Origin of the sequence: Paenibacillus oryzisoli (genome assembly GCF_050467285.1) — a bacterium.
Lineage (GTDB): Bacteria > Bacillota > Bacilli > Paenibacillales > NBRC-103111 > Paenibacillus_E > Paenibacillus_E oryzisoli_A.
Genome location: NZ_JBCMUN010000005.1, coordinates 514,544 through 572,214 on the forward strand (window position 1 = coordinate 514,544; position 57,671 = coordinate 572,214).

The window sequence follows — 57,671 nt, forward strand, 5'->3', positions numbered from 1 at the left end:
TTGTTTGTTCCTCCCTTTGTGTTGAAGCCATTTATGTTGTTGCCGTATCTGTCTCTATTATTGAGGCATGCCCCCTCTTTCGTATATCGCCAATCCGCGACGAACGCGCATAAATCCTGACTTTGCGCATCATCAACTCCTGACATTGCTCATCGATTCGTGACTTTTGAAGGGCATTCCCTCCTCAAAGCCAGCATTTGTGGCATAATAGAACTACTATTTTGAAACAGGTGATAGCGCTGAACGCGATAATGAAACTCCGCACGTATATCCGGGAATTGCCCAAATTATTCTGGACCTATTTTGCTTCCTATTTTATTGTGATTGTACTCCCGCTCGCGGCGCTGAGTTATGCTTCCTACAGTTTTACCGTATCGACCTTGGAAAATGAGCTTAGCCAGGCGACAATTCACGCCTCCAAGCAAAAGAACGCTTCGGTGGAGAACGCCGTGGCGGAGATGCAATCGATTGCGATCCGCATCGGCCTTGAGGGACGGATCACAAGCTTTTTGAACGAACCGGACAATCCGTTTCTGCTCAATGAAGCCCGCGATATTCTGAAAACGGCGGCAGCGGCCAACCAGGCCATTCAATCCATCGATTTCTACGCCAAGGATACGAATCTGATTCTGGCCTCGGACGGCTACACGCGCACCTATACAGGTGCTGACAAAGATAGCTGGATTCCTTCCGGCACGGACTCCCCCGCTTCCGGCATCTGGATCTCCTCCCGTCCAGGCAACAATTACGATCTAGATAATATTGTTACCTATGTCGTCAAGGTTCCGATTCAGCGGGCCGGCTTCCAAGCGCTGCTCGCGGTACACATGCATGAATCCGTCCTAAACGGACTGCTGCAGAAAATGGAAGGCAACCAGCATACGACAACCTATATTGTGGATGCGGAGGGCAACCTGGTGTCTTCCTCAGCCGTTCAACATCCCGAGCCGGCGCATGTGCAAGCGCTGTTTCGCGAAAGCCGGCTTGACGCCGCGGACATCGGCTATCGCATTCTAAAGCAAGGCAGGGAACGGGATCTGCTGACCTACGTCCGGACGCTTCACAATGGCTGGAGCATCGTCACCGAGACGCCGCTCCAATATTTGCTCTCCAAGCTTTCCTATATTCGCAGCGTTGCTTGGGCTGCCTTCATTGTACTCGTTGGACTCGGCGTTGTCCTTTCCTATGTCATGTCGAGACGCATGGTCAGTCCGATTCAATTGCTCTTGAAAAAGACGATTCCCTACAACCAGCGCAGCTCTTCGGCCGGCAGACCCTCAGCTCCGCAGCGCAACGAGCTCGAGACGATTTCCCACGTGCTCGATCATGTGCTCGGCAAGAATGAAGCTTGGGAGCAGCAGTTTCACATGAATCTGCCTGTGCTGAGAGAGCGGTTCCTACTTGCACTAGTCAACAATAAATACAGCTCCCTGCCGGAAATTATGGGGAAACTGGACTTTTTGCACCTGAACTTCTCACGCAGCCTCTATGTTGTTTTTCTGATTGAAATTGACGACTACAGCCTGCTCGTGGACAGTTATTCCGTCACGGATCAAAATTTGTATAAATACGCCATCATGAATATTGCCGAGGAAATAGCTGCTGAACGCTATACCGCCTTATCCGCTGAACTGGACGAGAATCAATTGCTGCTCCTGGTCAACCTCGACGATCAGCCGCTGGAAGTCAAAACGGAGCTTATTCAGCTTGGCGAACAGATGAAAAGCGTCATTGACCGGCTCCTCAAGCTGTCAGTCACCATCGGCATCGGCAGCCCTTACGGACAGCTGATGGATGCGCATTATTCGTATAAGGAAGCTTCGGAGGTCATTCGCGCCAAAATCGTCGCAGGCACGAACACCGTACTGTGCTATGAGGATCTGGTGAAGGAAGCGGATTCGGAGTTCTACTTGCCGCCGCATTTTGCGACGCATATGGTGAACTTTCTGAAGGCTGGCCAAGTGGATGAAGCGATCGGCAGCCTGAATGAGCTCTATGGGCAGATCAAAGCGCGCACCAAGCTCAGCGAAGAAGTCATTTTCCGCGCGTACAGCCAAATTATTGAAGATCTTTTGCGCAGTTTGGCCGAGCTTAACATGTCTACGGAAGCCATCTTCGGCACCAACCATAACCTGTTCCGAGAGCTGGCGGCCAAAGAGACGATTCATGCCATTCACGAATGGATTAGCGGCATCGTACGGCGCATTGATGATGCGCTGAAGCTCCATCAGCCCAAGAAAAATGCTTATATTGATACCGTTCTCACATATATGGACGCCAACTTCCATCAAGATTTGTCGGTAGAGATGATTGCCGATCAGGTCAATCTGAACCCCGCCTACCTCAGCCGCATGTTCAAACAGGAAGTGGGCAAAACGCTGTTGGAATACTTGACGATCAAACGGCTCGAGGTCAGCAAAGGGATGCTCATGGAGTCGGAGATGACGATTCATGAAATCGCAGCCAGCATCGGGTACAACAATGTCAATAGCTTTATCCGCTTTTTCAAAAGATATGAAGGCGTCACGCCCGGCGACTTCCGGAAAGCGGCGCGGTAGCTTGTCCGTAACAGCCTCCAGCAGCTTTTAATTGTGGTGCTTGAACCATTATTTCAGCTCATAGGTCTGGATGCGATATTGATGCGGCGTGACGCCCATCTTTTTCTTGAACGCTTGGCAAAAGTAAGAGAAGTTCGGAAATCCGACTTCTTCGCCGATCCGCTGCACCGGGGAGGAGCTGGCATGCAGCAGGAAGCAAGCTTCCTTCATACGGCGGGCCGTGATGTATTCGGTAATGGTCGTCCCCATCACTTCGCGGAACAAGTGCGATAAGTGATAGCCTGACATATGCAGATCTGCGGCAAGCCGATCAAGGCGATAGGGTTCCTTGTAATTCGCTTCGACCCACGCCATTATATGCTCCACATGATGCTGGCCTCGGGCAGCCACACCGATACGGCGGTTGTCCTGATGCCAGCTTTCGCGTATGACTTGCAGAAAAGAAGTCATTTCCGCATAAAACCGTTCCTTTCGTTCCTCCGTATGACTGCTGCTCAGTTGGTTGTCGATTTGCTTCAACAACGCCTGCAAGTAGGCGTTCTGATCCATTCCGGTCAACACCTGCTCCTTACATTCGTTCTTCCACAGCTCAGTAAAAAATTGATGCAATCGCGGGAAAACCGTCAGCGAGCGCTCCCATTCATCCGGATCGGCCACAATAAGGGTGCGAATGTACGGATGTTGTTCATCCGAAGTGATATGAATGCGATGCATTTGAAACGGCTGGAAATACATCAGGGAGCCAGGTCCGATCGTGTAAACCCGATTGTTGATCATGACAAGCCCCTGTCCTTGGTGTACATATAAAAACTCCATTCCCTCATGGGCATGGAAAAAATCTCTGGTCGTGTCGGATTTCACCCCATAATTGTAGATGAAACCCCGCTGTTTTAGTCTGAGGCTATATAAAAAATGCATGGCGTCCCTCCACTGCTTTCTTTGTATACCGCAATTAAACAACATTTTAGCACAAGTTAATCACACTACGTACATCGTTTATTTGCTAGTATGAATTGGAGGGGGATTTCAGATGGAAGTAGAAAAAACAATCCGTATTGCGCTGATCGGCTGTGGAGGAATGGCAGCACAGTTTCGCCATATTTATACATCCATTCCGGGCGCTGAGCTGACAATGGTTGTCGATACGAACGAGCAGCTATGCCGACAGGTCGCGGCCGACTTACAAATCGCGCGATGGAGTACGACATTTGAGGATGCACTGTCAGCCGATATTGACATGCTCGATATTAGTACGCCTAACTTTATGCATGCCTCGCAGGCGATTGCGGCGCTGGAAGCCGGCAAGCATGTGCTGCTTCAGAAACCGATGACAACAACAGTTGAAGAGGCGGAAGCGATTGTGGAAACAGCTCGGCGTGCTGGCAAGACAGCGGGCATGTACATGAGCTATTTTGATAATCCGATTTATTATGATATTAAAAAAATGGTGGATGCCGGTCTTATCGGGCAAATCGCCAGCGTGTATTGCCGCGGTGCAAGCACACACGGCATCAAAGCGCCTCCTGGGACATGGAGAAGCTCACTGGAAAAAACAGGGGGAGGCGCTTTTATTCAGCTCGCCGTTCACCCGATGAATATGGCGCAATGGCTCATCGGCGATACCATTCGTGATGTGATGGCGATGAGTCATAATCGTCGGAGTCCGAATATCGGCGGGGATGATATGACGGTTACGGTTTGTTATTTTGAGCGAGGTGCAATGGGTACGTTGGAAGCGTCCTACTGCAGTCACGATTATATCTTGAAGCTTTATGGAACAGCTGGAAATATTACCGTAACCAATAATAACCAAGTAGATTTGATGCTGAATGATACGTTTATTGGAGAAACATTCGCATACAATCAGCCGCAGACGAAACAATCCTACACATTCCCGAACTTCACAATGACCAAAATTAATATGGCGCACAATCCTTACGATCAGCATGTTGCTTTTGTTCAAGCGATTCAAGCTGGACGTCCCGCTCCCATTCCGGTCGAGGTAGGACTCCGGGATATGCGGCTCGTTGATGCTGTTTACCGCTCAGCCAAGGAAAAACGACTGGTGGAGGTTGGCATATCATGACCGCTTATGAATCGAAAAGCAGTTCCTCGAACATTCCATTTTTAGTTTCATTGTGCAGCACGGGAAATCGCGCATGCGATCTCGTTTCCTTCCTCGACGGCGCTGCCAAGCTAGGCTTTGATGGCGTAGAGCTATGGGACGAGCACTTGCGGACGTATTTGAACAACGGCGGGAATCTGGCCTCTGTAGCAGCCAATCTTTCGGCACGCGGCTTACGGGTCACGACCATTGCCTCGAGAGCCGAAGTCATCGAACCGGCAGCCGCTGACGCTGCTGTAGCATTAGCCGCCGAGCTTAGCGAGTGGGCAGCCGAAATCGGCAGACCGGGCGTGCGAATGTTTGTGGACTGGGTCGCCTCGGAGGAGGCTTCCGAGGAGCAGTGGGAGCGAGCTGTAGCGGGGGTCAGACGGATGGCCGATGCCGCCAGCCCCCATGGCGTTATAATTTTGCTGGAAACCCACCACGGGCAATTGACAGATACGACAAAGACGACGCTTGAGATGATTCGCCAGGTAGATCGCGATAATGTTCGCGTCATTCTGGATATTTATAACTTGTTCCATATGGGAGAGGAGCCGCTTGAGGCGCTGCCGCTGCTATACCCCTACACCGTTAATGTCCATTTGAAAAATGGCTCTCACTCCCCGGAGGGCAAGGTCAGCTATGGCAAGCTGCTCACCGAAGGGGACATGGCAGTTGAGCCGTTCCTGCACGCCTTATGGGCAATTGGCTATCGCGGCTTTACGGCCGTCGAGTGGTTTGGCGACGATTACTGGGGCTCAGCGGCCAAGGAATTGGCTTATCTGCGCGGATTCAGCTAAAAAAGACATGCTCTCCAGGATATGCAGTTGGTATATCTAATCTGCCTATCCTGGAGAGCATTTTTATCTATGAAAACTTCAACTGTTCACTTCGCTTGCGCTCACGCTGCGCTGTCCGGCTTCGATGACCGGTGCCGGCACAATCTCCGGCACGGTCGGCTCACCCGCTTCCGCCATGCGGCGGAGCAGCCTCGCCTTCATGGCATCCGCGACCTCGCGGTGCGAAGCGACGCCGATGAGGTTGCGCAGCTCGTACGGATCGGAAAGCAAATCGTACAGATAGCTTTCCTCATAACGGTCGGAGCCTGCGTCCGTGAACGCATTTCGGTCCGGCGCGGTGACGCCGTACTTCCAGCGCTTCGTGCGAACGACGCGGCCGACCTCGGATTCGCTGATCTGCGCGAATGCTTCCTCCGGCCAAGCCTCCGCCGTGCCGCGCACGAGCGGCAGCATGGAGCGGCCCTGCATCTCGGCCGGTACTGGTATGCCAGCAGCGTCCAGCAGCGTCGGCGGCAAATCGATCAAGCTGACCAGCTCGCGCACTTGTCGGCCGCCGAAGAAGCCCGGCCCCGTGATCGCGGTCGGCACACGAAGCGACGCATCGTGGCCGGAACGCTTATATTCACCGTTGCGCGTTTTGAAATGATTGCCGTGATCGGACGTGAAGAGCACGATGGTGTTCTCGTCCAGCTCCAGCGACTTGAGCGCGTCGAGCACCCGGCCGAGCGCCTCGTCCAGCCGCTTGACCATACCGTAATAGCCGGCGATATGCTCATGCGTCGTGCCGCCCAGCGCCGCCAGATCCGGCGGGATCCACCCGCCCCGGTACCGCTCGGCGTAGCCTTCCGGCGCCGGATAATCGTCGCGATGGTTCTGATGATGCGGCTCGAGGTACGACACGAACAGGAAGAATGGGTCGTCCTGATGACGGTCGATGTACCGAATCGCCGCATCCGTCATGGCATCGACCCGGTAGCCCGGCAGCTTGACGGCTTCCTCTTCATTATTATAGAGCACGGTGTGGTACGCATCCGAGCTGAATTCCAACACATCGGCCGCCAGCCATTCCTGGTAGCCGCCGCGCTTCGAGGCCGGCACCGGCTCCTCGTGGGCCAGATGCCATTTGCCGATATACCCCGTATGGTATCCCGCCTCGTTAAAATGGTGCGCCAACGTTCTCGCATCCTCCGGCAGCGGAATGCCGTTGACATAGCAGCCCGTCGTTGTGGCGTATTTCCCCGTCTGCAAGCACGATCTGGCCGGTCCGCACACGGGCTGGCACGTAAAGGAATGCGTGAAATGCGCGCCCTGCAGCGCCATGCGGTCGAAGTTCGGCATCAGCCCCATCGGGTTGCCGTGCAGGCCTGACGTATCCCAGCGCTGCTGGTCGGTAAAGAAAACGATCACATTCGGACGTTTCGGATTGCTCACGATAGATTTCTCCTCCTTGAATCTCAGTTGTATTTATTCTTTGACGCCGCCGGCGGTCAATCCTTCCACCATGTACCGCTGAAGGAACATAAAGACGATGAGCAGCGGAATCGTCGCCGCAGCCGCCGCAGCCGTCGCGCCCGACCAGTTGGCCGAGTACTCGCCTAGATAGGTCAGAGACAGGCCGGGGCTCAGCGTTCTTTTGCCAATGTCGCTAACCAGCGTCAGCCCGAACAGGAAATCGTCCCATGCAATGAGGAACGTATAGATCGCAATCGCCATAATGCCCGGCTTGGACAGTGGAACGATGACCGTGAACAGTGTTTTGAACCGCGACGCACCGTCAATTTCCGCCGCTTCCTCCAGCTCGCGGGAAATGCCGTTGAAGAACGTCCGCATCAGCATGATGGAGAACGGCAGCGACGTGGAGGTCGAGGCCAGGATCAGCACGTAATGCGTATTGAGCAGATGCAGCGCTTGATACTGGGAATAAAGCCCGATCACCAGCGTGACGGTCGGAAACATTTGTGCGGACAGGAACAGCAATGTCAGCAGGTTGGCCCCTTTGAATTTGAAGCGGGACAACGCATACCCGGCAAAAATCGAGACAAAGATACAGACAATCGTAGCGCCTGAAGCGACAATCAATGTATTTTTATAAAAGGTGAGAAACACCGATGATTTCAAAATCTCGAGATAGCTTGCAAAATTCGGGTGCAGCGGGAACCATTTCGGCGGCAGCTGCAGCAGCTCCGCGTTTGTGTGCAAGGACGTGACGACGATCCAATAAACCGGGAACATCAGGAAGAGGAGGATCGCCGCGAGAAATAGATAGCTGCCCAGCTCACTGTTTCTGGATTTCTTCTTGCCAGCCGCGCCAACGACCGGCACTGTTTTGGTTATAGCATTCAAGCTGCTTACCTCCTATCGATCGTCCCGATTGGTCAGACGTGTGAAAATCATGGAAAAGGCGAACAACAGCACGAGCCAGATGACGCCAATCGCCGAAGCTTTGCCCATCTCATATTTCGAGAATGCGGTAAAATACGTCATAATCGCCAGCGAGGTGGTGCTGCCAGCAGGACCGCCATTGGTCAGCGTAAAGAACAGCGTAAACATTTGAAAGTTATTGACGATCATGATCAACGTTACGCTGGAAATGACCGGTTTGAGCATCGGCAGGGTAATGTTCGTAAAAATGCGCCAGCTGCTCGCCCCGTCAATGCGCGCCGCTTCATACAAGCTGCCGGAAATGCCTTGCAGCCCTGCCAGCAGCATCACCGACACGAGCGGTGTTTGCCGGAATACGGCGACGACGATAATGCTCGGCAGTGCCACGCTCATCGTGCGAAGCCAGTTGATATTGGCATCGATAATTCCCAGGTGTACGAGCGTGTAGTTGAGCACGCCGTAATCCCCTTGATAAATCCACATGAAAATGAGTGCGGTTACAATCGTTGGGATCGCCCACGGGATCATAATGATACTGCGGAAGAAGCCGCGGAACTTAATGTTCCGGTTTAACACCACCGCCAGCGCCATCCCGAGAATCAGATCGAGAATAACTGTAATGACGACGTAAACGAGCGTAACGCGCAAGGAATGATAAAACTCGGCAGAGCGCAGCAGCTCGGTGTAATTGGCAAAAGCGTTCCAATGCTTATCCGGCGAGAGCAGCGAGTAATCGGTAAAGCTCATGAGCACAGACTTGATCAGCGGGCTGATAATCGTCAGCGCCAGCAAGGCGATCGACGGCAGCAGCAGCACCGTAGCGAAAATAATATTTTTATGATGCCGGGTTAACCTCATATTCACTTTCTCTCCCTCCATCCTGTTCAGCTATAGCAAACGAAAGGCGAAAGCGCAGTCACAGTCACGCCTCCGCCTGATGCCGGTCTCTATTTTTTGTACAGCTCTTTAATTTTCGGAACGACGGTCGAAATCGCTTCGTCCGGGCTTTTTCCGCCTTCGGTTACGATGACGATCATATCTGTCGAGTTTTTCATCGCATTATCGAACTTCGGATTCGTAGCCGGTAGCGGCGACGCGGATTTCATCTGCTCGTTAAACACTTTAGAATATGTGTCTTCGTTCATTTCCGGCAGCGCCGCGATCGATTTGCGGGAAGACATGACGCCGTTCAGCTTATGATAGATGCCCATTGCTTCCTTCGAAACGAGGAACTTCACGAACTCCGCCGCTTCTGGCTTGTTCTTGCTGCCTGCCGACACGACGAGCTGATGCTCCGTGAAGAACGTTTCGCTTTTGCCGGTTTTGCCAACGGGAACCGTCGTGACTCCCCACTCTTTATCAAACTCTGCGCCCTTGCCGCTCATGTTGCGGAAGTTCGTCCGGCCGAAGTCGCCGTCCACAATCATGCCGAGCGCGCCGGTGGCGAACATCGGCCGAAGATCGGACATCATCGCGCCTTTCGGGGAGATTTTGCCGCCGATCATGTCTTTCATATACGAGAGCGCATCCTTCAGCGCCGTGCCTTGATCGTAAATGATGCTGCCTTGGTCATCGACAAACTTGCCGCCGTACGAATACGCAATCCGCAGCAGCATGTTGCCTGTGTACGAGTCGGAAGCGCCGGTTTCGCCGATGCCGTAGATCGGGGTGCCTTTCTCGTCTTTGCCGAGAGCGGCGATTTTCTTTGCATCCTGAATCATCTCGTCCCATGTTGTCGGCGGTTTCTCCGGATCCAGCCCCGCTTTCTTGAACAACGTCTTGTTCCAGAACAACGCGCTCGGATGCGGCGCCCACGGCATCGCCATCACTTTGCCGTCGAACGTGACCCCAGCTTTGCTGCCGTCCACGATGTCGCTCATCATATCTCCGCCAAGCAGATCGTTCAGTGGATCCGCAATTTTCGCGCCGACAAAAGCCGGCGTAAAGTTCTGGTTGGACATCGTCACATCCGGCGGATTGCCCCCGGCCGAGCTGACGAGCACCTGATCCTTGAACTGGGCGAATGGAATGCCGATCGATTTCACTTTAATGTTCGGATGCGTCTTTTCAAACTCGGCGATCAGTTGGTTATACGCTTCTTTCGTACCGTCCTCGACCGAGATCCAGTTGGCAAACGAGATTTCAACCTGCTTGCCGCTTTTCGCTCCTTCAGCACCGCCGCTTGGCGCAGCCGAGCCTGTCGTCCCCGCCACGGAGCCCGTATCTGATCCGCAAGCTGTCAGCATCATCATGAAACTGAGCGCTGTCGCGCCTACTGCCATTTTCCCCCGTGCTTTCATGCGCTTCCCTGCCTTTTTGTTGTTTTTTTCGGCTTTCCTTGCTGCCGTACCCTAATTATAGGGGGGCGTCGCATCGATTTTTGTTCTTTTCTTCGGCACCTTTTGTCATGAATTCGTACAAAAAGACCCTTCATTCTTGTTCGAAAGAAGAAGGATCTGAGACGGCTACCCCTTTTTTCGCTTGAATTCGAGGGGCGTCATGCCGGTTACTTTTTTAAAAACTTTCGATAAATAGCTGCCGTCCGGATAGCCGACCTTCTCGCAGAGCTGGCCGATCGGCGTCTTGCCTTCCACAATCAGCTCCTTCACTTTCTCAATGCGCACTTGGGTCAAAAAGTCATTGAAGGAGATGCCGGTTTCTTTCTTGAACAGCTCGCTCAAATAATTGCGATTGAGGTGCACATAATCCGCCGCTTCCTGCAAAGAAACCCCTGCCGCATAGCTCGCCTTGACGTAGTGGCACACTTTACGGATCGCCTCGCTGTACGGATGCTGAAACGCATGCGCCTCGTCCATCGCTTGGGCGGCCCGCGCCAGCAGCCATTCGCTCACGTGCTCGAACGTCGGCAGGCTCGCGATCACCTCATGCGGGCGCTCGGCTTCCTGCTGCCGCACATCGAGTCCCGCCGCGGCCTTGAGCCGGCGCACCGTCCGCTGCAGCAAAAACACAGCCTCGATGCAGAACGCTTTCAGCTCTTTTTCTCTCCACGCCATAGATTGCCCCACTTCCTCCATGACCAATCGGAGGCAGGGAACGACGCGGTCAAACTCGTCGCGATCCAGCAGTTCGGACAGATGATCCAAGTGGTGCTGGCGCCGCTCGGGGCCGCTGTCCCTGGCTTTGCCCTCATCCATGTACCAGGCGATGCTCCGCCGCGCGTAAAATTGCTTATGGCTCAGCGCCGATCTCGCCTCTTCAAACTGCTCGGCCAGCGACGTCAATTTCAGCGCAGGCAGGGAGATGCCGACAGAAACGGATAAGCCGAGCAGCTCCTGCAAGTAGCCGGAAATCCGGTGCGCATGGCGCAGCGTCGTCTCGCGGAGCGATTTCTCTCCCCAATCTCCATAATTGTACAGCGCCACATAAGTATTCTCTTCCGCAACAAAACAGCAGCCGCTGTCCGTTTCAACCCGCAGCGTCTCATCGATGATGTTGATCACCGCGGATTCGAGCAGCTCGGGCTCGCTGATCTTGGCGCGCTCTTTCACTTCCCCGTGCTCGTCGCTGCGCAGCACCATCATCATGACGTGCTTGCCGCGAAGCGGAATGCGGAACATCCGCATTTTCTCCTCAAATTCCGCGGCTTGGACAGCCGCCCCGCGCAGCAGGTCGCGAAAAAACAATGAGCGCAGCGCATATTGATTGCCGTTGAGCTCGCTTTTTAAGCTGAATACCTCGCGCTGGCGCATCCGCTCCTTGTCAATCGCTTCCTGCGCTTTGAGCAGCGCTTGGCGAAGATCTTCCGGCGTGATTTCCGCCTTCAGCATATAGTCGTAAGCCCCGGCCTTGATCGCCTCGGACGCATAATGAAACTCACTGTAGGAGCTTAGGATGAAGCTCACAATGGAGGGACGCTCCGCCTTCAGGCTGCGGATCAGCGCGATGCCGTCCATGACCGGCATTTTAATGTCTGTGATGACCACGTCGATCTCGCGGGTTCGGCACACCTCCAGCGCCTCTTTGCCGTTGCTGCAATTCGCAACCAGATGAACCCCAAGCCCTGTTTGATTCAGCAAAATTTCCAGCCAGCGACGAATCTGCGCTTCGTCATCCACCAGCACGATGTTCATTTTCGTTTCAACTCCTCTACCCGCATAAAGACCGGCCAGGTTAACGCAATGCTGGTGCCCCGCTCATCCGCATAAAGCACTTGCAAGCCGAACTTCTCCCCAAAATGCGTGCGCATCCGGGTCTGCACATTGCGCAGCCCCACGCCTCCCCCCGAGGCGAGTACACGCTCCGTCAGGGAAGCGGCTCTGCTTCCCTCTTCCTCCGTCATGGCAATGCCGACGCCGTTATCCGTGATTCGCAGCCTGATTTCGCCCGCTTCCTCCCAAGCTCGAATCACGATTTCGCCTGGCCCTTCTTTCGGCTCGATCCCGTGGAAAATCGCATTTTCCACCAACGGCTGCAGGAGCAGCTTCAGCGTCCGGTACGAGCCGATATGCTCGTCAATCTCAAAATGCACCTGCAATTTGTCATACTGCCGCGCCATTTGAATATTGACATAGTTCTGAAGGTTGTCCAGCTCTTCGCCAATCGTGATGTATTCGCTTTCGTCCGACAGCGTTTTCCGAAGCAGCTTCACCAGCGAAACGATCACTTGATCCACCTTTTCCCTCGTTTCGGTCAGGAGTAAGGAACGAATCGACGCCAGCGTGTTATATAAAAAATGCGTATTAATTTGCGACTGCAAATTTTGCAGCTCGGATTTGCGCTTTAAATCCTGCTCGACAATGACCTGGTCGCGCAATTCTTCGATGCGCTCGACCATCTGATTGAATTTCCCGGCGAGTTCCCCAATCTCATCGTTGCTGTGAACCTTCGTCCGCTCGCTCAGATCGCCCATTTCAACCCGCTTCATACTGGCGTACAGCCTGCGGATCGGCACCGAGAGGCGGCTGGCAATCACATAGGACAGGATGACCGAGAGCAGCATCAGGCAGGCCAGCCCAATGAGCGTAATCCATTTGGATCGCGTCACATTCGCAAGCAGCGTGTTCAGCGGCGTATAGGAGACGATCGTCCAGTCCGTGGAGCTCACTTTATGGTACGTAACCAGCATCGGCTTGCGGTCGATGGTTACTTTAAACCGGCCTTCATCCCCGGTAAATTGTTTATAGTACGGGACCTGCGTCATGCTTTCCGCAAGGCGGTGCTTATCTGTGGCGGAAACGACCGTACCCTCGCGATCGAAAATGAGAATCTGTTCGCCTTCGCTCGCCGCATCCCCATATTGCTTGTAGATAAAGCTTTCGCCGACATTGATCATGAGCATGCCCACCGCCCGATTGCTCTCAAAATCTTTGAGCAAACGAATCGCCGATACGTAGTAATCGTCATTAATGGTCGGCGTCAGACTCGGCGATGGATTCGTGATCCAGACAATGCCCCCGTTCTCCTTCACCGCCTCTTGAAACCAGCTGTCGCCCCGAAACGTGTCAATCCCAATCTTCGGTCCGTTATAGAACGTATGCAGCTCCACATTATTAAACCCGAAAATTGACGTATAGTAATCGAGCCATGTGTAGGCATACCGATACGAAACGATCAGCTTGGTCAAAAACTGCCGCTGCAGCCGCTCCTGATACGCCTGGTCGCCCGCCGGGCTTTGCAGCAAGGAACGAAGCTCTTCGTTGGAAAAATAAATATTGGAAATCGCTGTCAAATCGGACGCCATAATGCCCAGCTTCTGCGAAATCAAGCCGAGCGACTTCAGCTTCGCTTCACCGGCCTGCTTCTCGATCGTATTGCTGGAAATGGTCAGCGAGAAATAGCTGAAGATGCTTAACGGCACCACGACCAACGCGAGAAAAGCGAGCAGCATCCGATGCTGCACGCTGCTGCGCTTGATAAACATCCGCTTGAGCATAATGATAGCCCTCCTTCTCTTGCGATGATCGCTGCCAGCTTAAAGGCCGGTCGCCTTGTCGTTCGTTTGCCCGGCCTTTCTTCGCTTCGCCACGCTCTGGCCGAGTGTCAGGCTGCCGAACCCGGCAATGGCCGCGAAGAAGGGCAATATGTCCAGCCTGTAGCGGACTTGTACTTCGATCACGAGATGAAGCGCCGCATAGGCGAGCAGCAGCGCAAGGAGAAAAAGGATCGGCCCTCTCTCCGAACTTTCTCGCAGCCCTCCGGTTTGCCTTGCACGCTGAAATAAAAGTGCATAAAGCGCTGCAAATCCCATGCCGGCCATCGCGATATACTGCGCCCGTTCCAGCGCCAGAACTTTTAACGGCAAATACGTGCGATCCGTGCCTTCCAGACTCCACAGAATCGATTCGTCGTTGCCGGCCCACATGACCGCCCATTTTGAAACGAATAAAGCGGGCATCGCTTTCACATCGTGCAGGCGTTCCATAAACCGCATCTTTTCCATCTGATTCCGCTGTTCGCCGAGCGGGAATTGCGAAGCGTAGACCGCATCGTCTTCATTCCAAAAGCCGTAGGAGCTGCTGTTCATCCCCACCATAAACTTCCAATAAGGCTCCTGGTTGGCGTACAAATTGACCTCCGTCACCCCTTGCGCAATCAGCGCGTAGGCCACGGCTTGCTGCACAATCAGGTACACGGCTGCGAATACCGCCGCTTTCTTGGCCAGATCGCCTAGCCGATGACGAAGCTTCCCTTCTCTCTGCCATGCCACAACCAGCAGAAAGAGCAGCAAGAGGCCGGCATAGAAAGCCCCCATCGGCCGAAACGTTGTCCCCGCCGCGAACAAAAGTCCGACAGCCGCCATCCCCCACGGAGATTTCCGATGTCTGAGCACAATCGCCGCCCAACACCCTGCCGCGAAGAAGAGTGTAGACAAGTGCTGATTGGACAGCACCGCACTCATGAGCAGGTTCGGCACATAGGTGGCATAGAGAAAGCCGGCTACTCGGCCGCTCGCTTCGCCAAACACGTTCGCAGCGATTCGGTACACCAGCACCACAGTCAGCGTATCGAACAGCACATTGAACAATTTAAGCGGCAAGAGCCCGGGACCGAACCAGGAGAGAATGAGCCCTTGATACAGCGTATACCCCAACTGGTATACCCAACGTACATAATACTCCGAATGGCCAAAAGAAAAATCTCCCGCAGCCGCTTTCTGCGCGTTCTCGTACAGCACGCGGAAGTCCGACCCGGGCTGCGTGTCCAAATAGAAAACGGCGACAAGCCGCAGACTGACGGCGACGGCCAGCAAGCCGAGAAGAAAGCGACCGCGGGAAGCCGGCCGCTTGTGCAGCCATAGGCCGATGCCGGTATAGGCGGCCAGCATCGCTAGAATGAGGCCCAGCGTCACCGCCGGATGGCTTTCCAGACCGATCCGCAGATCGGGGAAGCCGGCGAGGCCCAGCGTAATGTCCCGATGCCCGGCCAAGCCGGTTCGGGCGACCAGACTGAATAAGAAGACGCAGGCAAAGAAAAGAAGGCCTGCCCATAAAATGACTTTTTCAAGTTTTCGAACGATCATACTGCCCCCGTAATTCCTATATACTCCTTGCTTCAAACATCTTCTAAGAGAGTACCACGCTTTGCAAGCGCAAAGCAAAAAAACGTCCTGATGGCCGAGGTCATGAGGGACGTTGAATGCGCTTATACAGATTGGGTATGGGTTGCTTTTCTGCCATGTCTGTCGGGGTGGACACCGAAGAGTGAAACGATTCCTGCAATAAAGCAGGCATTTCTCCCAAAAGTAGCACTTTTAGCAAAATACCTGCGAAAAGGCAGTTTTTCTGATCGAATCCGCTTCAAAAGCGGTTTCTTGCCCAAAAAACCTGCGGAATCGCAGGTTTTCCATCAAATCCAGAGAGGAACAATGGAGATTCCTGCTTTTTTGCAGGCTTTGGCGTCTGATCCGACTACACGCTGACCTCCGTTCCCCCACCTGGAGGCTGCAAGTTTAGACTTGATGTTTTGCAGCTTTCGCCTATAATAGAAATAGTAAGTTTGTTCATTGAACTAACTATGTAAGCCCGGAATTGATTTTACTTTTAAGGAGCGCGAGAGCCGCATGCAGCCATCCGTTAAACCCAAAGAGCCGTTAGTTACGCATATTTACACCGCTGACCCTTCCGCCCACGTCTTTGAAGGCAAAATCTATATTTATCCTTCGCACGATCTCGATCATGACGGACCGAGTAACGATAACGGTGATCAATATGCGATGGAGGATTACCACGTTCTCTCGCTGGACGATTTCGATTCTCCTTGCGTCGATCATGGCGAAGCGCTGCATCTTCGGGACATTCCGTGGGCGTCTCAACAGCTTTGGGCACCCGATGCGGCATATAAAAACAATACCTATTATCTGTTCTTCCCGGCCCGAGACCACGACGGCATCTTCCGGATTGGCGTGGCAACAAGCGACTCGCCGGCCGGCCCTTTCCAGCCGCAGCCAAGCTATATCGCAGGCAGCTACAGCATTGATCCCGCCGTGTTGGTCGACAGCGACAACCGCGCTTATATGTTCTTCGGCGGACTTTGGGGCGGTCAGCTTGAAAAATGGCAAACCGGCGCTTTCCTGCCGGACGCTGCGGGGCCAGCCCCATCTGATCCTGCACTTGGGCCGCGTATGGCGGAGCTAAGCGAAGATATGCTTTCTTTTGCCGAGCCTCCGAAGGAAATCGCCATCGTAGATGAGGACGGCAATCCGATCCTGGCCGGCGATGAAGATCGCCGCTATTTTGAAGGGCCTTGGGTGCATAAGTATGACGGTTACTACTACTTGTCTTACTCGACCGGCACGACCCACAAACTCGTCTACGGCATGAGCCGCAATCCGGAGGGGCCGTATGTGTTCAAAGGCACCATTCTGACCCCGGTCATCGGTTGGACAACGCATCACTCCATCGTGCAGGTCGGTGAGAAGTGGTACTTGTTCTACCACGACTGCTCGCTGTCTGACGGCGTCAATCACAAGCGCTGCGTCAAATATGCCGAGCTGCACTATAACAGCGACGGCACGATTCAAACGATCGATCCGTACGGCGAGTAGTCTCGCTATGGAAACGGAGCCCGCATACCCGCGCGGCTCCGTTTATGCTTTTCGGTAATGCAATGGGACGTGCCCCGTCACCGACTTGAACACCCGGCCGAAATTCGTCACGCTGCCGAAACCGACCTTTTTCGCGATCAGACTGACTTTCATGCTCGAATGCTCTAGCAGCTTCTTCGCCTCCTTCACCCGCACGCTGTTCAAATATTCCACAAAGGTGAACCCCGTCGCTTCCTTAAAAAAACGGCTCAAATAATAAGGGCTGACATAGAAGGTGTCTGCCAGCGCTTGCAGCGAGAGCTCCTGTGCATAGTTTTCGTTCATATACCGGACAATCTCCGAGATACGCTCATGCATCGGGCTCGGCGATTCCACCGAATCCTGGCTGTTCATTTTGACATGCCGACAGCAAATGATGAGCAGCTGCACAACGAGCGTCTGCGCGTACATTTCAAAGCCCGATTTCCGCTCCTGCATTTCGCGCACAATCGCTTGGGCAAGCGCCTCAATTGCAAGCCGATCCTGCAAGGAGCAGCGCACAACCAGATACTCGTTGTCGAACAACGGCTGCAGCGTTTCGCGGTACGATCCGTTTACGGCAGCCATATAGCTTTCGTGCATATTCACGATGAGCCGCTCATGCCTCGGCTGGTCCGCGTTCGTCGTACGGTGGAGAATATTTGGCGCAATGATGATTACATCGCCTTCGTGCATCACCATCGTTCTGTCTTTGATAAAAAACTCCCGTTTGCCAGACAGCAAATAATAAATTTCAAACGTGCTGTGAAAATGGCTGGTTGGCATATGGTGGCTGAGCGCCTCCCGATAGGACACAAGGAACGTCCCGTCGCCGTTGTCGTACTGAAAGCTTTCCATTGCGAGCCACGCCCCCCTGCGGTTTGCCCTCTATTATACAACGCCGCTTATTTCTTGCAAGATATAAGTAATTTTCATGATTTTCAGCAAAAAATGTACAGATTCCTTTGGTAAGATAGGGATAATCAATTGAAGGAGGAATCCACCGCATGCGTGCTTCAGAAACCAATTTGCAAACGAACGGCTTGGGCAAGAACGAATATACACCGATCGAGTGGGCGGAAAAAGCCTGCGAAGCGCTGATGGCCAAATTTGAGCCGGAAATGCTGCCGCCGGATCGCTTCCACTACCACCAAGGCGTGTTCTTGTCAGGTATGGAAAAATGCTGGAAAGAAACGAAAGATGAGAAATACTACACCTACCTGAAGCGCTGGGTGGACAGCCAAGTGCAGCCTGACGGCAGCATCAAAAAGTTCAATCCGGATGAGCTGGATGACATTCAACCCGGCGTACTACTGTTTAATTTGCTCGAACAAACGGGCGATAAACGCTATGAAAAAGCTTTGCACACCCTCGTGCCCTTGCTAAAAGAATGGCCGACCAACCCGTCCGGCGGCTTCTGGCACAAAGGAAAATACCCGAACCAAATGTGGCTGGACGGGCTGTACATGGCAGGCCCGATTGCCGTCCAATACGGTCAAACGTTCGGCGACAGCAGCTACTGGGACATGATGACGTTCCAGGCGCTGCTGATGGCGAAGCACACGAAAGATCCGGTCACAGGCCTGCTGTACCACGGTTGGGATGAGACGAAAGCCGTCGCCTGGGCGGACCCGGAAACCGGTCTGGCACCGGAATTCTGGGGCCGCGCGATTGGCTGGTACCCGGTTGCCCTGCTCGAGATGTTCGAGTACATGCCGGCGGATCACCCGGATAAAGCTGCCTTGGTTACCATACTCCAAGACCTGTTGATCGCTTTGGTCAAGTATCAAGACCCCGCGACAGGTCTCTGGTACCAAGTCGTCGATAAAGGCGACCGCTCCGACAACTGGCTGGAAAACTCTTGCACGGCGCTGTATGTGCATGCCATTGCCAAGGCCGTTCGCTTTGGCTACCTGGACTCTGCCTATATGGAAGCGGCATGGAAAGGCTACCAAGGCGTGATTGACACGCTGACGTTCGATGAGAACGGCCATGTCATCATCGGCAACATCTGCATCGGCACCGGCATCGGCGATTATGCACACTATATCGCCCGCCCGACGAGCGAGAACGATCTGCATGGCGCCGGCGCATTTATCCTCATGTGCGTGGAAATGAGCTTGGCAGCGCAAAGATAAGAACGAAGAAAAAGCTGAGGCCCTGGGGCTTCAGCTTTTGTGCTTGGTTTTTCCGTTACTGCTCAGGTCGGGAGGCTCTGAGCCACATCGATTGCTAAGGCTGCAAAAAAGCAGGAATTTCCCTTCATCCATCCCTGATTTCATCAAATTCCTGCGAATCTGCAGGAATTTTTGGCGAGAAGCCTCTTTTAGAGCAGAGGCCACGAAAAAAACTGCCTTTTCGCAGGAATTGGACTGAAAATGTCTTTTTCGGAAAAAATTCCTGTCTTTTCGCAGGAATTCGTGGAGTAACCTCTCACCTACCGGATAGGTACCTGAGTAGTAACGTTTTTCCTATACTTGCACACCTCGATATTGTATGCTCAAATCAGCACCCATTCCCACGAAAAGCCAGGAGGATACTTATGTTTAACGGTAAAATGAAGGCGGTCACGTTCAGTTATGATGACGGCGTGACGCAGGATCTGCAGCTCATTGCGCTTTTTAACAAATATAATCTTAAAGCAACGTTCAACCTGAACTCGGAGCTGCTTGGCCAGGAAAACTCCCTTGTCCGAGAAGGACAAACGGTCAACCATACAAAAATCGCCAAGGCTGACATCAAAAACGTGTACAAAGGGCATGAAGTCGCCGCCCATACGTTGACGCACCCCAGTCTCCCCCTACTGACGGATGAGGCGGAAATTGTTCGCCAGGTTGAGATGGATCGGCGCAATTTGTCCGAAATTATGGGATACGACATCGTCGGCATGGCCTATCCGGGCGGCGGCGTCAACAACAATGACAGGGTGGCTGAGATCATTCGCAACAACACCGCCATTCAGTACGCGAGGACGACGACATCGACGCACCATTTTGACCTTCAGACGAATCTCATCCGCTTCAACCCGACCGTCTATCACCATCAAGAATGGGACAAGATGTTTGAGCTTGCCGAGGCCTTTATTCGGATGCCCGCCCAGACCCCGCAGTTGTTCTACATTTGGGGCCACAGCTACGAGTTTGACATTCATGGCACCTGGGACCGGTTCGAACAGTTTTGCGAGCTGATTAGCGGGCGCGACGACATTTTCTACGGGACGAATAGGGAAGTGCTGTTACCGTAAATTACGCTTGGGTCATCTCGATCAGGAACGTTTTAATTTCATACGGCTTGATGTCAAAAGAGATCGTCGATCCCTCCTGCAACGGGCTGATCGGCTCTTCCAATAGGTTCGTCTCCTGCCAGGAAACGATGCGGAAATCGCTAAAGAGCGTCACGATGCCGCTGGCTCCCGTAAATTCATGCAGCCGGACGATAACCTGGTCGCTGTCTTCCGCTTTCTTCACCGCGTCGATGATCACGTGATCCGCATCCACCCGCAGCAGCGACTTGCCCGATAAGGCAGCGGCTCCCGTGCCCAGCATCAACGGCTGATTCAGCGATGCCGCTTCCTGTACGGTGCCTGCGGCGACCCAATCTCCGCTATGCGGCAGCAGTGAATATGTAAAAAGATGATGGCCTTGGTCCGCATTCGGATCCGGATAAGTGGCGGATTTAATTAAAGTCAGACGGATCACGTTGTCTTTGATGTCGTGACCGTATTTGCAGTCGTTCAGCAGGGAGACGCCATAGCCTCGCTCGGACAGGTCCACCCATTGGTGCGCAACCGATTCGAAGCGTGCGTAATCCCAGCTCGTATTCCAATGCGTCGGACGTTTGACGTTGCCGAACTGAATGTCATACGTCGCTTCCGTCGCGCGGATGCGCACTGGAAAAGCAACCTTCAGCAGTTGCTGCTGCTCATGCCAGTCGACGTCCGTAGCAAAATCGATGCGCCGACTGTCCGCATAAACGGTCACATGCTGAACGATGTGCGAGTCCATATACCGCCATGCGAAGCGCAGAACCGCGCTGTACGCGTCTTTTTCAATCAGACTCACGGATTCTAGCTGCTGGATCTCCCGCATTTTTTCCTGGTAGAACAGATCAATATCCCACGCCTCGAACATCTTCGGTTTGTCTTCGAACACTTGCAGCACGTTGCCGCGCGCGCCATCGGCGAGAACCTCGCGCTTCGCCTGCCGATCGTACAGACGTGTCAGCTGTCCGGACTCATTCCACTCCAGCTCATAGAATGGCGTCGACAGCCTGCCGTCCTCATAGGTGAACACGGATGAAGCTTCAGTCGGTTGCGTCGACGCTTCAAAGCGCACGGTCAGCCCGCCCATCGCCGGCACGTCAGCCACGCGAACCTTCCAGACGCCGTCCACATGCACGGCTCCAAGCGCCTTGCCGTCCGCGGTGAGCCAGCGGCCCACTTCCATGCCGGATTGAGCGGGAATTCGAACCAATTCCGTGCGAGCGTATGACGCTCCGTTCCATACCGTCCACGTCCCCGACGCTTCCGTCGTCAGCGCTTGGGCTGCGCTCAGCTGCGCCTCCAAGCCCCATGCCTCCGCTTCCGCATACTCCAAGCGCGAATCCTCATAAACTTCAGGGATAGAGGAACCTGGAATAATATCGTGGAACTGATTGCGCATAATCGTCTTCCACCCCTTGTACAGCTTCGCCTGCGGATACGCCTGCCAGCCGGCGCCAAGGATGCCGCTCAGTGTCTGCAGCCATTCCGCATCCCGGTACAGAAGTTCCAGCTTGCGGTTCATGCGCTTGTTATACGCTTGGCTCGTATAGGTACCACGGTGATACTCGAGGTACAGCTCACCGTCCCACGTGTGCACGTATTGATCCGTCTTGGCAACCGTCTCCTGCAACTTCTCAAAATAGTCTCTCGCAAGTCCCGTCTTCACGTTCGGCAAGCCTGGAAGTTCGTCCAATCGGCGCCGCATCTCCAGCATGTCGCGGTTCACACCGCCGCCACCATCGCCGTAGCCGTAGGAGAGCAACAGTTCCTGATTGATCCCTTTGTCGCGGTACGTGTCCCAAATGCCTTTCACGGCATACGGCTCGATCAAGCCGTTATACGTGTACCACCAGACTGTGGATTCCGGAACTTCCGGCGTCGTCACAAAATGCGTCAACACCTCCGAACCGTCAATTCCCCGCCAGATGAACGTGTCATGCGGCATCCGGTTGTACTGGTTCCAGCTGATCTTTGTCGTCATGAACGTATCGATGCCCGCCTTCTTCAAAATTTGCGGCAAGGCCCAACTGTAGCCGAACACGTCCGGCAGCCATAAGTAATTACAGGTCACGCCAAATTCCTGCTGAAGAAAACGGGTTCCGTACAAGAGCTGCCGAACAAGCGATTCCCCACTCGTCAAGTTGCAGTCCGCTTCCAGCCACATGGCGCCGCCCGCCTCCCAGCGGCCTTCCTTGATACGCTTTTTGATATTCTCGTAAATATCCGGATAGTCTTCCTTGATATATTCATAAAGCTGAGGCTGCGTCTGCAAAAACACGTATTCCGGATACTTTTCCATCAGCCGCAATACTGTGGAAAAAGAGCGCGCCGCCTTCTCACGCGTATGCGTCAGCCGCCACAGCCACGCCACATCGATGTGCGTATGGCCGATGCATTGTATCGTGATCGGGCTGCGTTTCTCCCACGAGGACACGGATTCGCGCAGCGCGACCGCTGCCTCTCCGATCGAAGCGTAGTAAGCTTCCGAGCACGGCCTGGACCAATCGACCCGCTTAAAAGCGTTATCCAACGCCTTCAGCATCTCATAGCGCTCCGGCTGGTCAGCCCCCAGCACCTTAACCGTGTGGAGTACAGCGCGACCGGTAAAATATAAGTCATCGGCGTTCTCGTCAATCACGGCCAACTCTGCTCTCCGCAGTTGATGCTCCTGTTCCTGCGGTTTGCCGCCCCCCTCCAGTCCGGACCATAACCGGAAACATAGATCGATCTCATGGCCGATCCATTCCGGCCGCAAAAACACTTCCGTATGGTTGGAATCGACGCCTTGATACGGAGCTCCGTTCACATACAGCAGCGACTCGAAACCCGAGTTATGCCCCGCCCCCGTCTCCCCGAAGTCGAAGCGTCCGACCACCGTGCTTCCCGACCATTCGGACGGGATCGCGACGCGCTGCCGCAGCCACACATACGTGTCGCGGCCTTTCCAACGCTCGCCGATGCGTATCGTTGCAGCATTCGCAGACGGTGCAGTAGGCGGCCTAACACCATTTAACTTCTCCTCATCCGGTGTAAACGTCCACGCCTCGATCTGACGCGAATCCCGATAACGGTATCCCTCCAACTCTTTTAAGCGCTGCTCCAGTTTCTCCTCTGTCCAGAACATGTGACAAGCCTCCTTGTTATATAACACGTGTTATTATTAAAAAAATGAAAACCAATCTTCCCTCTATCGCTATAATAACACGTGTTATTTAGAATTCAAGAGGGCAAAAGGATAAATTCCCTTACTCCGCATTCCAAACACACACACCGTTCTATCGAACAAACATATACTAGAATAGAAAAGCTAGAAAGGGGGTCATCACTTTGAAACAATCCGATGCGTATTCGATTTGCAAAAAGCACATCCATCGTGAAGTCTTGATTAAAACGGCGCAGGGCACGTTCCGCGGCACGATCGTGAAAGTAAGCGGCACAAAGGTCTATTTAAAACAATCGCGAAACCATTCCAAAGCACACATTTCTTTCTTGCCTTTTATACTCCCCTTAGTCCTGTTTGATTTACTGGCAATTTTTCTGGTTGATGCCGGCCGGCCTTTTTGCCCGGTCCGCCCCTTCTAAATTTACAAACAAAAATCCCCCTCACGACTCTCGTAGATCGAAAGGGGGATTTCTTATTTATACATAGCACGGATCGGTTCCAACGCCGGCACCGATTTGCCGAAACGCAGTGGCTCCCGCTGCACCGGTGCGGCCCAGCGCACAGCGTTTGAAATCACACGCAGCACGTTTGTATCATGGTACGTCGGGTACAGCTCGTGCCCAGGGCGGAAATAAAAGATTTTCCCCTGCCCCCGATGAAAGCAGCACCCGCTGCGGAACACATTGCCCCCTTCGAACCAGCTCGTAAATACAACCTCGTCCGGTGAAGGGATATCGAAAAACTCACCATACATCTCTTCATGTGCCAATTCAAAATAGGGAGGAATCCCTTCGGCAATCGGGTGGCTCGGGGCCGTGACCCACAGACGCTCCTTCTCTCCCTCGTCGCGATACAATAAGGAGCAGCTTGTACCCATCAGCTTGCGGAACACCTTCGCATAGTGCGAAGAATGGAGCGCAATGAGTCCCATCCCTTGCAGGACGCGGGAAGCGACGCGATCGACAATCGCATCGCTCACTTCTTTGTGGGCGACATGCCCCCACCAGATGAGCACGTCCGTTTCCGCCAGCACCACCTCGCTCAAGCCGTGCTCAGGTTCCTCCAGCGTCGCCGTGCGAATGGCGAAATCACCTATCAAGCCTGCCGCAATGGCGCCATGCATGCCCTGCGGATATAACTCCTGCACGTTCGGCTTCGTCGTTTCATGCCGGTATTCGTTCCAGATGGTTACACGAATCGTTGGTTTCATTGTATGTTCTCCTTTCCATCGTCAGCTCCCGGCTGTTTAGTTGGATTCATTTCGGACTCGCACTTACCTTCCACAATGTGTCCGTCCGACCACTGGAAACAGTACGCATAGCGCTCGCTGGCATACAGGCTGAATGTACGCAGGCGCACGTCATAATGCAGCTCCGCCAGTTGATGAACAGAAGCCAGATGGACTTGAAAATACTTCGTATAGAGATAGCCGCCAACCAGTAAAACGCCCTGCGGCGCCAGCTCGATTGGGCTGCGGTGCGCCTTGCGGTTCGCTTCCGAGCGATCCTGCACCGCTTGCAATTGCTGCTGCGTCGCGTTCGCCAAGTGTCCCCGGTCGCCGACGCCGGGCAGCTCTTCGTAGCGAAGCAAATGCGCTTTGCCTAAGCTGCCAACCCGCTCGGCATACTGCCGGGACATCTCCACCCCGATCCGCTGATCGCCGTCGCCGTGTGCGATGTAGAGCGGCGTATGCAGGTTGGCGGCAAGCCTCAGCCCGCTTCGCGCCGCATAGCGGATGGGATCGTCCTGCGGCGGGCAGCCGATCCAGACGTCCATTTCGTCGCGGAATTCGCCGATCATATCCTCCGCATACCAGCGTGCGTAATCGGAGACGCCATACAAAGCGGTTGCCGCCGCAAACAGATCGGGAAACTTGGCGACAGCCCCCAACACATTGCCGCCCCCACCGCTGCCACCTTCCAGATACACAAGCTCCGGCGACGCTATCCACTCGGCGTATTCCCGGCGTACAAACTGCACGGCATCGTAAATATCAATCAATTCCAGACCGTTGCAGTCCGGCGCACCGTCTGAGAACGCTCTTCCGCGCATGTCCACTTGAATCACCACGTACGGCAGCTCGCCGGGCACTTCCCGCCGCACCGGCTTCGGCATGCTCATATGCCAGCCGTGAAGCAGCACAAGCATCGGCGCCGGCGCCGCCGGCTTGATAACATTCATCGCCAGCCGCAGGCCTGGCGTGACCGAAGAAGTGTAATAACAGAAGTCTTGGTACGGCGATCGGAAAGGCGTGAGCTGCGTCCTGCCCAGCCTTTCATTGTCTTCGTAAAGCTCCAGCATGCCGATCCTCCCCCGCTAATCCAGCCTGACTTCCGCACCGATCCGCGCGGACTCGTAGATCGCCTGCAAAATGCGGATCATATCAACACCGCTTTCGGGCGAGTTAATCGGTTCCGCTTTGCCGAGCACGCAATCGATAAAATGATCGATATTTCGCCGATGCGGCGCGATCTCTGCTCCCTTAAACCTGGGCGTAATATCGCACAGTACGTCTTCGATTTCCGTCATCAGTTTGAGTTCCTGGCCCTTCATGGAGCAGCCGGCCTTCGCCCCCCGCAGCTCCAAGAACTTGAGGTCGTCCTCCACATTCGACGCCCAGCTGAATTCGATTTGCAGCGAAGCTCCGTTATCGAAACGAATAAAGCCGGTGGCGAGATCTTCCACATCGTAGACGCCGCCCTCCTGTGTCGTGCCGAACCGCGAGTCCTCCGAAATCTGCACCTTCGCGTCGGCGAATTTCGTATACGCTGCGCCGCTGACCGCAACCGGCCGAGGACTGCCCATCAGCCAGATCGCCACGTCGATCATATGCACACCGAGGTCGATCAGCGGCCCGCCGCCGGACAACGCTTTCGTCGTAAACCATCCGCCGCGTCCGGGAATGCCCCGCCGCCGCAGCCACCCCGTGCGGCCGGTATAGATCTCCCCCATTGCGCCTGACGCAATATACCGTTTAAGAAACTGCGCCTGCGGCGTAAACCGGTTATTGCGCATGACCATGAGCAGTTTGCCGGAGCGCTTCGCCGCCTCGGCCATCTTCAGCGCTTCCCCCTCGCTAATCGCATCCGGTTTTTCGCAAAAGACGTGAATACCGCGTTCAAGTGCCGCGATCGACACCTCGGCGTGGTATGCGTTCGGCGTCGTGACGCCAATCACGTCGAGCTGCTCCCGCTCCATCATTTCGATATAATCGCGGTACACCTTATCTACGCCAAGCACACGCGCCTGCTCCTCCGCATTCGGCAGATGGGCGTCGCAAATCGCCACGATGTCCGTATGGGGATTGTTGATCCACGCTGGCGCATGCGACCCGGCAAAAATTTTGCCCGCACCGACAATGCCTACTCTTAACTTGTTCATCTCTTAATCAACCTTCCTTTGTCTGAAAGTATGAGGCAAACACGCACATCAGGATCAGCCTTTCACCGCGCCGACTGTAAGCCCTTTAACAAAATATTTTTGGAGAAACCCGAAAAGGAACATCACCGGCAGCGAGGTCAGAACCATCATGGCGTACATAATGGCATCGGTTGGCACATCGGAAGCCGTAATCGGATGGCCCGACGGATCGACGCCGCTGCCTTTGACCAATTCGATGTACGCAGTAATATTTTTCAAAATCAGCTGAATCGGATAGAGCGAGATGCGGTCGATATACAAAATGGCATTGAACGTTTCATTCCAGTAATGGAGCGTCATCATGAGCGCCACAGTCGCCAGTGCCGGCTTGGAGAGCGGCAATACGATGCTCCAATATGTTCGGAAATCGGAAGCTCCGTCCATCTTGGCCGATTCAATGAGCGGCGTCGGAATTTCCTGAAAGAACACCCGAAGCATAAAGATTTGAAAAGGTGCGGCAAAGGCTGGAACAATCAAAGCAAGAAGCGAATTTTTCCAGTGCAGGTACTGCACGATCAGAATGTACAGCGGCACAATGCCGCCCGAGAAAATCATCGTAACGAAAATATAGAAGGAAATCGGGCCGCGCAGCCGGAAATCCCGCCTAGCCAGCGCGTAAGCAATCATCGAAGTCACCAGCAAATTCCCCGTTGTGCCGAACGCCACAATGAGCAGCGAGTTCTTATACCCGGCGAGCAAGGAGGACGGATCCATCCAAATAAATCGATACGCTTCCCACGAGAATTTGATCGGGATCAGCTGGTAGCCATGCGTCTGAATGATGGTGCCGTCTGTCACCGAAATCGAGATCGTCAGCGCAAGCGGCAGCAAGCACATCGCGCAGAACAGGATCAGGCACAGGTGAACCAGCCATTTGTGTAAAGGAATCGTCTTGAGCGTCATGGGGTACCTCCGCCTTTTAGAATAGTCCGTACTCTTTATTGAACATCTTGGACAAGCGGTTGGTCCCTAGAATAAGCACGAAGCCGACCACCGATTGAAACACCCCTACGGCTGAACTCATGGCAAAATCGCCATTGACGGTCAGCGCGCGGAACACATACGTATCGAGCACATCGGTGACGGGGAACAAGGCGCTTACATTGCGAGGCACGAAGTAGAACAGCCCGAAGTCGGCTCGCATAATGTGACCGATCGCAAGAATGGTCAGCATGACCATCATAGGCGCCAGGAAAGGAATGGAAATATGCCGGGTGGCTTGCACTTTGGTCGCTCCGTCGATTTCCGCCGCCTCGAACAGCTCCTTGTCAATGCTCATCAGCGCTGAATAATAGATCAGCGAGCTGAAGCCCGTGCCCTTCCAGACAGCCACGAGCGGTAAAATAATGAGCCAGTACCACGGCTCGGAATAAAAGCCGATCTCATGGCCCGTCACCTTGTGAATGATCGAAGTCAGCAGCCCCGTCGAGGGATTCAAAATCGTCGTCAGCATAAGACCGACCAGCACCCACGAGAAAAAATAAGGGAAAAACATAACCGATTGATACACCTTCAGCGCTCTTTTGCTTGCGACCTCATACAGCAGCAGGGCGAAGAAAACGCCTGCCAGCAGCTCGACGACGATCAGCAGCCCGTTCAGTCCGATCGTGTTACGCAATATTTTCCACGCGTCCGCGGATTGAAAGAAGAACTTGAAGTTATCCAGCCCGTTCCATGAGCTCCCTAGAATCCCCTTGGCGGGCACATAATCTTTAAAAGCCATGACAATGCCGGCCATCGGCAAATAGGCGAAAATAAAGATTTTGACAATCGCCGGCAGGGACATGACGATTAACTGCCAGTTGCTGATAAAGCGCTTACGCTTCTTGTGAAGAGCTCTTTCACTCATTCTGTTTGCACTCCTTTTCCAGTTCGTCTGCGCAGCGCTTTGCTTGACTACGGCTTAAGTATAAGCATCCGAAAGAGCCCCCGGAAACTGCAATATCGCCTGAAAAGGCTTCAAATATGGAAGCTGCCCTTCCTGGAAACGCAAAAAAACCTTCCGGCGCATCTGCCGAGCGGTTTTGCCATCTCCATCCTGCCAACTACAACTCACCCAAGCCCCTCCGATTGCGCCAGGCTTCTGAATTCGTTGGGCGTGATGCCGTTATACTTTTTGAACAGGGTGTAAAAGTAATTGATATTCAGGAATCCGCTGCGAACCGCCGCCTCTTGAACGGTCATATCCGCATGTCCAAGGAGCGTCTTGGCCCGATCCAGTCGATACCGGGTGATATATTCGCCGAGCGGCTCACCGGACGCCTGCAAATATAAGGTCCGCAAATATTTTGCCGACAATTGCAGATGCTGCGCGATCAACTCGGGATTGAGATTCGGGTTCGCATAATCCTGCTCCACAAACGCCTGCACTTGCTCCAGCATGCCGCTGTATCGCTCATACTTCTTCAATTCTTTACGCGAACGGCGCACAATTTCCAGCAAACTCTCGAACTGCGCATTCAGCTTGTCGACGATGTCCTCCAGCGTTTCAAAGCCGGCCAGCCCTCCCGCCAATTGAATGAACGGATCATAGTGCACTTCATCTGCCAGCACCGGCACCTTCTGCATCCCCTCCTTCAGAGAGAAGGCCAGCCTGAGCACTGTAGATTGGAGAGAGGCGAAGGCATAGCCGCGCGTGCTTTCCACCAGCCGCTTGCAGACCGAACGAACCGCATCGTCCTCCCCCTCGAGGAGCGCCTCGATCATTTCCGTCACCATCTGTTCAGGGAAGACATAGTCCTTCTTCTTCATTTCCTTAACGCCCGACACATAGAGCAGCGAGCGCGGTCCTGTAAACAGTTTATACGCCAGCGCTTCCATACAGAGGCCCACGCTGCCCGGCAGTTCCGCCAAATGCTCCAACGGTTCGCCGATCGCCCCCGACAGGGAAATGCCGAGAAATTTCTCCACCTTCTCCTGAATCTCTTTCACAAGCGTATCCAGCTTCAGCACCACCGCTTCGCTGTCATCCGTATCCAGATGGATCAGCAGACCGATATATCCGTCTTCCAGATCGACGGCCTCCTGCCGGAAATGCGGGGCAGCCAGCTCGCCGATGACGTTCATCATGCCGTAAGCCAGCAGGGCGCGATCTTCTAGCGAATACTGCACCGTATACGGCCCATAGCGGTCAATCCGAAAAACGACGGTCATAAAGCCCAATTCCGTCCCAAAATCGATGCCGTATCGAGCAAGCCTTTTGCGTACGAGGCTCTCTTCCATGGGGCGTGTCGCCAGCATACGCAGAAACTGCTGCTTCTTTTCAAAACCGGTATGCTTCTCGCGATCATATTGATTTTCAAGTTCACGGATTTTGGAAGAGAACAAGCCATAGACAACCCTGGAAATAACCATCACAGCGAGCACGGAAAGCAGCGTCACCACAAGGAAAATGATGAGCGTCCAGACCATCAGCTGCTTCAGCTTGCCCGATACCACCTCATATGGCGTAAATTTGATATACGTCCAATCCAGGATCGGAGAAGAAACGTACGTGATCAAATATTTCTGCTGATCGATCGTTTTGATTTCATAGCCTGCCGGGTCACTTTGACTCAACACATCCTTAAAATCGTCCCGAAACGCAGCCGGCTCCAGATAGCGATAGCGTTCATTCCCCATCACGATCAGGCCAGTCGAATCCACGACCAGCGTATTGCCGCTTGCATGCGGGTCCATCGCCTCGACGGTCGTCTTCAGCCATGCTTGCGACACGTTGAGCACGAGCGCATTGTCGATCTGCGCCGAACTGCTGTCATAAAAAACGAACGAATACACATTGTCCGTCTCCGGACGCGGTTCCGAGGTCAGCAGCGTATAGCCGGATGGGGAAGGAATTTTTCGGGCGATGGGATGCAAGTTGTTGATGCCCCCGGTTTCCAGTCTGCGCACCATATCCTGATCGGGAAAAGAAGCCGTAGGAAACGCTTTACCATCGAAGTAGATAAGACCTGCCCGTTTATTGTATATATAAAAGGAATTCAGAAACGGCAGGTTGATGTTCACACCGCCGACCTGATTCAGCAGCGAAGCAGTTTCCAGCTCGCCCAAATTCACTTGATTCATCAGCTTAAGCACTGAAGGATTGGCGTACAGCTGTATCAGCGTCATTTTGGCCGCTTCGAACATAAAATTGGTGCTGTAGCTGATCTGCGCCAGTTCCTCTGCCGTATAGTTCTGTACTTGCTTAATGGAGTGCCGCTCGTATTTCACATACATGGAGGTCGACAGCACGATATTTGCCGCCATCACGATCGCGACGAAAGAGATAAACATTTTAAAGTAGCTGAGCATGGCGCCTCGTTTGTTGCGGCTGATGAACGTAAGCATCGTACGCCCCCTTTGTCTAGATGACAAGAGCATCCAAACGGCCTCCAGAATGAAGAATGCTCATCTTGGAATCGTTTGGATGCGCAAGTTAGCGCCGCTGTCGAATGGGCAGCAGCTTATTTCTTGGAAGCCAGGAAGGCGTCAACCTGCCGCTGCTTCTCGGCAATGACTTTATCCACACCGGCCGTTTTAAGCTTTGCCAGGAATTCGTTGTATTTCTTCTCCGTATCGTCACCGTACATCCCCGTATTGAACGCCGCCTTGTATTCGTTCACAATCGCCGCGCAATTCGCGCTCTCCGCCTTGACTGCGTCCGCGTTAAAGCTGAATCCAAACAGCATCGAGATCTTGGCTGAATCGTTCAGCTTCTTCGTTTGCTCCCAGACATCATCCGACTGCGTGCCGCTCACATACGCCTTGAACTGATCCCCGAACATCCAACCCGGCCCAGGGCCGTACTTGGCGCCAGGCAGCGACTCCACCCGATTGTCGCCAACCTTCTTGTAATCGACGCCCTCGATGCCCCAGACAAGCAAGTTGTATATCTCTTTATTCGTATTGAGCTGTTCAATGAACATCAGCGCGCGCTCTGGATGCTTCGAGGTGGCCGAGACCGCCGTCATCGTGGCGATTGCGTTCGGCGACGTCAGCAGCGGCTCCCCTAGCGGAATAATGTACTGATCGCCTTTGTACGTTTTCTTGACCGTTTCCTCAATCCCCGGCATCAGCGTCGCAACGGAAGAAGCCGCATACTTGGCCGAATCAAACGTCGGTCTGGTCAGTGCATCCTTGGCGATCAACCCTTTTTTCTGAAAATCCTTCAGCGTCATAATAAAATCCTTGAACTCCGGCGTATCGTATTCGTTGAACACCTTCGGATTTTTCTCCGTGGATTTGGCCACCCCAGGCACGTCGATGCCGCCAAGGTTTTCCCATTCATACGAAGGGAAGAAATAGCTGAACACCTGATTCTTCATCTGCGCATTGTACAGCTGATCCGTCTTGTCCGCCGGTTCGCCTGCTTTTACTTTTTCCAGAAAGGGACTTAAATCGGAAAGCTTCTTGCCCCCTTTCGGATCCCAATTGTATTTGTCCGCCAAGTCTTTACTAACGTTGTAACCCGATTGGCGTGCGAAAATTTGCTGGTTGATGCTCGCATATATGTTGCCGTTCACTTTGGCCGCTTCCCAGATCTCCGGCTTAAGCAGCTTATACGTTTCCGGCGCATATTTCGGAAGCAGCGCCGTAATATCCACAAAAGAACCCTTAGCCGCCTGCTCAAAATAGTTCAAATAATAGGGCGAGGTGAACGCCAGATCGAAATCCTCGCGCGCATTGACCATGACAGACATTTTTTGCGTATAATCGCCATTCGGCACTTTATAGAATTCGACCGTGGTGTTGATTTTCTCCTTCAGTATCTGATTGATTTTATCATACACATCTTGATCGCCCGGTTTCGCCGCACCATAGAAATAATACTTCAGCGTGACCGGTTCAAGCTTATCTTGCTGTGCCGGCGAAGACGATGCCGCCGTGGACGATTCTTTCGGCTGACAGCCCGCCAGCAGCACAGCCGACGTCAGGAAGAGTACGGCAGTAATTTGTAAAAACTTCTTCATCATGGATGAGGACCCCATTTCTCCAATTGTATGTTCCAGCTTTGGTACAGCGCTTTCAATTTGTTTTCGGAAAGCGCCGCCTCGGCCGGACAGTTCGAAGTATAGCGCAGCCGACCGCCGCACATATACTGCAATATCGTCCGAATGGGCTTTAAATACGGCAGGTTTCCCTTATTATCCGATTTTGGAGTAATAAAACTTTTTTATAAGTGGTGAAAAAGAAAATCCAGCGGCTCCTCCTGCGGATTGAATTCGTGACCGCCGTCGAAGACGACCGCCCGGAAGCGCTCGGGGATCGCCAAGCGTTCATAATGCGAGCCTGCCCGCCGGCTTTCTTCCACGAAGCCGTCCACCGTGAACAAGGCATCCTGCGCCCCGCCTTCGATGTACAGCGGTCTCGGGCAAATCAGCCCGCATACCTCCGCATCGAGGAAACGATGGCCGGCGCCCGTCCACGTCCAGTCGGATCGCCCGTAGGCGAACCGATCGTTGACAAAGCAAGAGGACACCGCAACCGAAATCCGCGTGTCCAGGGCGGCGGCAAAGAGCGTATAGAAGCCGCCGTAGGACAACCCGACCATGCCGACCCGCTGCGCATCGATGTCTGGTCGGCGCAGCAGCGCATCCAGGCTGCGCCGGATTTTCAGCACTTCCAACGCGGTCAGCGAGCCTCCGAGCTGCTTCAATTGGACATCGATCTGCTTGCGATCGAAACTGGGACCAAACCGCTCCGCCTCCCACAGCAGCAGCTGCGGAGCGAAGACGGCGACGCCGCGCCTCAGAATCCGGCGCGTCATGTCGTTATAGTTCACAGAGCCAAAGAAGCCCGCGGTCATTTCAGGCGTTCCCTGACCGCCATGCTGCGCGATCACCAGCGGGAAGGGGCCGTCGCCCGGCGGCCGAAAAAATAACCCGTAGGCGTGCAGCCCTTCCATCACCGGTAAAGTAACCCGGTAAATGGTGCCCAGCGCGTCTTCAGCGATGAGATCGTAGGCAGCCTCCACCTTCCCCGGCGATACAGGCTCCTTCCCTTCGATGTACAGCTCATTCAAAGGGAATCCCAGCATCGCCGCAAATTCCCGCCGCAGACGCTCGATGCTGCTTGCATAGGATGCAAGATCCGTATAGACCGGCGTAAAATAGGAGGCTCTCCGCTCCCGCGACCGCCGCTGCTCTGCGGCAATCCAGGCGGTCAGCTCCTCCGCCTGCTGCGCGCGATGCCGGTTGCCCGCATCCTCGCGTTCGCGATAGAGCTGTTCACCATCCCTGACGTTCTCATTCGATTGTGACTCCATAGCTGCTGCCTCACTTTCCGATTCAATCTTCTACATTATAGCGGGCGGTATCCTGGTAACCTACTTCAACATTAACCGATTTCACTTCAACTTCAGCCGTTACGCACAGCCCTCTCGTACTTCATACAAATTTGCTCGGCGAAACCTTGTAATGCTTCTTAAACGCCTTGGAAAACGAATACGGATCCGGGTACCCGACGAAGGAAGCAATCTGCTGCATCGTATAGCGATGACTGTAGACAAGATCGCGCGCCCGATTCATGCGCAGCTGGAGCATATACTGCCCCGGCGTTACCCCCAACGCTTGCTTGAAATAGCGAATAAAATATTTTTCCGACATGCCCGCAACTTCCGCCAGCTCCGAAATACGTACTGCACGTTGAAGGTTTCTCTGAATAAATTCAATCGTTGTTTTCAGCTCCACAAGATGTTTCGCATGCTCCCCCGCGGCGGAACCAGTCAGAAAATCGCCTTCGTAGTTCCCGTCCCCGTAGCTTTCCACGATGCGGGCAATCAGCATCATGAGGCTGCCCTTCAGCCGCATACCCCACATGCCACTCCCTTCCCGGCTTTCCTCAAAAGCCTTGTGCATCGCCGTCGCTTCCGCTGCGATCTCCCGCGCCGGAACGATGCCGCTCAACGGAAAAGCCCCCAGAATGCGCTGCTGCTCCCCGAGACCGAAATCAAAATGAAGATACAGAAATCGGCACGCGGTACCGCCATTCATCGCTGTATACGGAACGCCGGGATAAAATAGCACGGCATCTCCACTCGACGCGGTATGCATCGCACTGCCAAGGTCAACTTCGATTCGCCCTTCCTCGATCAGCCACAGGTCATAATTATGGTGAGACTTGCTCTCCACCCAGCCGGCGTCATGGTCAGCCTTGTTGTAGGAGGTGATGCGAAGGGAGACATGCTCCGACAAGTCGTTGAACAGCTCCGTGCCCTTCATCTTTTATTCATCTCCTTACTTTTTACCAGAATGATAATCGAATCCTATCTCAATATACGTTTCCATCGCAAGCTAAATCATACTATTTGACAAGAAACGGGAACTATCCTGCATTTTCATGCTGTTCCCTTCTCTTCATAATGAAGGCATACCCTACAAGTGGAGGAGATTCTTATGACAAACATTACGCTTCAACATCCCAAAGTCGTCGTGATCGGAGCTGGCAGTCTGTTTTTCGGCCGTCAATCCATCTGGCAAATGGTACATTCCGAGTACCTGAACAATGGTACGCTGGCTTTCGTAGACACAGACGAGACTCGCTTGAACAAAATGGTCGCGCTGGCGAAAATGGTCGCTGCCGCCAGCGGTGTCGCGCTGACCGTCGAGGGCTCTACCGATCGCCGAGACATACTGCCCGGCGCCGACTTCGTTGTCCTCAGTTTCGCCGAGGATACGGTCAAATACCGGGGCATCGACTGCGCCGTCTCTGAAAAATACGGCATCCGCATGTGCTCCGGGGATACCATCGGGCCAGGCGGCATTTTCCGGGCGATGCGGGAGCTGCCCGAAATTATGGCGTGCGCGCGGGATATTGAAGCCCTGTGCCCGGAGGCATGGGTCATCAACTACATCAATCCTTCCGCCGTCCACGGCATCGCTTTGAGCCGCTACGCGCCCAAGCTGAAAAGCTTCGCTTTATGTGACGGCCACCATATGCCGGGCAAAAAAATCAACTACGCCTGGCGTGCAGGCCTTGTGGCGGAGCCGAACGATTACTCCGCGGACATCGACAGCCGCTTCGATTTGCGCATCGCCGGCGTTAACCATTTTACCTGGATGCTCCGGGCTGAATACGACGGTGTCAACGTCATGCCGCACATTGCCGCTTCCTTGAAGCAGGCTGCCGAGACGGAAACCGCCGGGGGCGATACCGGCGCCAAAGCGAAGCACAATGATGCGATCAGCTATCAATTGTATGAGATTTACGGCTCCGTGCCGACGTGTACACCGCATACGAAGGAATATCTGCGCTTCTGGCAAGGGCTTGGCCATACGCCGGACGAGATTCCCCCGCTGTCCATTTGGGAAACCGAAGCACGTTACCTCCGCCACGAGGCGATGTGGCAGCAAGTCGACGACTTCCTCTCGGGGAAACTGCCAATTGCCACGTACATGGACACGTTCGGCCCGGATCACGCCACGGACATTATCGAGAGCATGGTCGGCGGACTCGGCAAAAAATACTATATTAACACCCACAATCAAGGCGCCGTGTCGAATATGAATGACGACGCTTTCCTTGAACTGCTGTGCGAGGTATCCTTGGATGGCGTGAAACCGCTGCCGGTCGGCGATATGCCGCGCGGGCTGCGAGGCATGCAGGAGCTCGTGCTGGATACGCACGAATTGACGGCGGAAGCCGTTGTCGAAGGCAGCCGCGAGAAGCTGAGACGCGCCATGCTGACGGACCCTCTGGTGAACTCCATCGCCGATGCGGATCGGATCATTGAGGAGCTGCTCGAACTTGAACGTGACATCATTCCGGCAAGTTGGTATGAGATGGAAGGCGCGCATTCGTAACAATCAATTGCAACTACTCTGGTACTCGGAGGCACGAAGAGTGCTGACTATTTAAGCCCCACAACACATCCAATTTTATGGAAATCCTATTTGGCATCCCTCTTAACCAAGCGGAAACGGCAAATTCCCCTGAGTGATCGGGGGGTTGAGAGAGGAAGCGAACTTCTGACCTGATGTATTCGGAGAGGAGCACTGCAACCGTTAGCCTTGGAAAAGTGGCGTTTAGCGCCAAATAGGAGCTGTGACAACGATGAGTTGCTTGGCCCACAAGACGCCCTATTGTATAAAATTCCATTTTTCTTCCCCCTCCCACTTCGATAAGTACGCACAAAGTAGCTACCAACAAAGAACCGGACGATCCCAAGGATCGTCCGGCTATCTTTTCAAATCGCCACGAAAATTTCGTCATTGATGATCCGAACCTCGAATCCACGCAGCCGAACTCCGTCTTCCTCCGCCAAATGCTTGCCGGTCAGCAAGTCGAACTCCCACCCATGCCAAGGGCAGCGGAGCACTTCGCGATCCTTGCCGTACGCATATTCATAGACGAGCGACGGCATGCGGGTCCCGCATACGACACCTTCACACACCGGCGCTGCCGCATGCGGACATACGTTGCGCCAGGCATACCACTTGTCGCCGATGTGAAAAATCCCCAGCTCCATACCTTTGACTTCCACGATTTTGCGGCCACCATCCGGTACTTCGCTCGCCAAACCAACCGGATATAACGTCTTCTCTTTCCCGGTACCCGTTGCCATCGTTACGCCTCCCCCTGCTGAGCCTTAACTGGCGTAGACACCTGCGGCCGCGCATACAAGCCATACAAATGCATCGCATTGTCGCATAAGATTTTTTCGCGCAACTCCCGGCGGATCGGTGAGAGCACAACCTTGGGATTATCGAAATCCCAATGCGGATAATCCGAGGAGAACATAATCTTGTCATCGGCCCCGACCATGTCGAAAATCTGATTCATCTGTTCCGGCCGATCCGGTTCTTCAATCGGCTGCGTCGTAAAATACACATGCTGCCGAATATATTCGGATGGCAGCCGTTTCAGCCATGGCACCTGATCGCGCAGCGCCTTATAGTTTTTGTCCATCCGCCACATCAAATGCGGCGCCCACGCGATTCCGCCTTCGATGGCGACGAACTTCAGCCCCGGGAATTTCTCGAATACCCCTTCACAGACGAGACTGTTCACATGGGCCATATAATTCGTCGGCAGAATATTATGCCACTCGATATACTTCGTCGGATAACCCGACGGCGTCGGAGCTCCGGCAATGCCCCGGCCCTCTGTCCCCGGATGAACGGCAACCGGGAGCCCGTTGCGCTCGGCCGCTTCATAGATGGGATGGAAAAAACGCTGACCATACAGCATTCGCGACCCGCTGCACATGATAACCTGCACCATATCCTTATGCTTCGCCATACGTTCTATCTCTTGGGCCGCCGCCTGCGGGTCTGCATGGTTAATCAGGATCGAACCTTTGAATACCGGGCTCGCCGCCAACCAGTGATCGACAAGCCAGTCGTTGTAAGCGCTTGCGACAGCATTGCCGAAATCGGGATCCGGATTCAGTGATACCCCCAGGATACCCGAACCGGTCAAAATCCCGTAATCAATGCCCCATTTCTCAAAATGGTGCTTCAACATAAACTGCGGATCGCTGCCCGGCGTGCCTCCATTGGGCTGCTTGGCATCCTTGCGCATCACACCGATCGGCGAGTACCAACCACCGCCATAGCCGGGCCCAACTGCGAGCCATTGATCATGCCACACCTTGGGCAAATAGGGAAGCAAATCCTGCGGTTTTGCGATCGCATTGTGTACATCTGCGTCAATGATTCGCGGCTTGTTGTCCGCCCCTGTTTCCATGCTCATGTTCTGCATCCCCTTTGTTGGTTATGTCTTCATGAACTAAGCATAAAAGAAATAACACCCGCGGTACATGCACATTCCGATGGAAATTCTGGATTTTTGATCGATCCTATCCCTGGCGATAATGGCTCGGTGTTAGTCCCGTCTCCCGGCTGAAAATTCTCGTAAAATAAAACGAATCCGGAATACCTGACTCTTCCGCAACTTGCCGAATCGGCAAACTGCTTTCTCTCAGCAATTGCTTTGCATGGTCGATCCGTATGCGGGTCAAATATTGAATCGGCGAATAGCCGGTATGTTTTTTAAATAAACTGGAGAAATATGCGGGCGACAACGAGGCATGTCCCGCCATCATTTCCCTGGTCAGTTCCTCCCTGAAATTAGTTTTCATGTACGCAATCGCTTCCCGAACGATAGCTGCGGCGCCGGCCTCCTCCGCCCCTCTTCTTCCGGCGGCAGCGGCGACGGCCGCTTGGACCAGGCCCAGAAAATCAACGCGCGTCTCCCATTCAAAGCCAGCCTCCTTCTGAATCCAACAACGAAGCAGACGCTCGAAGCGTTCCTCCAGATCGCGAGTCCCCAGCCCAGGCAGCACATGATCGATCGGCAGCGGGCCTTCCGCGCCTTGCCAATCCGCTTTGATGCCGTCCCACTGCAGCCGTCCGTACTGATAATGAACGGAATAGAAGCATAGCGTTTTCTCCGGACTCGTCACAATGTCCATGCGGTTTCCCGGCCATACTTGAAATAGTGTGCCCTCGCGCAGCGGTTGCCGTTCCCCATTCCCGACAGTGATCGTCCCTTCCCCCGCCACAACTAACGCAAAAATATGCATCCGCGTTCGTTCACGCAGCAGCTGATACCCCCAGGTCTGCCAAAAAGAAAGATCCCGTTCAACCACATCTAGAATTTTGGGGCTGAAGCTGTTGAAAAAATCGTAGTCCATACCTTTTCTCCTACCCCCCATTTACGAGGCATCGTTCGTGGTTGTAATTCTATATACTCTCGCCAGGATGCAGCCTCGCCTGCAAGAAACGCGCTTCCCTTCCCTCCGAAGGCTCCAGCCCGTCGATCTGCCTGAACAGCGCGGCGACGGCTTCAGCCCCCATGGCCGCATACGGAATTTCCATCATGCTCAGGGAAGGAACCAGATGGCGGTTCACCCGCAGCGTATCGTCCGCTGCCATCAGCTTCACATGCTCGCCGACCCGAAGGCCAAGCTGCCAGGCTGCCCGGTAGGCGCCAATCGCGCCGATCGCCCAATTGAACAGCAGCGGCGGAATGCCAGGCCCCTCTGCCTGCAATCGCTGCAGCACGCCCCGCAGGCCCAACTCGTCATCCGCATGCTGCCTCTCAATTCGCGGCTCAACGCGCCGATTCGCGCACCAGTCGAGATACGCCTGCTCGCGGCTCTTCTCCGCCCAGTTGCTGGCCACATTATCATTGTTGTACAGCTGTACATAGATCGGCTGAGGCAGCGCATTATCCTGCGACATATACGCGAGCGCATCCATCACGCTCTTGTAGTAATCAGCCTGAACGGAAATAACGCCGTCATTCTCCGCGTAGCCTTCAATAGAGACGTAAGGCACTTGCAAGCGTTTCACTTCGGCAGCCCACTGCTCGTCACAGTACGATACCGGATCCAGCGTAATAATCCCGTCAATGCGATTCTGGAGGTACAGCTCCAACAGCCGCTCACGCGCCTCTCCGTCTTCCTGACCGCAGATCAGAATATGATACCGCCGGGCATGGCAAGCTTGCTGAATGCCTTCCAGCACTTGGAGGAAAAGCGGATTGCCCGTGTCTCCGAACGCGGCCAGGCTGCTGCTCTGCCCCGTTCGCATCGCTCTTGCCTGGGAATCGACATGGTAATTCAATTCCTTGATCGCCGCCAACACGGCTTCACGGGTTTCCAAGCTGACGCCGATGCCTTGCGTGCCATTCAGTACGGCGGACACGACACTACGGGATACGCCCGCTCGTTTGGCTACATCAAAACTCGTCACTCTCTTGCGAGTCATCGTCTACACCTCTTCCCGTTATCGTAACACGTGTTATGGAATTTGCAAAATCGGAATTATGGACACCAATTTCATATTTCCGGCTAAATACGCCCCACGGTTTCAGCCATATAATGGGCTTATACCAAACTATAAGAGAAGCGAGGAATCACTATGGGTTTTAAAATCGGTGTCGTAGGTGCAGGACAATTTTCCAAATGCTTTATTCCCCTTCTGCAAGCTCATCCATTCGTCGAGGAGGTCGCCTTGGCGGAAGTCGTAGCGAGCCGCAGAGAGGCGTTCGTCCAAGCATTTCGCATCGCCCGAAGCTACGCATCACTCGAAGAGCTGCTTGCTTCAGATGTCGATGCCGTCGCCATTTTCACACAGCGTCATCTTCACGGCGCGCACACGCTTCAAGCGCTTCGCGCCGGCAAGCATGTCTATTGCGCAGTACCGATGGCCCAATCGCTGGAGGAAATCGAGCAAATCACGAACGAAGTCGTTCGGACGGGGCTCATTTACATGACTGGGGAGACAAGTTACTACTATCCGAGTACGATTTTGTGCCGCGATAAGTTTAAGGCAGGCTCCTTCGGCGATTTCGTATACGGCGAAGCCCAGTATATGCACGACATGTCCCATGGCTTTTACGATGCATTCAAATATTCCGGCGGAGACGCTTGGAAAAAGGTAGCCGGCATTCCGCCGATGTATTATCCCACGCATTCGGTCAGCATGCTTCTCTCCGTCACAGGAGCCAAAGCAACGAAAGTGGCTTGTCTGGGCTATGTCGACAAACATGAAGACGGTATCTTTCGACAAGGCGCCAACTTGTGGGACAATGTTTTCAGCAATCAAACCGCGTTGATCAGCACCTCCGATGGAGGCTCTCTGCGCCTGAACGAATTCCGGCGTGTAGGCTGGGGCGGACCGAACAGCGTGTACATGAGCATGTACGGCACCGAAGGGAGCTTCGAAGAACATGCAGGCGGCGCCGCTTGGACATCGAAAACCTGGGGAGACGTCGTCGATCTTACCGGCGATTTAAGCTGTCAGGATGCTTATGTGGAGTTGAAGGATCTCGAGCAGGATCTGCATCCGACCTTAAAAAACGACTTCCATTCCACCTTGGCCATCGTTCATCCGCAGCATCGCCTGCCAGCTTCCTTCCAGGGGCTTCCGAACGGTCATTTTGGGTCGCATCAGTTTTTGGTCGACGATTTCATCAAAGCGCTGCACACCAATCTGCTGCCGCCGAATCACGTGTGGAACGCGGCGAAATATCTCGCGCCAGGGCTCATCGCGCACGAGTCATGTCTGCGGGGCGGAGAAATGCTGGCGATTCCTGACTTCGGAGATGCTCCAAGCCATTGGAGCCTGTTGGATCCCGACGCCTTCCGCGCAGGCGAATAGCACTGCAACGCTCGCTCAAGCCCCACAATTGGCCAACCGCCTGGAGAACCTTTCCAGCGGTTTTTCCTTTTTATCGAACCTATGTTACATTAAATGAAGAAGAAAAGAACGCATACGCAAAGGACGAACACAATGGCCAAGGATCTCGTTCCCTTAAGCCCGGAGGAAACGCTTCCTTATTTGAACATGGTTTCCTTCCCCCCTTATATCACGCTCGCCCATTTATTCCACGCGCCTGAAGGCTGGCGAACGCCGACACGGAGCTTCCCTCAATATGCTCTGCAGTATGTGGTCAAAGGCACGGCCATCTATCAGATCGAAGACAAAACCTACACGACTCGGCGAGGCGACCTGCTCATGCATCAGCCGAACGAAGTCAACGCCATACATACGATCCCCGGCGAGCCCTATATTTGCATTTCTCTGGTCTTCCATTTTGGCGGACAGGCGATGCCGTTCCAATCTTGGGCGCGAGGACATCATGCCTTCGGTAACTATATCAACCATCCGCTGGAGGCCATGCTCACCCAACTTGTCAGCAACTACAGGCATCTCGAACCGGAGCGGCAGCTCAAATCCCAGGGACTCCTTCTGCAAATTTTGGCTGAGTTGACGATACCGCTGCGGTATCGCGCCCATGACAGTTCACCTCATGCCAATATGAATAAAATGATTTTAGTAAAAAATTATATTATTGAACATTTTCAAAAACCGATGAACTATGAACGTCTTGAAGACATTTCCGGTCTCAGCAAAAACTATTTAATTTCTCAATTCAAAGCCTGCTTCGGCATGCCGCCGATCCAGTATCAGCTGCGGGTTCGAATCCAGCGCGCGAAAGAGCTGGCCCTGCAATCCGGTTTAAGCGTATCGGAGATCGCCCTGGAAGTTGGCTACTCCGACGTTCACACCTTTGGGAAAATGTTCAAAAAAAAGACAGGCATCAGCCTGTCTGAATATGTGAGCACGTTGACGATTTGATCACTTGCAGCTGAAGTCCGAAGACGGCCTACCACTCCGCTACTGTTCCGTCCGGCTGGCGCCAGATCGGGTTCTTCCAGTTGTGGCCGATCTTGGCCATTTCGCGCACCTTCGCTTCGTTCACTTCGATACCTAGCCCCGGTGCCGTCAGATTGCGGACGAATCCGTCCTCGTATTGGAATACGGATGGATCCACGAGGTAATCCAGCAGATCGCTTCCTTGGTTGTAGTGAATCCCCAAGCTCTGCTCCTGAATGAACGCGTTCGGGGAACACGTGTCAAGCTGCAAGCACGAAGCCAGCGCAATGGGCCCCAGCGGGCAGTGCGGAGCTACCGCAATATCGTACGCTTCCGCCATTGCAGCGATTTTGCGCGTTTCGAGAATGCCGCCGGCGTGGGACAGATCCGGCTGGATGATATCGACGATGCCCTGCGCGAGCAGCTCTTTGAAGCCCCAGCGCGTATACATCCGCTCGCCGGTCGCGATCGGACAGGAGGTGTAGCGCGCGATCTCGCGCAGCGCTTCATTGTTTTCCGGCAGCACCGGCTCTTCGATGAACATCGGCCGGTACGGCTCCAGCTCCTTGGCGAGAATCTTCGCCATGGATTTGTGCACCCGGCCGTGGAAGTCGATGCCGATGCCGACTTCCTTGCCGACCGCCTCGCGCACCGCCGCGATGCGGGCAATGGCCTCATCGACTTTGCCGATCGAGTCGATGTAGTGCATTTCCTCGGTGGCGTTCATCTTCACCGCGGTAAATCCGGCGGCCACCTGCGCCTTGGCTGCTTGCCCCACATCGCTCGGCCGATCGCCGCCGATCCACGAGTACACGCGCGTCCGTTCGCGGCACGCGCCGCCTAACAAATCATACACGGGCGCGTTGTAGAACTTGCCCTTGATATCCCAGAGCGCCTGCTCGATCCCGGAGATCGCGCTCGATAGAATCGGCCCCCCGCGGTAGAAGCCGCCGCGGTACAGCACTTGAAACAGATCCTCGATGCGCATCGGATCTGTCCCAATAATGTGCTCGCTCATCTCCGTGACAGCGGCAGCCACCGTATCCGCCTTGCCTTCGACGACAGGCTCTCCCCAGCCTGTGATGCCTTCATCGGTTTCGATTTTCAGGAACAGCCATCTTGGCGGCACCTTGAACAATTCCATTTTCGTAATTTTCATCCTGCGTTTCCCCTCTCGTCTTGGTCCTGCTTATGGGTCAGGCATATTGATCGCGGTATTCCTGCGGCGTCATGCCGTAATGCTTTTTAAATGCATGATTGAACGAATGGGGGCGCTGATACCCTAGCTGCGTTGCGATTTCATAGATTTTATCCTGGCCATGCTTCAGCAGATACGCCGCTTTATCCATCCTGACCTGATTGACGTAATCGCTCAAGTTATCGCCGGTTTCTAGCTTGTATATCTTGGACACATACACGGGATGCAGATACACATGATCGGCGATCGACTGCAAAGATACGTCACTCGCAAGGTTCTGCTCGATAAAAGAACGAATCTCATTAATCAGCGACACGCGGCTGTCTTTCCGCTCCTGATCCATGTCCTCCTTCATGCACCGCAGCGCCCGCATCGACCAATCTCGGAGCTGGTTCACCGACCGAAACGGGATGCCTTCCGTCATCCGGTCATAATCCCTCCCGATCAACTGATGCAATTGCCGACCATTCTTATGGGCGATATAGGCATAGGCGGAAGCAATGGAAAAATACACTTCCAGCAGATGCTCCTGCGACTCCGCGTATTTCGCTTCCATTTCATCGAAAATGACGCCAAGCTTTTCCCCCACATCGTCCCAACGCGCGGCTTCTAGCAGATGGTTCAGCGTCGGCGGCTCATACAACCGCTGCAGAGCGGTCAGCTCCGTAGGAACAGGCTCATCGCCGAGCCGCATGAACAATTCAAGTTCGTTGCCGATCTTTTTGCGAAAAGCGCTCAAGGAGCGGTTATAGAGCCCGTTCAGATCCTGCGGGAAGGTGCCCCACGTGCTGACCAGAATGGAGATTTTGCCTTTCAGGTAGTTGTTAACCGCCGATTGCAGCACGGAGGCCGTCCTTTCCAGCCACGCCGTTTCTTCTTTATCGGGCGTTTCCGACTCGCCCTTCTTTTTCATCACAAAAACGAGATAATCATGCGCATCCTTCGCATGCCAGCTGTCGAACCGCTCTCCGAACAGCTCCTCCACCATGTTGCCGATCGCGTATTCCATCAAAGACAGACGGGAGATGTCGTACTCCAGAAACTGAGATTCGAGCCGGATCATCATAATGGCAAAAGCCTGCTCATGGAAATCCGACAGCTCCAGCATATGCATTTTGTCACGAAGCGAGGACGAGGACATGCTGCGGCCTTGAAGCAGGTCGCTCAGCAGGTTGCCGCGCAGCAGCGGAAGATTTTCTTTTAACGTGTAGCTTAATCGCTGCCTGGAGACGACTTCCTCCCACTCGCGCTGCAGCTTCTCTTTCACCCGGCTTACCGTCGCCAGCAGATCCGCCTCCGTCACAGGCTTCAGCAAATAGTCTTCCGTGCCTTGCAGAATCGCTTCTTTGGCATAGTTGAAATCCGAGTATCCGGATAAAAGAATGCACTTCGTCTTCGGCCATCTGCGATTAATGGTCTGGATCAATTGCAAGCCCGTTATGCCCGGCATCTGAATATCGGTCAGCACGATGTCGATCGACGTCTGCCCAAGCAGTTCCAACGCTTCCTCGCCGGAAAACGCTTTGTACACCTGCTCCACACCGACAGACGCCCAGTCTATGGTCGAATAGAGACGATCCACCACATGCACTTCGTCATCGACGATCAAAAGCTCTGTCATGCCTCCGGCACCTCCATCTTCGGCCCTTGTATCTGCGCCTCGCGTCTCCAAGTCAGAACAGATCTGACTCCGCCGCTGTCTCCCCGTTCCAAATGAAGGCCTGACCCTTGGCCAAACTGGTACACTAAGCGATGATGCACATTCCAGGTTCCACAGCCGATCTCATCCGTCATAGCCGTTTGCAACTGCTTGTGCAGCTGCTCCAGCCTTTCATCGGTGAGCCCCGCGCCGTTATCTTCCACGATCAGCCTATTGAATTCCGCATCCTGCTCGCCCGTGATCGTAATACGGTCGCCGCCAAGGCTGCGCTCAATGCCATGAACGATGGCGTTCTCCACAAGCGGCTGCAGGATCAGTCTGGGGATGCGCTCTTCCAGCATCGTATCAGGTACGGTGATCTGATAAGTGAGCCTGTGAATGCGCAAGGTCTGGATGCTCAAATAGTGGCGCGCCATATCGAGCTCCTCTCGCAGCCTGACCATCTGATTCTCAACCCGCGTCGTGTAGCGGTAATACTCGGCCAAATTTTGCGCCATCGCCACGACCGACTCCTTATCTTCCATTTCCGCCGAATTAATAATGAAGAATAACGAGTTATATAAAAAATGGGGATGAATTTGCGACTGCAGCTGCTTCAGCGTCGCTTCGCGCGAGCGTATTTTCTCGGCGTACACGTCCTCGACCAGCACTTGAATTTGCTCCGCCATTTCATTGAAACGTTGAATGAGAAAATCAAATTCATTCTTCGCTTGATACGTAATCCGAGCCGACAGATCGCCCCGCTTCACCTTCTGCACGCTCTGAATCATTTTCACAAGCGGAATCTGCACGTTGCGGTAGAGCAGGAAAGAAGCGAGCACACTCATGCCGAGCAAAAGTCCAATCGAAATATAAAATAAGTTCCGGGACATCGTGATCGGCGACAAAATTTTCTGAACCGGCACATAATCAATCAAATACCAACCTAACTGATCGGATTTGACATAACTGATCAAATACTGCTGATCGACCAGTTTCATCTGCATTTGCCCCGAAGCGGCCAGGTTGATGCCTCGAAGCCGCTCCCTGATCGCTGCCGGGATTTGCGCCTCCGACGTGCTGTTCACGATGAAAGCCGACGCCCCGTCAAATAAAAAAGGATCGCTCCGCTTATCCGACTTGTAGACGTCAAGAAGCTGAATCAGGTTTTGCGCGCTGAAACGGACCTGATACAGCACCCTCGCCTGATTCAGCACCTCGGCGCGAACCGGCTCGCTGATCTCGCGATAAAAGGAGCCCCCGCTTTTATCATCCGCCTGTGCTTGAAAAGACCAGGTCCGATGAACGGGATCCTGCCAAGGCCAACGGTCCGTACCATTCACAAAAATGCTGGAAGACAGCACTTTTTTCTCCTTCGGAATGACGATCGTCAGCTCATTGACCCAGCCGCTTGCGACGCTTTGCAGGCTCAGCTTTTCAATAATGCGCGACTGCTCCCTGAGCATGTCATAAGCCGGATCGCCACTGCGGTCGATGAACTCCCTGATGTACGGATCGCTGCCGAGGATCACGGGCGACATCGCCAACCGCTCGACGTTCGAATCCAATTGATGCATGAAAAAAGAAAGCTGGTTCAAGTTCGACGACTGGATCTGATCCTGAACGACTTTGTTCGTCGTACGATTCGTGAAACTGTACAGCACCACGATGGGCGTTAGCAGTAACACGAGCAGAATGAGAATTTTACTGAAAATATTCAATTTATAAGGCATGCGCCGATCACCTTCCATGCTTCCGCTGAGCTTGCTAATCATCGAATTCTAACTATACGAGAGAAGCCTTCCAAAAGAAAGGCTTTCCATCTCATTCCCGTATAGTTTTTCCTTTTTATTAGCCTTTTACAGCACCGGCAGCAAGGCCGCTGACGACATAGCGCTGGGAGACAAGCGCGATGATCAATACCGGCAAGGTAATGATGCACGCCGCCGCCATGAGCGCACCCCAGTTGATTTCAGAGTAGGACATGAAGTTAAACACGGCGATCGGTAACGTTTTCGTTTTGTCCCCCGCCAAAATAATCGAGAACATAAAGTTGTTCCACGAAAAGATGAACGACAACAGCGAAGACGTAATGACACCAGGGCCCGAAAGCGGCATAATGATCCGCAGGAATACTTGATGATGCGTGCAGCCGTCGATCAGCGCCGACTCCTCGATCTCCGTCGGAAGCGCCTCGAAGAACGAAATCATAATCCAGATAATGAAGGGGAGGCCTACGAGCATATGACTCAAAATCAGTGCTGTATACGTGTCCACCAAATGAATTTTGGAGAACAGGATAAACCAAGGAATCAGGAAGGTGATCCCCGGGATAATTCTCGCGACCAGGATAAGCAGCCCTAATTTGTGAAGGTGATGCCTTGCGATAGCGTACGCGGCCGGCAGGCCGAGAATCAAGGAAAGCAAGGTCGAACCGAAAGCGACAAGAAAACTGTTCCCAATAAATTTGAGGAAGTCATACTCTTTGAAGACAGCGACATAATTATGAAACGTTGGCTTGAACACAAACATTTGCCCCGTCGATAAAATCTGTGCCTGCGTCTTGAAGGAAGCGAGCAGCATCCACACAAACGGGAAAGCGAAAACGATAAGAACCACGTACGTGAGCAGCGTTTGCAGGAAGCGTTTGCCTTGACCTTTCTTCTTTTTCATGACGCTCCCTCCAATCGTTTGCGCATCCAGATCATGAACAGCGTTAATCCCATCACCAGCATAAAGAACACAACGAGCAAGGATGAAGCCGAGCCCAGTTTAAAATATTGGAACCCTTGCACATAGCCGTACAGATTTAGCGTCTCGGACGCAAAGTTAGGTCCGCCCTGAGTTGTTGCATAGATAATATCAAATGTCTTAAGTACATCGATGAGACGAAGCATCGCGGCGACAATAATCGTCGGTCTGAGCAATGGCAGCGTAATCGAGACGAATTTGGTCCACGCGCTCGCGCCGTCCACGTCGGCCGCCTCATACGGATCGGAAGGCAGCGTTGCCAAACCGGCCATGATGATCAGCGCAATCATCGGCGTCCATTCCCACACGTCCACGATGACGAGGGAAGGAATAACTTGATTCGGCGATGCCAGCCATAAGAGCGGCTTTAGCCCCATCGCTTTGAGCATCATGTTCGCCACACCGATCGTCGGCTCGTAAATCAGCATCCACACGAGGCCCATCGCAACCGGCGTTGCTACCATCGGCAGCAGGAACACCGTTTTTACCAGATTTTTACCTTTAAACTCTCTGGACAGCAGCAGGGCAATCGCAACCCCCAGGATCACTTCCAGCGCCAGCGCCGCGATCGTAAAATAAAACGTCGATCCGACCGCATGCCAGAAGCGCTCATCTTTGAATAACGCGATATAATTGCCGAGTCCCACCCAAGCCGGCGGCGTTGTCGCCGACATACTCCACTCATAGAAGCTGATCCGAACCGTATAGATGATGGGGAACAGCATCATGATGAGGACGAAGAACACAGCCGGGAGCGTATAAATCCATTTCAAGTTGCGGTTAAACCAACTGTATTGCACACTGCATTCCCCCTTTCTGCTAAATCAAAAGCTGTCAGGGTATGAAAGGGCCGGCTATCGGCCCTTTTAACCCGTCAATCTTAGGAAAGTTGCACTTACTTCGTTTTATCTTTATCCATGATCGTTTGCAGCGCTTGGTTCGCTTTGTCGGCCACCGGCTGAATATTCGTTTCGCCTGTCATCAGCTTCTGCACGATCTCGCCTACCGCGTCGCGGGCTTCACCTACGCTAATCACAGTCGGACGGTCATGGTCAACGCCGGTTTTGGCGCTTTCTTTAATAATCGGCACAAGCGCTGCCGGGAAGCCTGTTGTGCCTTCCGGTTTATCCCATACCGAAGCACGCGCGCCCGGGTTGCCTTTTTGCTGCGTTTTTAGCACGACATCTTTGCTTGTCGCCCATTGAATGAACGCCCATGTCGCATCTTTGTTGCCGGATTTGGCATTCATCGCCAGCCCCCAGGATGTGATGCTGTACGGCTTGGAGCCTGCTTTTCCGCCAGGGAAGACGGCAAATCCGACTTTATCGGCCACCTGCGACTTGGCAGGATCGATCGCGTTGTTGTAGAGGGAGTTCGCATCCGTCAGGAACGCCACTTTACCTTGCGCGAAAATGCCGAACGCTTGCGGCCAGGACATATTCAGCACGCCCGGAGGGGCATAATCTTTCAGCAACGTGCCGTAAGTCGTAAATGCTTTGACCGCCTCAGGCGTGTTGATCGTCGCTTTGTCACCGTTCGTGAAGTCAGCGCCTTCCGAGTACAGGAACGAAGATACTTGCGTGACAAGCGGTGAACGTTGGCCTCTGGCTACGAAACCGTACATTTCGTTTTTCGGATCGTGCAGCTTTTTCACCGCGGCTTGCAGCTCATCCAACGTTTTCGGAACCGCAATGCCCGCTTTCTCCAGCAAGTCCTTGCGGTAGTACAAAATTTCCTGCTCCGTAATAATCGGAATGCCCGCCAACTTCGCATCTACCGTCGTGGAACCGATCGATGAAGGGGAGAAATCGTTGAAATCGTAATTCGGATCCTTTTTCGCATAATCATCCAACGGTTGAACCCAGCCGTTCTTATAGAACAGCTTGCCTTCTTGCAGCGGGCGATACATGAACACATCCGGCGTTGCTGAGCCCGAAGTGAACTGCACCGTCAGCTTTTGCGTCAGCTGATCTTCGAAGAAACTCTCTACGTTCACTTTGATGCCCGTTTCTTTCTCAAAATCCGGCAGTAGCGGCTTGATCGCATCCGCCCAAGGATGGTTCGCCGTTACCAGCGAGATAGTTTTACCTGCAAAAGGCTTCGCTCCCGCTGTCGCGGCCGCACCGCCCGCTTTGCTTGTTTCCTGCGTTGTATTCGTAGCGCTGCCGCAGCCGGCAAGCAAAGTTGCCGCCATCACGAACGTTGTCCCCGCGCCAATCCATGGTGTGAATGATTTTTTCATCTGATTGTTGACCTCCCATGTCCTTGAAAAATGAATGTGCTTACATTACTAAGAATAGTTGATTTCTAGGGTCTCTTTAAATAACTAAGATTAAACATGGATAACGAGGGATGAAGGGAAGTCGCCGTATGACATAAAAAAATGGAGCCCGCAATTCCGCGGCGCTCCGTTTTGTTCCTCTACAATGTCTCCGTATTAAGCGTAAATCCTTCAATCACGACATCTTCGTCGACCTCGATCATAATACAGCGTTTCCCTTGGTAATTCACCTGTCTGACGTATTTTAAATCCTGGGGACTGACGGAAATCGTAGCTACCTTCGTTTCAATTTTAATCGATTTGGACGTGAACTTCGGAATGACACTGCTCGCTTTGAGTTCATAGTTTCTGTCATCGACGACGTTTTGGAACGCGCGTTCAACCTTTTCCTTCGTCACATCCTCCACGCCACTCACCTTCAGCATGCGTTCGACATCTGTAAAATCCAGCTTCGGCGGCTCTTCTTCTTCATGGGACTCGATGACCCGATGAACTTCCTCGTACACCTGCGCGATCGTCGCGGCATCTAGTTGTTCACCCGCCACTTCCTTCACAATCTCCTCAAAAATAGCTCTCTCTTCCAGCGCCGTCACGGTCTGCTCGGCATTTAAAACTTTCTCAATGAATTGCGGATTCGGTTCATTCACTTTCCCCGCGCAATACACAATGCGATTAACGTCGGAATAGTTGTCCGTCACACTAGGATAGAAAAAACCTTGCTCCGGCGTGTTCAATTTGATGATCGGATCTACGAAAACATTATACTTAAATTCCCGCTCGACATAATCAAACATGAGCGTTTTCCGCTGTTGTTCCGTGGAATTCACGCTGCACAGTATGAACAAGTTCGCGAACATCTCGTCTTTTTCGCTTACCTCGGCTTCATCATTCCTCGCCTTGGTCGGCTTGGAATATTGCCCCTTAACAAAAGTAACCACCGTATCCTGTTCGTACTTGGTATCCACCAGCATTTTCTCTACTAACAAGAGCATCAGATCCTGCCACTCATCCGGGCTGCCTGTCACCAAAGCTTGATGGAGAAGCACCTGCGTAGGCTGGTCCGCTTCCTCCTGAAACTTTAACTCGAACAGCTTCTGATCTAATTCACCGGTCATTAGTTTTTTGAAATTGGCCATGTAGAGTTCCTGTTTCTCCCTGTCCAATAAGGCGAACGGCTGACGCTCATAATGGTAGATCTCGTTACTTTCCTTCATAATATACACGTTAAAAATGTCGAAAAGACGAAGCATCTCATGATCCAATTTAAATTGCTTGCGAATATGTGCCATTTCTTTCTTCATCATGATTCCGTTAGACAACTCCTATGAAATGTAATATTTACTTTCCATTTTCGTAATTTTCATCATAGAATTCTAACTATACGAGAGATGCCTTCAAAAAGAAAGACTTTCCACGAAAAGAACCTCCAACCCCCTCTGAAGTGGGATTGAAGGTTCTCGTCTAGATCAGGCTTAATTGATTTTAACCAACTGCTTTTGCAAAACCGTATTCCCTTCTTGACTAGCGTAAGGCGGGAGGCTTCTGCCAAAGCAGTTCGCAATCACTTTCTCCTCATCGGGAAGCGTAATACGAACCTCGTAGAGATCAACGGTTTCGTCTAAATCCGCATACATGACAGCGAGGTTTTGAGCGGCTAGGCTGTAGGGGAACATGACAGGCACATTGTCGCCAATGAGCACCGTTAACTGAGTAGGCGTCGAGTAAGATGACCAATCCCATACCTCAACGACTACCCGATGGCTGTCTCTCCTTTCAAGATTCACAAGATTGACAACGGCTGTTATCGTGCCGGGTTCTCGCGTCAACACGCCAGTGGACAATACAACTTTATCGGACATGAACGTTCACCTCCCTCGTAATCTATTAAAATACATAGTATTCTATGAAAGAAAATGATAGAGAGAAACGGTCAGTTGCCGTTTTTTGGAAGAAATCAATGCTAGCTGACACGAAGAAAAACCGCCAGGGAAGTTTACCCTGACGGTTCGTTTTGTTGATCCTATTTAATAAAGGCAGATGTATTATTCTTTGGAAATGTCTTAAGATTTCTTTATACTGTAGAAACCATACTGTTCAATTTCATCAAGAGCCTTCCGTCCAAATGACTCAATCAACTCGTCAACCCGGATTTTCGTTCCTCCCAGTGTCAGTCCATCCCAGCGTACAATCCTGCCATCTTTCACCAAAAAATAATCTTCCATACGACATCCTCCCAAATTTTTGGAATCCCTGCGCTCATATGCGCAAAGTATGAATCTGCCCATATCTATCTTAGCATATTTTGGGCGGGGAGCAAAAATCGTCTGAAGCGCAGTTCTTAGTGATCTATCCCTTTCGCGATGGAGTTCCTGTGATCGTCGGCATGTCGCTTATACTCCGTTTGAGAGTCAGTTCCCATGAGGCTGTCTTCACCTTGTTAGCAGATTCCAGTACTAAACGGTACAAGCGATCTCCCCAAACCTTTTGGAGCTTTTCATCCGTCAATTCGATGGTATCTACTTTGCATTTCACTTGAGGGCCCGAGATAGAAATACACACCACTTCCTTGTTCTCAACATAAAGCCTTATCTCATTATTCTCATTAATCCGTGGCAGACAAGGAGTGATTAGATGCATACAGACATCTCCGAATTCTTCTCTCATTGCAACTTCCTCTGCTATGGTTACTTTAGATTCTAACGAACGATGAAGCGTTATTGTACGCAGCCATCTGGCTAGATCCGCTTCATCCGGATATGCCCCGGACAGATCTACCGACATCATGGCATAGTCTAGGTCCGCCTCATACTTGCAGGCTTTTGCCGAATATTTACGGCCTGCTTGTTGTTGATACCCATTAATAGTGGGCAAGTTGTGGTAGGAGGACTGCATAGTCCAAATCTCATACCTCCCTTCGGAGAAGGTCTGGGCCGTATACGTCCCGACTCCCGGATCCACTAGAACTGGCTTGCCATCCAGATAGACGATGAATTGACCTATATCGTTATGGTTATGATTTTCTGCATTGTGCCCGCCCTTAGCCGCGATATAGAAGCCTTCGGCCGCTCCACTCAGCTCTCTGGCGGTTATGACCTGAAGGTCTGGCAGCCACGCATCCGAAAGAAATATCTGATCTTCCCCACCATTTGTCTGAAGCCCGTCATAACAGGCAATCTCCGTTAGCTCTCGGTATAAGGAATCTGCTTGCAGCAACCTGCCCTGAAGACGCCCCAGCTTGTGGAGATGTCTTCCAATCGCAGACAAGCTGCTGTTTCCAATACGTTCCCCATATCGATACAGGCATGCGGGAATACCAAGATTGCGAGCAGCTCCATCAGCAAAGTTTACGAAGTAATCGTCAGCTATGTACACCTTGGACATAAAGCTGCCTATCTCACGAATCAAAGATTCATCGAATATATCGATCTTTCCGCCACTTGCCACATATAAATGTTCCAAGCATTCAAACAGAGAGCCACCGGCGCGGTACCAGTACGAACTGCCTTCATCGCAACCGCCGTCCTTTGGGTAGTGTGCCAGAAACAAGTCCAATGTTCGCATCGCTTTGGCCACGCAATTTACACGCTTAGCCTGGTCAGATTCATGCAGTAGAATAACCGACAGACAATTAGAGGTACACCAAGGTGCCCAGTTGTTGATGCCAAAGGGATTTACCTCCAGCATCCACCAGAAATCGCTGCGCGTAAGGTAAGGCGTGATGATCCGCTCCTTCAATTCTCGGTGCATGCGGCTTACCAACAGTGGACTTACCTCAGCTAGGGGACGTTCCAATATATACAGAATCCAGGCCAGCAACGCTCCTGTTTCACTTGCAAATAGATCAATGACTGGTTCATCGATATCAGCTATGGGCTCCATTTTACTTTTGGTCATATACAGATGAGCGGGCAGCACCCAGGTTGTTTCCTCGCAAATGGCCCAAATGCCATCTACCAGATCATTCATGAAAGTCCCTTTCCCCTCCAGCCATTCCCCCAGAGCCAGAACCTGGAGTGCCCGGCGGCGCGCAAAATATCGGGATTCGTATCGTTTCCTGTCACCGGTCCTGGAAAACTCCATAAACAATGTGGCCGGCAAACTCGGCCATTCATAATTCAAATAACTCTCGGCGCGATTATGCGCGTACTGCTTCAACGCTTGAGGCACGTCTCTTGCAACGCGATCAAGCGGAATCATCCGATCTACTGGCAGCAGCAAATCATTCAGGTTTTCGGCATAACGTTCAGTTAACATCATGATCCTCCATGTAAATTGCACATTTACGCTTATCAACAGCTTGTCAAAACAATGGTTGATGGTGCCAGACCTTTCCCTTCCACCACAACCTCTATGGGGCCCTGTGTGATCCCAGCGCGAATAACAGCCACGCACCTGCCTTTAAATGCCTTGCAACTACTTGCTCTATAGCTGGTATTGCTGGTCAAGTCCCCGGAGATAACCCCCAGCAGATGTCCATGGCCTGTCACACGGACAGTTACCAGATGGGATGCATCCGGCACAAGAACCCCGTTTTCATCCACGATAGAAATGTCGATGACTGCATCCTCGCGTTCTCCTGCCTGAAGAAGGCTGTCCTGGCAGTATAACTGGATCTGCGAAGCCTGGCCAGAGGTAACAAGTTCACTTGTGCTGACAGGTTTGCCTCCTATATACCCCACTGCTTGCAGGATTCCGGGCGCATAGTCAAGATCCCACTCCATGGCAAAGGGATTGTTTGGTTCGGGTTGCCGCACACCAAGGGAATTGCCGTTTAGAAATAACTCCACCTGCTCGCAATTCGTAAAGCAATAAGCCGTCTTGCTAGCTGCGTTATCTTGGAAATTCCAGTGCAAATCCGCTTTTAGATAGCGGTAATGTTTAAACTTCTCTGTTTCTTTCGCTTTAACAGCCAACTGAAGGACAGGGGCATCGGACCAGATACTGGCTCTGTAGAAATATTCCCCATTGGGAGTATCCATGCTATCCACCATGCCATAAGCATAGCCGTGGCGTAATATCCGCTCCGTGCGTTTATTGGAGCTGGCCAGTTGCGAGATATCAAAGGTATCCCCGAGATGAGCATCCTCTCCGAATCGATCAACGCCCTCTCCCATATAGTCGTACCCTGCCCACAAGAACTGGCCTATCGCGTAATCCTGCTCGCAGATCGCTTGCCAATGCTCGGGTTCAAAGCCAGTCTCAGAGCCAAGAAGAATCCAATCGGGGTGTGCCCGATGCAGGTTAGCATAGTAGGCACTTCCTTCCCGGTTAGATACATAATTGAAGCCCGCCACATCCACTTGATCCATGATCCCCTCATAGATAGGAAGCATATGGCTGCCCTCTGCGCAAACCGTAACGGGTCGGGTCGTATCCTCTTCCTTACAGATCCCTACCAGTTTTTTCAGCACTTCAACGCCTTCCTTATAATACAATTCCGGGATCTCATTCCCTACACTCCACATGATGATGCTTGGATGACTTCGGCCACGGCGAATCATAGCACGCAGATCAGTATCATGCCATTGCTGAAAATCCAGATAATACCCATAAACATTTTTGCCATATGGCTGATCGCTGTACCCCCGTGTCCAACCCGCTTGCCATTCGTCGAACGCTTCATCCATGACCATCAGACCCAAGAAGTCACAGGCATGATAGAACTCAGCGGGAAAAGGATGATGCGCAGTACGGATCGCATTGACTCCCGCTTCCTTCAGTAGCTTCAATCTCTTAACCCAGGCTTTGGGCGGCACCGCTCCTCCGTATATTCCCACATCCTGATGCAAGCAGACACCCTTCAACTTCAAGGAATCGCCGTTAATTTTAAATCCTTTATCCTGGTGAAAAGAGAGTGTCCTAATACCCAACGGGGTCATGCAGTCATCCACGAGTTCACCATCCGCCAAGAGTTTGGATTGAATCCTGTATAGTTCCGGATGTGCTGGGCTCCAGAGTGCGGGGCTGATCACCTGCAGCTTCTGTGTGAACTCATGCCTGCTGAATTGGGGCAGAATAACCGAATCTTTTGCTTCCGCGACCACATTCCCCTTGTTATCTATAATCGAGGTAACCAGTAAAGCTCTTTTTTTCACTTCGCAATTATCTTTCATTCCCGTTCCTTGCCAATTAAAGGCGTTCCAAACGGTATCCTTGTATCGCTCAACGCAGACTTTCGTGTGAACCTGAAGTTCCGCCAGATCCGTGTTGACCTTAACCGTGTCGGTCCTGATTCCCCATTGCTCAATGTGCAGGGAATTCATCGAAACCAAACAAACTTGACGGTATAAGCCCGCACCCGTATAAAATCGAGAATACGGCTGCAAGGAACTGTCTGCTCTGACAGATATTACATTCACCGCTCTTTCCTCTTGATGGACATACGGCGTGATGTCATACCAGAAAGGGGTAAATCCGTAAGGATGCTGCCCTAGATAGTGTCCATTCACCCACACTTGACTATTCATGGCAACACCGTCAAAAAGCAAATAGTACTTTTCATAATGGGTTCCAGAGGGTAAGTTCAAGTACTTTCGGTACCAGAGCGCACCACTTTGTACAAAGCCATTGGCCTCGTGATCTTCAGAAAATTCGCCCTCAACGGAAAAATCATGTGGAATATCAAGCGTACGCCAAGAGGAATCATCGAAGTCCTCGCGGTGAGCATCGGGAATATCTTTCGGACAAAACTTCCAGTCCTGACATAGAAACTGCACCTCTCTCGCTTCTAGCTCCGAGGTCATCCGTTTCATATAAGATTCGAACATCGTAGTAGGACTCACGTTCATGAAAACCTCCTTAACAATATTAAAAATCCCAGGGTAGAAGGGTATTCCTGCTCTGCAGCCGCATAATCGCCTCGTAGAGAAAATAATCCCCATATATCAAACTTTGGTTGGCGTAGAAATAGTTCCTGTCTTTCTCTTCCTTGCTACCTTCCCTATATGCCGGTCCCACACATCCATGCAAGAGAAAAGCATTACCTGCGGGAAAGGCTGGG

Annotated in this window: 46 protein-coding genes (2 of these 46 running past the window's edge); 10 read left to right on the plus strand and 36 right to left on the minus strand. The window is 52.9% G+C overall.

What is annotated here, in order from left to right:
• Nucleotide 1 carries a 1-nt sliver of an ABC transporter substrate-binding protein gene (locus ABE504_RS08245; RefSeq protein ID WP_430086937.1) on the minus strand. 1,316 nt of this gene lie to the left of the window's left edge, so only 1 of the gene's 1,317 nt is visible here; only part of the start codon is in view: it crosses the left edge, with 1 base visible at nt 1; its stop codon lies off the left edge, out of view.
• Nucleotides 2-230: 229 nt separating this feature from the next.
• On the opposite strand from ABE504_RS08245, the gene ABE504_RS08250 reads away from it, so the two are divergent.
• Nucleotides 231-2,558: a helix-turn-helix domain-containing protein gene (locus ABE504_RS08250; RefSeq protein ID WP_430087433.1), complete on the plus strand. Its 2,328-nt coding sequence runs from the start codon at nt 231-233 to the stop codon at nt 2,556-2,558.
• A 48-nt stretch (nt 2,559-2,606) separates the two neighbouring features.
• Here the strand turns inward: ABE504_RS08250 and ABE504_RS08255 are convergent, their stop codons facing one another.
• Nucleotides 2,607-3,476 (minus strand): AraC family transcriptional regulator, encoded by an 870-nt coding sequence (locus ABE504_RS08255; protein ID WP_430086940.1) that lies wholly within the window; start codon nt 3,474-3,476, stop codon nt 2,607-2,609.
• Between the two features lie 112 nt (nt 3,477-3,588).
• Here ABE504_RS08255 and ABE504_RS08260 point away from each other — a divergent pair, with 112 nt between their 5' ends.
• Nucleotides 3,589-4,644 (plus strand): Gfo/Idh/MocA family protein, encoded by a 1,056-nt coding sequence (locus ABE504_RS08260; protein ID WP_430086943.1) that lies wholly within the window; start codon nt 3,589-3,591, stop codon nt 4,642-4,644.
• Entirely contained in the window at nt 4,641-5,465 is an 825-nt protein-coding gene (locus ABE504_RS08265; RefSeq protein ID WP_430086946.1) for a sugar phosphate isomerase/epimerase family protein, read from the plus strand. The genes ABE504_RS08260 and ABE504_RS08265 overlap by 4 nt, the downstream gene beginning before the upstream one ends.
• Before the next feature lie 78 nt (nt 5,466-5,543).
• Here ABE504_RS08265 and ABE504_RS08270 read toward each other — a convergent pair whose 3' ends face one another.
• The 7 genes from ABE504_RS08270 to ABE504_RS08300 form a co-directional block, all read right to left on the minus strand.
• On the minus strand, nt 5,544-6,896 hold the full coding sequence (locus tag ABE504_RS08270; protein WP_430086949.1) for a sulfatase-like hydrolase/transferase: 1,353 nt from the start codon (nt 6,894-6,896) through the stop codon (nt 5,544-5,546).
• Nucleotides 6,897-6,929: 33 nt separating this feature from the next.
• Nucleotides 6,930-7,808, minus strand: a complete 879-nt coding sequence (locus tag ABE504_RS08275; protein ID WP_430086952.1) for a carbohydrate ABC transporter permease — start codon at nt 7,806-7,808, stop codon at nt 6,930-6,932.
• Nucleotides 7,809-7,820: 12 nt separating this feature from the next.
• The gene (locus ABE504_RS08280) at nt 7,821-8,705 is read right to left on the minus strand and encodes a carbohydrate ABC transporter permease (RefSeq protein WP_430087434.1); all 885 of its coding nucleotides are present in this window, start codon (nt 8,703-8,705) and stop codon (nt 7,821-7,823) included.
• 89 nt (nt 8,706-8,794) lie between these two features.
• Nucleotides 8,795-10,147: an ABC transporter substrate-binding protein gene (locus tag ABE504_RS08285; RefSeq protein WP_430086955.1), complete on the minus strand. Its 1,353-nt coding sequence runs from the start codon at nt 10,145-10,147 to the stop codon at nt 8,795-8,797.
• Nucleotides 10,148-10,312: 165 nt separating this feature from the next.
• Nucleotides 10,313-11,938: a response regulator gene (locus ABE504_RS08290; protein WP_430086957.1), complete on the minus strand. Its 1,626-nt coding sequence runs from the start codon at nt 11,936-11,938 to the stop codon at nt 10,313-10,315.
• Nucleotides 11,935-13,740 carry a cache domain-containing sensor histidine kinase gene (locus ABE504_RS08295; protein ID WP_430086960.1) on the minus strand — a complete coding sequence of 602 codons (1,806 nt, stop codon included), beginning with the start codon at nt 13,738-13,740 and terminating at the stop codon, nt 11,935-11,937. The genes ABE504_RS08290 and ABE504_RS08295 overlap by 4 nt, the downstream gene beginning before the upstream one ends.
• A 39-nt stretch (nt 13,741-13,779) precedes the next feature.
• The gene (locus ABE504_RS08300) at nt 13,780-15,327 is read right to left on the minus strand and encodes an ArnT family glycosyltransferase (RefSeq protein WP_430086963.1); all 1,548 of its coding nucleotides are present in this window, start codon (nt 15,325-15,327) and stop codon (nt 13,780-13,782) included.
• A gap of 540 nt (nt 15,328-15,867) precedes the next feature.
• Here ABE504_RS08300 and ABE504_RS08305 point away from each other — a divergent pair.
• Nucleotides 15,868-16,851 carry a glycoside hydrolase family 43 protein gene (locus tag ABE504_RS08305; protein ID WP_430086965.1) on the plus strand — a complete coding sequence of 328 codons (984 nt, stop codon included), beginning with the start codon at nt 15,868-15,870 and terminating at the stop codon, nt 16,849-16,851.
• Between the two features lie 42 nt (nt 16,852-16,893).
• Here the strand turns inward: ABE504_RS08305 and ABE504_RS08310 are convergent, their stop codons facing one another.
• Nucleotides 16,894-17,727 (minus strand): helix-turn-helix domain-containing protein, encoded by an 834-nt coding sequence (locus ABE504_RS08310; RefSeq protein ID WP_430086968.1) that lies wholly within the window; start codon nt 17,725-17,727, stop codon nt 16,894-16,896.
• 149 nt (nt 17,728-17,876) lie between these two features.
• Between ABE504_RS08310 and ABE504_RS08315 the strand changes: the two genes are divergently transcribed.
• Complete coding sequence (locus ABE504_RS08315) at nt 17,877-19,007, plus strand: glycoside hydrolase family 88/105 protein (RefSeq protein ID WP_430086971.1); 1,131 nt, start codon at nt 17,877-17,879, stop codon at nt 19,005-19,007.
• Nucleotides 19,008-19,411: 404 nt separating this feature from the next.
• Nucleotides 19,412-20,113, plus strand: coding sequence for a polysaccharide deacetylase family protein (locus ABE504_RS08320; protein WP_430086973.1), 702 nt, complete (start codon nt 19,412-19,414; stop codon nt 20,111-20,113).
• Between the two features lies 1 nt (nt 20,114).
• Here ABE504_RS08320 and ABE504_RS08325 read toward each other — a convergent pair whose 3' ends face one another.
• A complete protein-coding gene (locus tag ABE504_RS08325; RefSeq protein ID WP_430086976.1) occupies nt 20,115-23,255 on the minus strand; it encodes an alpha-mannosidase in 3,141 nt (1,046 codons plus the stop codon).
• 203 nt (nt 23,256-23,458) lie between these two features.
• On the opposite strand from ABE504_RS08325, the gene ABE504_RS08330 reads away from it, so the two are divergent.
• Complete coding sequence (locus tag ABE504_RS08330; protein ID WP_430086978.1) at nt 23,459-23,713, plus strand: hypothetical protein; 255 nt, start codon at nt 23,459-23,461, stop codon at nt 23,711-23,713.
• Nucleotides 23,714-23,766: 53 nt separating this feature from the next.
• Here ABE504_RS08330 and ABE504_RS08335 read toward each other — a convergent pair whose 3' ends face one another.
• The 9 genes from ABE504_RS08335 to ABE504_RS08375 all read right to left on the minus strand — a co-directional run bounded on the left by ABE504_RS08335 (nt 23,767) and on the right by ABE504_RS08375 (nt 34,915).
• Complete coding sequence (locus ABE504_RS08335) at nt 23,767-24,504, minus strand: ThuA domain-containing protein (protein WP_430086980.1); 738 nt, start codon at nt 24,502-24,504, stop codon at nt 23,767-23,769.
• The gene (locus ABE504_RS08340) at nt 24,501-25,595 is read right to left on the minus strand and encodes an alpha/beta hydrolase family protein (RefSeq protein WP_430086982.1); all 1,095 of its coding nucleotides are present in this window, start codon (nt 25,593-25,595) and stop codon (nt 24,501-24,503) included. Before ABE504_RS08340 ends, ABE504_RS08335 begins: the two co-directional genes overlap by 4 nt.
• Nucleotides 25,596-25,610: 15 nt before the next feature.
• Entirely contained in the window at nt 25,611-26,675 is a 1,065-nt protein-coding gene (locus tag ABE504_RS08345; RefSeq protein WP_430086984.1) for a Gfo/Idh/MocA family protein, read from the minus strand.
• A gap of 54 nt (nt 26,676-26,729) precedes the next feature.
• Entirely contained in the window at nt 26,730-27,617 is an 888-nt protein-coding gene (locus ABE504_RS08350) for a carbohydrate ABC transporter permease (protein WP_430086987.1), read from the minus strand.
• A 16-nt stretch (nt 27,618-27,633) separates the two neighbouring features.
• Nucleotides 27,634-28,563: an ABC transporter permease gene (locus ABE504_RS08355; protein WP_430086990.1), complete on the minus strand. Its 930-nt coding sequence runs from the start codon at nt 28,561-28,563 to the stop codon at nt 27,634-27,636.
• Nucleotides 28,564-28,766: 203 nt separating this feature from the next.
• Nucleotides 28,767-31,043, minus strand: a complete 2,277-nt coding sequence (locus tag ABE504_RS08360; RefSeq protein WP_430086993.1) for a helix-turn-helix domain-containing protein — start codon at nt 31,041-31,043, stop codon at nt 28,767-28,769.
• A 116-nt stretch (nt 31,044-31,159) separates the two neighbouring features.
• Complete coding sequence (locus ABE504_RS08365; protein WP_430086996.1) at nt 31,160-32,668, minus strand: ABC transporter substrate-binding protein; 1,509 nt, start codon at nt 32,666-32,668, stop codon at nt 31,160-31,162.
• A gap of 200 nt (nt 32,669-32,868) precedes the next feature.
• A complete protein-coding gene (locus tag ABE504_RS08370; protein ID WP_430086999.1) occupies nt 32,869-33,960 on the minus strand; it encodes an alpha/beta hydrolase family protein in 1,092 nt (363 codons plus the stop codon).
• Between the two features lie 121 nt (nt 33,961-34,081).
• Nucleotides 34,082-34,915, minus strand: coding sequence for a helix-turn-helix domain-containing protein (locus ABE504_RS08375; RefSeq protein WP_430087001.1), 834 nt, complete (start codon nt 34,913-34,915; stop codon nt 34,082-34,084).
• Nucleotides 34,916-35,089: 174 nt separating this feature from the next.
• On the opposite strand from ABE504_RS08375, the gene ABE504_RS08380 reads away from it, so the two are divergent.
• Nucleotides 35,090-36,496 (plus strand): glycoside hydrolase family 4, encoded by a 1,407-nt coding sequence (locus ABE504_RS08380; protein WP_430087005.1) that lies wholly within the window; start codon nt 35,090-35,092, stop codon nt 36,494-36,496.
• Between the two features lie 383 nt (nt 36,497-36,879).
• Here ABE504_RS08380 and ABE504_RS08385 read toward each other — a convergent pair whose 3' ends face one another.
• The 4 genes from ABE504_RS08385 to ABE504_RS08400 form a co-directional block, all read right to left on the minus strand.
• On the minus strand, nt 36,880-37,257 hold the full coding sequence (locus ABE504_RS08385) for a Rieske (2Fe-2S) protein (protein ID WP_430087008.1): 378 nt from the start codon (nt 37,255-37,257) through the stop codon (nt 36,880-36,882).
• Nucleotides 37,258-37,259: 2 nt separating this feature from the next.
• On the minus strand, nt 37,260-38,387 hold the full coding sequence (locus tag ABE504_RS08390) for an amidohydrolase family protein (RefSeq protein ID WP_430087011.1): 1,128 nt from the start codon (nt 38,385-38,387) through the stop codon (nt 37,260-37,262).
• A gap of 106 nt (nt 38,388-38,493) precedes the next feature.
• On the minus strand, nt 38,494-39,330 hold the full coding sequence (locus tag ABE504_RS08395; RefSeq protein ID WP_430087014.1) for a helix-turn-helix domain-containing protein: 837 nt from the start codon (nt 39,328-39,330) through the stop codon (nt 38,494-38,496).
• A gap of 49 nt (nt 39,331-39,379) precedes the next feature.
• Nucleotides 39,380-40,408 carry a LacI family DNA-binding transcriptional regulator gene (locus ABE504_RS08400; RefSeq protein WP_430087017.1) on the minus strand — a complete coding sequence of 343 codons (1,029 nt, stop codon included), beginning with the start codon at nt 40,406-40,408 and terminating at the stop codon, nt 39,380-39,382.
• A gap of 153 nt (nt 40,409-40,561) precedes the next feature.
• Here ABE504_RS08400 and ABE504_RS08405 point away from each other — a divergent pair, with 153 nt between their 5' ends.
• Both ABE504_RS08405 and ABE504_RS08410 read left to right on the plus strand, forming a co-directional pair.
• Complete coding sequence (locus ABE504_RS08405) at nt 40,562-41,803, plus strand: Gfo/Idh/MocA family protein (RefSeq protein ID WP_430087020.1); 1,242 nt, start codon at nt 40,562-40,564, stop codon at nt 41,801-41,803.
• 132 nt (nt 41,804-41,935) lie between these two features.
• Nucleotides 41,936-42,784 (plus strand): helix-turn-helix domain-containing protein, encoded by an 849-nt coding sequence (locus ABE504_RS08410; RefSeq protein WP_430087024.1) that lies wholly within the window; start codon nt 41,936-41,938, stop codon nt 42,782-42,784.
• Nucleotides 42,785-42,812: 28 nt separating this feature from the next.
• Here the strand turns inward: ABE504_RS08410 and dgoD are convergent, their stop codons facing one another.
• The 12 genes from dgoD to ABE504_RS08470 all read right to left on the minus strand — a co-directional run.
• Nucleotides 42,813-43,961, minus strand: coding sequence for a galactonate dehydratase (gene dgoD / locus ABE504_RS08415; RefSeq protein WP_430087027.1), 1,149 nt, complete (start codon nt 43,959-43,961; stop codon nt 42,813-42,815).
• 37 nt (nt 43,962-43,998) lie between these two features.
• Nucleotides 43,999-45,621 carry a response regulator transcription factor gene (locus ABE504_RS08420; protein ID WP_430087030.1) on the minus strand — a complete coding sequence of 541 codons (1,623 nt, stop codon included), beginning with the start codon at nt 45,619-45,621 and terminating at the stop codon, nt 43,999-44,001.
• Nucleotides 45,618-47,372, minus strand: coding sequence for a sensor histidine kinase (locus tag ABE504_RS08425; RefSeq protein WP_430087033.1), 1,755 nt, complete (start codon nt 47,370-47,372; stop codon nt 45,618-45,620). The genes ABE504_RS08420 and ABE504_RS08425 overlap by 4 nt, the downstream gene beginning before the upstream one ends.
• Nucleotides 47,373-47,490: 118 nt before the next feature.
• Nucleotides 47,491-48,312, minus strand: a complete 822-nt coding sequence (locus tag ABE504_RS08430; protein ID WP_430087036.1) for a carbohydrate ABC transporter permease — start codon at nt 48,310-48,312, stop codon at nt 47,491-47,493.
• A complete protein-coding gene (locus ABE504_RS08435; protein ID WP_430087039.1) occupies nt 48,309-49,190 on the minus strand; it encodes a carbohydrate ABC transporter permease in 882 nt (293 codons plus the stop codon). The genes ABE504_RS08430 and ABE504_RS08435 overlap by 4 nt, the downstream gene beginning before the upstream one ends.
• Nucleotides 49,191-49,285: 95 nt before the next feature.
• Nucleotides 49,286-50,632, minus strand: coding sequence for an ABC transporter substrate-binding protein (locus ABE504_RS08440; protein WP_430087042.1), 1,347 nt, complete (start codon nt 50,630-50,632; stop codon nt 49,286-49,288).
• A 179-nt stretch (nt 50,633-50,811) separates the two neighbouring features.
• Nucleotides 50,812-51,975 carry a DUF4317 domain-containing protein gene (locus tag ABE504_RS08445; RefSeq protein WP_430087045.1) on the minus strand — a complete coding sequence of 388 codons (1,164 nt, stop codon included), beginning with the start codon at nt 51,973-51,975 and terminating at the stop codon, nt 50,812-50,814.
• Nucleotides 51,976-52,143: 168 nt separating this feature from the next.
• Nucleotides 52,144-52,530, minus strand: coding sequence for a hypothetical protein (locus ABE504_RS08450; protein WP_430087047.1), 387 nt, complete (start codon nt 52,528-52,530; stop codon nt 52,144-52,146).
• A gap of 201 nt (nt 52,531-52,731) precedes the next feature.
• The gene (locus tag ABE504_RS08455; protein WP_430087050.1) at nt 52,732-52,893 is read right to left on the minus strand and encodes a hypothetical protein; all 162 of its coding nucleotides are present in this window, start codon (nt 52,891-52,893) and stop codon (nt 52,732-52,734) included.
• 124 nt (nt 52,894-53,017) lie between these two features.
• Nucleotides 53,018-54,925, minus strand: a complete 1,908-nt coding sequence (locus ABE504_RS08460) for a heparinase II/III domain-containing protein (RefSeq protein ID WP_430087053.1) — start codon at nt 54,923-54,925, stop codon at nt 53,018-53,020.
• 35 nt (nt 54,926-54,960) lie between these two features.
• Nucleotides 54,961-57,459 (minus strand): glycoside hydrolase family 2 TIM barrel-domain containing protein, encoded by a 2,499-nt coding sequence (locus ABE504_RS08465; protein WP_430087056.1) that lies wholly within the window; start codon nt 57,457-57,459, stop codon nt 54,961-54,963.
• Between the two features lie 19 nt (nt 57,460-57,478).
• Nucleotides 57,479-57,671 carry the end of a glycoside hydrolase family 88 protein gene (locus ABE504_RS08470; RefSeq protein ID WP_430087059.1) on the minus strand. 1,010 nt of this gene lie beyond the right edge of the window, so 193 of the gene's 1,203 nt are visible here — the last part of the coding sequence; its start codon lies off the right edge, out of view — the gene reads right to left on this strand; it ends in the stop codon at nt 57,479-57,481.

Bases quoted from the DNA above. Each gene is read 5' to 3' on its own strand.
- ABE504_RS08255 (WP_430086940.1), bottom strand. From the start codon at position 3,476: ATGCATTTTTTATATAGCCTCAGACTAAAACAGCGGGGTTTCATCTAC.
- ABE504_RS08260 (WP_430086943.1), top strand. From the start codon at position 3,589: ATGGAAGTAGAAAAAACAATCCGTATTGCGCTGATCGGCTGTGGAGGA.
- ABE504_RS08265 (WP_430086946.1), top strand. From the start codon at position 4,641: ATGACCGCTTATGAATCGAAAAGCAGTTCCTCGAACATTCCATTTTTA.
- ABE504_RS08280 (WP_430087434.1), bottom strand. From the start codon at position 8,705: ATGAGGTTAACCCGGCATCATAAAAATATTATTTTCGCTACGGTGCTG.
- ABE504_RS08285 (WP_430086955.1), bottom strand. From the start codon at position 10,147: ATGAAAGCACGGGGGAAAATGGCAGTAGGCGCGACAGCGCTCAGTTTC.
- ABE504_RS08290 (WP_430086957.1), bottom strand. From the start codon at position 11,938: ATGAACATCGTGCTGGTGGATGACGAAGCGCAGATTCGTCGCTGGCTG.
- ABE504_RS08295 (WP_430086960.1), bottom strand. From the start codon at position 13,740: ATGCTCAAGCGGATGTTTATCAAGCGCAGCAGCGTGCAGCATCGGATG.
- ABE504_RS08300 (WP_430086963.1), bottom strand. From the start codon at position 15,327: ATGATCGTTCGAAAACTTGAAAAAGTCATTTTATGGGCAGGCCTTCTT.
- ABE504_RS08305 (WP_430086965.1), top strand. From the start codon at position 15,868: ATGCAGCCATCCGTTAAACCCAAAGAGCCGTTAGTTACGCATATTTAC.
- ABE504_RS08310 (WP_430086968.1), bottom strand. From the start codon at position 17,727: ATGGAAAGCTTTCAGTACGACAACGGCGACGGGACGTTCCTTGTGTCC.
- ABE504_RS08315 (WP_430086971.1), top strand. From the start codon at position 17,877: ATGCGTGCTTCAGAAACCAATTTGCAAACGAACGGCTTGGGCAAGAAC.
- ABE504_RS08320 (WP_430086973.1), top strand. From the start codon at position 19,412: ATGTTTAACGGTAAAATGAAGGCGGTCACGTTCAGTTATGATGACGGC.
- ABE504_RS08325 (WP_430086976.1), bottom strand. From the start codon at position 23,255: ATGTTCTGGACAGAGGAGAAACTGGAGCAGCGCTTAAAAGAGTTGGAG.
- ABE504_RS08335 (WP_430086980.1), bottom strand. From the start codon at position 24,504: ATGAAACCAACGATTCGTGTAACCATCTGGAACGAATACCGGCATGAA.
- ABE504_RS08340 (WP_430086982.1), bottom strand. From the start codon at position 25,595: ATGCTGGAGCTTTACGAAGACAATGAAAGGCTGGGCAGGACGCAGCTC.
- ABE504_RS08345 (WP_430086984.1), bottom strand. From the start codon at position 26,675: ATGAACAAGTTAAGAGTAGGCATTGTCGGTGCGGGCAAAATTTTTGCC.
- ABE504_RS08350 (WP_430086987.1), bottom strand. From the start codon at position 27,617: ATGACGCTCAAGACGATTCCTTTACACAAATGGCTGGTTCACCTGTGC.
- ABE504_RS08355 (WP_430086990.1), bottom strand. From the start codon at position 28,563: ATGAGTGAAAGAGCTCTTCACAAGAAGCGTAAGCGCTTTATCAGCAAC.
- ABE504_RS08360 (WP_430086993.1), bottom strand. From the start codon at position 31,043: ATGCTTACGTTCATCAGCCGCAACAAACGAGGCGCCATGCTCAGCTAC.
- ABE504_RS08365 (WP_430086996.1), bottom strand. From the start codon at position 32,668: ATGATGAAGAAGTTTTTACAAATTACTGCCGTACTCTTCCTGACGTCG.
- ABE504_RS08370 (WP_430086999.1), bottom strand. From the start codon at position 33,960: ATGGAGTCACAATCGAATGAGAACGTCAGGGATGGTGAACAGCTCTAT.
- ABE504_RS08375 (WP_430087001.1), bottom strand. From the start codon at position 34,915: ATGAAGGGCACGGAGCTGTTCAACGACTTGTCGGAGCATGTCTCCCTT.
- ABE504_RS08380 (WP_430087005.1), top strand. From the start codon at position 35,090: ATGACAAACATTACGCTTCAACATCCCAAAGTCGTCGTGATCGGAGCT.
- ABE504_RS08385 (WP_430087008.1), bottom strand. From the start codon at position 37,257: ATGGCAACGGGTACCGGGAAAGAGAAGACGTTATATCCGGTTGGTTTG.
- ABE504_RS08390 (WP_430087011.1), bottom strand. From the start codon at position 38,387: ATGAGCATGGAAACAGGGGCGGACAACAAGCCGCGAATCATTGACGCA.
- ABE504_RS08395 (WP_430087014.1), bottom strand. From the start codon at position 39,330: ATGGACTACGATTTTTTCAACAGCTTCAGCCCCAAAATTCTAGATGTG.
- ABE504_RS08400 (WP_430087017.1), bottom strand. From the start codon at position 40,408: ATGACTCGCAAGAGAGTGACGAGTTTTGATGTAGCCAAACGAGCGGGC.
- ABE504_RS08405 (WP_430087020.1), top strand. From the start codon at position 40,562: ATGGGTTTTAAAATCGGTGTCGTAGGTGCAGGACAATTTTCCAAATGC.
- ABE504_RS08410 (WP_430087024.1), top strand. From the start codon at position 41,936: ATGGCCAAGGATCTCGTTCCCTTAAGCCCGGAGGAAACGCTTCCTTAT.
- dgoD (WP_430087027.1), bottom strand. From the start codon at position 43,961: ATGAAAATTACGAAAATGGAATTGTTCAAGGTGCCGCCAAGATGGCTG.
- ABE504_RS08420 (WP_430087030.1), bottom strand. From the start codon at position 45,621: ATGACAGAGCTTTTGATCGTCGATGACGAAGTGCATGTGGTGGATCGT.
- ABE504_RS08425 (WP_430087033.1), bottom strand. From the start codon at position 47,372: ATGCCTTATAAATTGAATATTTTCAGTAAAATTCTCATTCTGCTCGTG.
- ABE504_RS08430 (WP_430087036.1), bottom strand. From the start codon at position 48,312: ATGAAAAAGAAGAAAGGTCAAGGCAAACGCTTCCTGCAAACGCTGCTC.
- ABE504_RS08440 (WP_430087042.1), bottom strand. From the start codon at position 50,632: ATGAAAAAATCATTCACACCATGGATTGGCGCGGGGACAACGTTCGTG.
- ABE504_RS08445 (WP_430087045.1), bottom strand. From the start codon at position 51,975: ATGATGAAGAAAGAAATGGCACATATTCGCAAGCAATTTAAATTGGAT.
- ABE504_RS08450 (WP_430087047.1), bottom strand. From the start codon at position 52,530: ATGTCCGATAAAGTTGTATTGTCCACTGGCGTGTTGACGCGAGAACCC.
- ABE504_RS08455 (WP_430087050.1), bottom strand. From the start codon at position 52,893: ATGGAAGATTATTTTTTGGTGAAAGATGGCAGGATTGTACGCTGGGAT.
- ABE504_RS08460 (WP_430087053.1), bottom strand. From the start codon at position 54,925: ATGTTAACTGAACGTTATGCCGAAAACCTGAATGATTTGCTGCTGCCA.
- ABE504_RS08465 (WP_430087056.1), bottom strand. From the start codon at position 57,459: ATGAACGTGAGTCCTACTACGATGTTCGAATCTTATATGAAACGGATG.